The 55,779-nt window shown below is 64.1% G+C and carries 56 protein-coding genes (1 of these 56 only partly in view); 36 read left to right on the forward strand and 20 right to left on the reverse strand.

What is annotated here, in order from left to right; genetic code table 11:
• Positions 1-165 precede the first annotated feature (165 nt).
• Together infC and P0X85_RS05635 are read left to right on the forward strand one after the other, a co-directional pair.
• On the forward strand, positions 166-885 hold the full coding sequence (gene infC, locus P0X85_RS05630; RefSeq protein WP_476748543.1) for a translation initiation factor IF-3: 720 nt from the start codon (positions 166-168) through the stop codon (positions 883-885).
• A gap of 149 nt (positions 886-1,034) precedes the next feature.
• The gene (locus tag P0X85_RS05635; RefSeq protein WP_275809829.1) at positions 1,035-1,631 is read left to right on the forward strand and encodes a L,D-transpeptidase; all 597 of its coding nucleotides are present in this window, start codon (positions 1,035-1,037) and stop codon (positions 1,629-1,631) included.
• A 53-nt stretch (positions 1,632-1,684) separates the two neighbouring features.
• Here the strand turns inward: P0X85_RS05635 and P0X85_RS05640 are convergent, their stop codons facing one another.
• From P0X85_RS05640 to P0X85_RS05650, 3 genes are all read right to left on the reverse strand, one after another.
• Positions 1,685-2,275, reverse strand: coding sequence for a DUF6691 family protein (locus P0X85_RS05640; protein ID WP_275809833.1), 591 nt, complete (start codon positions 2,273-2,275; stop codon positions 1,685-1,687).
• A gap of 3 nt (positions 2,276-2,278) precedes the next feature.
• Entirely contained in the window at positions 2,279-2,815 is a 537-nt protein-coding gene (locus tag P0X85_RS05645) for a YeeE/YedE thiosulfate transporter family protein (RefSeq protein WP_275809836.1), read from the reverse strand.
• Positions 2,816-3,189: 374 nt separating this feature from the next.
• Positions 3,190-5,412, reverse strand: a complete 2,223-nt coding sequence (locus tag P0X85_RS05650) for a hypothetical protein (RefSeq protein WP_275809839.1) — start codon at positions 5,410-5,412, stop codon at positions 3,190-3,192.
• 141 nt (positions 5,413-5,553) lie between these two features.
• Between P0X85_RS05650 and P0X85_RS05655 the strand changes: the two genes are divergently transcribed.
• The 3 genes from P0X85_RS05655 (at position 5,554) to P0X85_RS05665 (ending at position 10,129) form a co-directional block, all read left to right on the forward strand.
• Positions 5,554-7,902 carry a glycosyltransferase family 2 protein gene (locus tag P0X85_RS05655; protein ID WP_275809842.1) on the forward strand — a complete coding sequence of 783 codons (2,349 nt, stop codon included), beginning with the start codon at positions 5,554-5,556 and terminating at the stop codon, positions 7,900-7,902.
• An 83-nt stretch (positions 7,903-7,985) separates the two neighbouring features.
• Positions 7,986-9,032: a glycosyltransferase family 2 protein gene (locus tag P0X85_RS05660; protein ID WP_275809845.1), complete on the forward strand. Its 1,047-nt coding sequence runs from the start codon at positions 7,986-7,988 to the stop codon at positions 9,030-9,032.
• A 140-nt stretch (positions 9,033-9,172) separates the two neighbouring features.
• Entirely contained in the window at positions 9,173-10,129 is a 957-nt protein-coding gene (locus P0X85_RS05665; RefSeq protein ID WP_275809848.1) for a phosphoadenosine phosphosulfate reductase, read from the forward strand.
• Between the two features lie 10 nt (positions 10,130-10,139).
• On the opposite strand, the gene P0X85_RS05670 is transcribed toward P0X85_RS05665, so the two are convergent.
• Both P0X85_RS05670 and P0X85_RS05675 read right to left on the reverse strand, forming a co-directional pair.
• Positions 10,140-10,478 (reverse strand): urease accessory protein UreE, encoded by a 339-nt coding sequence (locus P0X85_RS05670; RefSeq protein WP_275809851.1) that lies wholly within the window; start codon positions 10,476-10,478, stop codon positions 10,140-10,142.
• A gap of 123 nt (positions 10,479-10,601) precedes the next feature.
• Positions 10,602-10,826, reverse strand: coding sequence for a hypothetical protein (locus P0X85_RS05675; protein ID WP_275809855.1), 225 nt, complete (start codon positions 10,824-10,826; stop codon positions 10,602-10,604).
• 193 nt (positions 10,827-11,019) lie between these two features.
• Between P0X85_RS05675 and pyrC the strand changes: the two genes are divergently transcribed.
• The 10 genes from pyrC to purF all read left to right on the forward strand — a co-directional run bounded on the left by pyrC (position 11,020) and on the right by purF (position 21,514).
• Entirely contained in the window at positions 11,020-12,060 is a 1,041-nt protein-coding gene (pyrC, locus tag P0X85_RS05680) for a dihydroorotase (protein WP_275809858.1), read from the forward strand.
• 108 nt (positions 12,061-12,168) lie between these two features.
• Complete coding sequence (locus P0X85_RS05685; RefSeq protein WP_275809861.1) at positions 12,169-12,849, forward strand: orotate phosphoribosyltransferase; 681 nt, start codon at positions 12,169-12,171, stop codon at positions 12,847-12,849.
• 223 nt (positions 12,850-13,072) lie between these two features.
• The gene (locus P0X85_RS05690; protein ID WP_275809864.1) at positions 13,073-14,557 is read left to right on the forward strand and encodes a replicative DNA helicase; all 1,485 of its coding nucleotides are present in this window, start codon (positions 13,073-13,075) and stop codon (positions 14,555-14,557) included.
• A 95-nt stretch (positions 14,558-14,652) separates the two neighbouring features.
• On the forward strand, positions 14,653-15,702 hold the full coding sequence (gene alr / locus P0X85_RS05695) for an alanine racemase (RefSeq protein ID WP_275809867.1): 1,050 nt from the start codon (positions 14,653-14,655) through the stop codon (positions 15,700-15,702).
• Positions 15,703-15,707: 5 nt separating this feature from the next.
• Positions 15,708-16,493 (forward strand): MlaE family ABC transporter permease, encoded by a 786-nt coding sequence (locus tag P0X85_RS05700; protein ID WP_275810640.1) that lies wholly within the window; start codon positions 15,708-15,710, stop codon positions 16,491-16,493.
• Positions 16,490-17,236, forward strand: coding sequence for an ABC transporter ATP-binding protein (locus P0X85_RS05705; RefSeq protein ID WP_275809870.1), 747 nt, complete (start codon positions 16,490-16,492; stop codon positions 17,234-17,236). The genes P0X85_RS05700 and P0X85_RS05705 overlap by 4 nt, the downstream gene beginning before the upstream one ends.
• Positions 17,237-17,419: 183 nt before the next feature.
• A complete protein-coding gene (locus P0X85_RS05710; protein ID WP_275809873.1) occupies positions 17,420-17,854 on the forward strand; it encodes a paraquat-inducible protein A in 435 nt (144 codons plus the stop codon).
• A 103-nt stretch (positions 17,855-17,957) separates the two neighbouring features.
• Entirely contained in the window at positions 17,958-19,325 is a 1,368-nt protein-coding gene (gene radA, locus P0X85_RS05715; RefSeq protein WP_275809876.1) for a DNA repair protein RadA, read from the forward strand.
• A gap of 27 nt (positions 19,326-19,352) precedes the next feature.
• On the forward strand, positions 19,353-19,916 hold the full coding sequence (locus P0X85_RS05720) for a CvpA family protein (protein ID WP_275809879.1): 564 nt from the start codon (positions 19,353-19,355) through the stop codon (positions 19,914-19,916).
• 125 nt (positions 19,917-20,041) lie between these two features.
• The gene (purF, locus tag P0X85_RS05725; protein WP_275809882.1) at positions 20,042-21,514 is read left to right on the forward strand and encodes an amidophosphoribosyltransferase; all 1,473 of its coding nucleotides are present in this window, start codon (positions 20,042-20,044) and stop codon (positions 21,512-21,514) included.
• A gap of 68 nt (positions 21,515-21,582) precedes the next feature.
• On the opposite strand, the gene P0X85_RS05730 is transcribed toward purF, so the two are convergent.
• From P0X85_RS05730 to P0X85_RS05740, 3 genes are read right to left on the reverse strand one after another with little or no spacing between them, the layout of a single operon-like run.
• Entirely contained in the window at positions 21,583-21,930 is a 348-nt protein-coding gene (locus P0X85_RS05730) for an MliC family protein (protein WP_275809885.1), read from the reverse strand.
• Complete coding sequence (locus P0X85_RS05735; RefSeq protein ID WP_275810643.1) at positions 21,930-22,307, reverse strand: cell division protein ZapA; 378 nt, start codon at positions 22,305-22,307, stop codon at positions 21,930-21,932. The genes P0X85_RS05730 and P0X85_RS05735 overlap by 1 nt, the downstream gene beginning before the upstream one ends.
• Complete coding sequence (locus P0X85_RS05740; protein WP_275809888.1) at positions 22,300-22,839, reverse strand: hypothetical protein; 540 nt, start codon at positions 22,837-22,839, stop codon at positions 22,300-22,302. Before P0X85_RS05740 ends, P0X85_RS05735 begins: the two co-directional genes overlap by 8 nt.
• Positions 22,840-23,067: 228 nt before the next feature.
• On the opposite strand from P0X85_RS05740, the gene tkt reads away from it, so the two are divergent.
• From tkt to P0X85_RS05755, 3 genes are read left to right on the forward strand one after another with little or no spacing between them, the layout of a single operon-like run.
• Positions 23,068-25,086: a transketolase gene (gene tkt, locus P0X85_RS05745; RefSeq protein ID WP_275809891.1), complete on the forward strand. Its 2,019-nt coding sequence runs from the start codon at positions 23,068-23,070 to the stop codon at positions 25,084-25,086.
• Positions 25,083-26,030 carry a DMT family transporter gene (locus P0X85_RS05750; protein ID WP_275809894.1) on the forward strand — a complete coding sequence of 316 codons (948 nt, stop codon included), beginning with the start codon at positions 25,083-25,085 and terminating at the stop codon, positions 26,028-26,030. The genes tkt and P0X85_RS05750 overlap by 4 nt, the downstream gene beginning before the upstream one ends.
• Positions 26,027-26,944: a lysophospholipid acyltransferase family protein gene (locus P0X85_RS05755; protein ID WP_275809897.1), complete on the forward strand. Its 918-nt coding sequence runs from the start codon at positions 26,027-26,029 to the stop codon at positions 26,942-26,944. The genes P0X85_RS05750 and P0X85_RS05755 overlap by 4 nt, the downstream gene beginning before the upstream one ends.
• A gap of 9 nt (positions 26,945-26,953) precedes the next feature.
• Here P0X85_RS05755 and P0X85_RS05760 read toward each other — a convergent pair whose 3' ends face one another.
• Entirely contained in the window at positions 26,954-27,871 is a 918-nt protein-coding gene (locus P0X85_RS05760) for a DUF1223 domain-containing protein (RefSeq protein ID WP_275809900.1), read from the reverse strand.
• A 280-nt stretch (positions 27,872-28,151) separates the two neighbouring features.
• On the opposite strand from P0X85_RS05760, the gene acnA reads away from it, so the two are divergent.
• From acnA to P0X85_RS05775, 3 genes are all read left to right on the forward strand, one after another.
• Positions 28,152-30,842, forward strand: coding sequence for an aconitate hydratase AcnA (gene acnA, locus P0X85_RS05765; RefSeq protein ID WP_275809903.1), 2,691 nt, complete (start codon positions 28,152-28,154; stop codon positions 30,840-30,842).
• Positions 30,843-30,965: 123 nt separating this feature from the next.
• Positions 30,966-31,277 (forward strand): TM2 domain-containing protein, encoded by a 312-nt coding sequence (locus P0X85_RS05770; protein ID WP_275809907.1) that lies wholly within the window; start codon positions 30,966-30,968, stop codon positions 31,275-31,277.
• A gap of 117 nt (positions 31,278-31,394) precedes the next feature.
• Positions 31,395-31,838: a hypothetical protein gene (locus P0X85_RS05775; protein WP_275809910.1), complete on the forward strand. Its 444-nt coding sequence runs from the start codon at positions 31,395-31,397 to the stop codon at positions 31,836-31,838.
• Here the strand turns inward: P0X85_RS05775 and P0X85_RS05780 are convergent.
• Together P0X85_RS05780 and P0X85_RS05785 are read right to left on the reverse strand one after the other, a co-directional pair.
• On the reverse strand, positions 31,835-32,281 hold the full coding sequence (locus P0X85_RS05780) for a PaaI family thioesterase (protein WP_275809913.1): 447 nt from the start codon (positions 32,279-32,281) through the stop codon (positions 31,835-31,837). The genes P0X85_RS05775 and P0X85_RS05780 overlap by 4 nt on opposite strands.
• Positions 32,282-32,396: 115 nt before the next feature.
• Entirely contained in the window at positions 32,397-32,804 is a 408-nt protein-coding gene (locus P0X85_RS05785) for a DUF6314 family protein (RefSeq protein ID WP_275809916.1), read from the reverse strand.
• Positions 32,805-32,886: 82 nt separating this feature from the next.
• On the opposite strand from P0X85_RS05785, the gene purB reads away from it, so the two are divergent.
• The 6 genes from purB to gap (P0X85_RS05815) all read left to right on the forward strand — a co-directional run bounded on the left by purB (position 32,887) and on the right by gap (P0X85_RS05815) (position 38,103).
• A complete protein-coding gene (gene purB, locus P0X85_RS05790) occupies positions 32,887-34,191 on the forward strand; it encodes an adenylosuccinate lyase (RefSeq protein WP_275809919.1) in 1,305 nt (434 codons plus the stop codon).
• A 78-nt stretch (positions 34,192-34,269) separates the two neighbouring features.
• Positions 34,270-34,419 carry a hypothetical protein gene (locus P0X85_RS05795; protein ID WP_275809922.1) on the forward strand — a complete coding sequence of 50 codons (150 nt, stop codon included), beginning with the start codon at positions 34,270-34,272 and terminating at the stop codon, positions 34,417-34,419.
• A gap of 108 nt (positions 34,420-34,527) precedes the next feature.
• Complete coding sequence (locus P0X85_RS05800; RefSeq protein ID WP_275810646.1) at positions 34,528-35,571, forward strand: flagellar motor switch protein FliG; 1,044 nt, start codon at positions 34,528-34,530, stop codon at positions 35,569-35,571.
• Between the two features lie 239 nt (positions 35,572-35,810).
• Entirely contained in the window at positions 35,811-36,812 is a 1,002-nt protein-coding gene (gene gap / locus P0X85_RS05805; protein ID WP_275809924.1) for a type I glyceraldehyde-3-phosphate dehydrogenase, read from the forward strand.
• A gap of 38 nt (positions 36,813-36,850) precedes the next feature.
• Entirely contained in the window at positions 36,851-36,994 is a 144-nt protein-coding gene (locus P0X85_RS05810) for a hypothetical protein (RefSeq protein WP_275809927.1), read from the forward strand.
• A 107-nt stretch (positions 36,995-37,101) separates the two neighbouring features.
• Positions 37,102-38,103: a type I glyceraldehyde-3-phosphate dehydrogenase gene (gap, locus tag P0X85_RS05815; protein WP_275809930.1), complete on the forward strand. Its 1,002-nt coding sequence runs from the start codon at positions 37,102-37,104 to the stop codon at positions 38,101-38,103.
• Between the two features lie 62 nt (positions 38,104-38,165).
• Here gap (P0X85_RS05815) and coaD read toward each other — a convergent pair whose 3' ends face one another.
• The 3 genes from coaD to P0X85_RS05830 all read right to left on the reverse strand — a co-directional run bounded on the left by coaD (position 38,166) and on the right by P0X85_RS05830 (position 40,151).
• Positions 38,166-38,660 (reverse strand): pantetheine-phosphate adenylyltransferase, encoded by a 495-nt coding sequence (coaD, locus tag P0X85_RS05820; RefSeq protein WP_275809934.1) that lies wholly within the window; start codon positions 38,658-38,660, stop codon positions 38,166-38,168.
• Positions 38,661-38,757: 97 nt separating this feature from the next.
• On the reverse strand, positions 38,758-39,192 hold the full coding sequence (locus P0X85_RS05825; protein ID WP_275809937.1) for a CBS domain-containing protein: 435 nt from the start codon (positions 39,190-39,192) through the stop codon (positions 38,758-38,760).
• Positions 39,193-39,248: 56 nt separating this feature from the next.
• Positions 39,249-40,151, reverse strand: a complete 903-nt coding sequence (locus tag P0X85_RS05830; protein ID WP_275809940.1) for a LysR family transcriptional regulator — start codon at positions 40,149-40,151, stop codon at positions 39,249-39,251.
• Positions 40,152-40,253: 102 nt separating this feature from the next.
• Between P0X85_RS05830 and P0X85_RS05835 the strand changes: the two genes are divergently transcribed.
• Positions 40,254-41,753: a CoA-acylating methylmalonate-semialdehyde dehydrogenase gene (locus P0X85_RS05835; protein ID WP_275809943.1), complete on the forward strand. Its 1,500-nt coding sequence runs from the start codon at positions 40,254-40,256 to the stop codon at positions 41,751-41,753.
• Positions 41,754-41,824: 71 nt separating this feature from the next.
• Here P0X85_RS05835 and P0X85_RS05840 read toward each other — a convergent pair whose 3' ends face one another.
• Positions 41,825-42,781: an SAM-dependent methyltransferase gene (locus P0X85_RS05840; protein WP_275809946.1), complete on the reverse strand. Its 957-nt coding sequence runs from the start codon at positions 42,779-42,781 to the stop codon at positions 41,825-41,827.
• A 152-nt stretch (positions 42,782-42,933) separates the two neighbouring features.
• On the opposite strand from P0X85_RS05840, the gene P0X85_RS05845 reads away from it, so the two are divergent.
• The 7 genes from P0X85_RS05845 to P0X85_RS05875 all read left to right on the forward strand — a co-directional run bounded on the left by P0X85_RS05845 (position 42,934) and on the right by P0X85_RS05875 (position 48,055).
• Positions 42,934-44,082, forward strand: a complete 1,149-nt coding sequence (locus tag P0X85_RS05845) for an acyl-CoA dehydrogenase family protein (protein ID WP_275809949.1) — start codon at positions 42,934-42,936, stop codon at positions 44,080-44,082.
• Positions 44,079-45,122 carry an enoyl-CoA hydratase/isomerase family protein gene (locus P0X85_RS05850; RefSeq protein ID WP_275809952.1) on the forward strand — a complete coding sequence of 348 codons (1,044 nt, stop codon included), beginning with the start codon at positions 44,079-44,081 and terminating at the stop codon, positions 45,120-45,122. The genes P0X85_RS05845 and P0X85_RS05850 overlap by 4 nt, the downstream gene beginning before the upstream one ends.
• Positions 45,123-45,160: 38 nt before the next feature.
• Positions 45,161-46,033, forward strand: a complete 873-nt coding sequence (gene mmsB, locus P0X85_RS05855; RefSeq protein WP_275809955.1) for a 3-hydroxyisobutyrate dehydrogenase — start codon at positions 45,161-45,163, stop codon at positions 46,031-46,033.
• Between the two features lie 111 nt (positions 46,034-46,144).
• Entirely contained in the window at positions 46,145-46,804 is a 660-nt protein-coding gene (locus tag P0X85_RS05860) for a Crp/Fnr family transcriptional regulator (protein WP_275809958.1), read from the forward strand.
• A gap of 128 nt (positions 46,805-46,932) precedes the next feature.
• Positions 46,933-47,136, forward strand: coding sequence for a YgaP family membrane protein (locus P0X85_RS05865; RefSeq protein ID WP_275809961.1), 204 nt, complete (start codon positions 46,933-46,935; stop codon positions 47,134-47,136).
• 151 nt (positions 47,137-47,287) lie between these two features.
• The gene (locus P0X85_RS05870) at positions 47,288-47,653 is read left to right on the forward strand and encodes a hypothetical protein (protein ID WP_275809964.1); all 366 of its coding nucleotides are present in this window, start codon (positions 47,288-47,290) and stop codon (positions 47,651-47,653) included.
• Between the two features lie 21 nt (positions 47,654-47,674).
• Positions 47,675-48,055: a hypothetical protein gene (locus P0X85_RS05875; protein ID WP_275809967.1), complete on the forward strand. Its 381-nt coding sequence runs from the start codon at positions 47,675-47,677 to the stop codon at positions 48,053-48,055.
• Between the two features lie 5 nt (positions 48,056-48,060).
• Here the strand turns inward: P0X85_RS05875 and uvrA are convergent, their stop codons facing one another.
• Entirely contained in the window at positions 48,061-50,922 is a 2,862-nt protein-coding gene (gene uvrA / locus P0X85_RS05880) for an excinuclease ABC subunit UvrA (protein WP_275809970.1), read from the reverse strand.
• A 288-nt stretch (positions 50,923-51,210) separates the two neighbouring features.
• Between uvrA and P0X85_RS05885 the strand changes: the two genes are divergently transcribed.
• Complete coding sequence (locus P0X85_RS05885; protein ID WP_275809973.1) at positions 51,211-51,582, forward strand: rhodanese-like domain-containing protein; 372 nt, start codon at positions 51,211-51,213, stop codon at positions 51,580-51,582.
• Between the two features lie 93 nt (positions 51,583-51,675).
• Here P0X85_RS05885 and lpdA read toward each other — a convergent pair whose 3' ends face one another.
• From lpdA to queA, 4 genes are all read right to left on the reverse strand, one after another.
• Entirely contained in the window at positions 51,676-53,070 is a 1,395-nt protein-coding gene (lpdA, locus tag P0X85_RS05890; protein WP_275809976.1) for a dihydrolipoyl dehydrogenase, read from the reverse strand.
• 51 nt (positions 53,071-53,121) lie between these two features.
• The gene (locus P0X85_RS05895; RefSeq protein ID WP_275809979.1) at positions 53,122-53,682 is read right to left on the reverse strand and encodes a DUF924 family protein; all 561 of its coding nucleotides are present in this window, start codon (positions 53,680-53,682) and stop codon (positions 53,122-53,124) included.
• Positions 53,683-53,732: 50 nt separating this feature from the next.
• Complete coding sequence (locus P0X85_RS05900; protein WP_275809982.1) at positions 53,733-55,007, reverse strand: MFS transporter; 1,275 nt, start codon at positions 55,005-55,007, stop codon at positions 53,733-53,735.
• Between the two features lie 73 nt (positions 55,008-55,080).
• Positions 55,081-55,779: the 3' portion of a tRNA preQ1(34) S-adenosylmethionine ribosyltransferase-isomerase QueA gene (gene queA / locus P0X85_RS05905; RefSeq protein WP_275809985.1), read on the reverse strand. The gene runs 348 nt beyond the window's last position; 699 of the gene's 1,047 nt are visible here — the last part of the coding sequence; the start codon falls outside the window, past its right edge; the stop codon is at positions 55,081-55,083.

Consider the following 55,779-nt stretch of genomic DNA (forward strand, 5'->3'; position numbering starts at 1 on the left):
TCAGCATAACCACGAAAGCCGCCTGATCATGACCTCAGGCCATCTGGGAAATTACACCACCTTGACGGACGCTACCCCCCAGCGGCCACCGCCGCAACGAGGATCGCCAGACCAGCAAACTTGTTCATTTTTCCCACTCCCTTAGTCATTTGGGAAACACAGTTAATGCGCGCTGTATGGCAGCTTGCGCCCCCAGATGGAACCCAAGAGCGGCACTTGCCGTTCCTTTCCCTGAAAACCGGCGGAAATTCGCGTCCCGGCCCACGCTTTGCGGTTGAAAGCCGCCAGCCCCCGCAGTATTTTGCGCGCCATTCCGCATATGGTCACAGAAGGATTACAGCCATAGCCCGCAGACCCCACAATGCCCCGCCGCAACGCGATACCGGACCTCGTGTAAATGGTCGTATCCGTGCGCCCGAAATTCGCCTGATCGGGGCCGATGGCGAGAATGTCGGGGTTGTCACCCCTGCGCGCGCGATGGATATGGCTGAGGAAGCCGGTCTGGACCTCGTCGAGATTTCTCCGAATGCCAACCCGCCGGTCTGCAAGATCATGGACTTCGGCAAGTTCAAATACGAACAGCAAAAGCGCGAGGCCGAAGCCCGCAAGAAGCAGAAGATCATCGAGATCAAAGAGGTGAAGTTCCGTCCCGGCACCGACACCCATGATTACGAGGTCAAGATGCGCAACGTGGTGCGTTTCCTCGAAAATGGCGACAAGGTGAAGGTCACGCTGCGCTTCCGTGGCCGCGAGATGGCACACCAGCAGCTTGGCCTCGAACTGCTCAACCGCGTCAAGGATGACGTGGGCGATCTGGGCAAGATCGAGTCGATGCCCAAGCTCGAAGGCCGCCAGATGGTGATGATGATCGCCCCTACCCGCTAAGGCGCGCCGATCAGACCAGAGATTGAAACCCTCCCCTTGCGGGAGGGTTTTTTCGTGACCCTCGCCGCTTCGTGAGGCGGCGTGATTTGCCATCGCGCCCGCCCCATGAGACCCAAGTCCCAAAGCCGCAGAGCACAGGACAGGCACCGATGACCCAGACCAGACTGACCCGCCGTTTCGCCCTTGTTGCGGGGGCAAGCGCGCTTCTGACGCCGACGATTCTGCGGGCCGCACCCCAGGACGGCGCACCGATGTCCGCGCGCCCCGCCGAGATCGCCGCCGCGCAGCGCCAGAATGTCTCATCCTTCCGGGTGATCGACTGGCGCGACCATTTCGATGCGCTCGACCGGGTGACGCTCATTGCCGATACCCGCTCGAAGGCGCTGCATTACTGGGCCAAGGACGGGACGGATTATCGGCTTTACCCGACCTCTGTGCCGCGCAGCGAAGAGCTGACCAAGCGCGGCTACACGCGGATCGTGCGCAAGAAGGTGGGGCCGGACTGGACGCCCACGGCTTCTATGATCGAACGCAATCCGGAGCTGCGCTACATGCCGCCCGGGCCCGATAATCCGCTGGGCACGCATGCGATGTATCTCGACTGGCCCGCCTACCTGATCCACGGCACTCACGACACCCGCAAGATCGGGCGGCTGAGTTCGGATGGCTGCATCGGGCTTTATAACGAGATGATCGCGGAGCTGTATGCGCTCTGCCCCGTGGGGACTCAGGTCAAGATCATCTGACAGGAAAAGGGCGGCCCCAGCGGACCGCCCTTTCGTTCAGTTCGGTAGCGGGATTATTCCGCCGGCACAGCGACGCCTTGCCCGCCATCCAGCCGCTCGGGGATCACGAAGGCGATGAGGATGAACACCACGCCGAGGCCGATCCCGATCAGATCGCCCGGCAGGCTCGGGAAGAGCGCGTCGTAGCTCGCCCCCGGGATCTGGCCGATCGTGACCTTGCCGCCGAGGATATCGTCGAGCATGCCGGTCGCTTTCACCTGATCGTAGGTCAGCGTGTAGAAGAGCGCGCCCAGCAGGCCGCCCGCCACATAGAAGAGCGCGTCACGCCGCCCGGAGGCCAGCGCACAGATCCCCGTCCCCGGGCAATAGCCCGAGACCGCCCAGCCAAGCCCGAGCATCATGCCGCCGATGAACACCCCCGTGTAGGAGGCTTTCACCGACATATGGCCGACATCGACGATCCCCGCCATTTGACCCGCGAAGGTCAGGATCAGCGCAATGCCAATCGCCAACAGGATCGCCTTCATCAGGCTAAGCGCCTTGAGGCTCAGCATACGCCCCAGAACGCTCGGGTTCGTGGCGCCGACGAGATCGAGCACCGCACCGAAGGCGGCCCCCAGAATGATTGCAAGAACCAGATCCATCGCTCAGCCCTCCTGCTTGTACATCATCATGGCGACGGGCACCGCGACAAGGAACGCGCCCGCCGCGAAGATGAAGCCCGACACCGCCGTTTGCGACATACCCGACATCATATGGCCCGAGGTGCAGCCCCCTGCGAGGCGCGCGCCGTAGAGCACGATCACGCCACCCAGGAAGGAACCCGCGAAGCGCTTCCAGCTGCTTGCGCCGAAATTCGCGGCCCAAAGCGGAGGCACCGGGCCTTCACCGCCAAAGCCGCCACGGGCGAGCGCGGAAACCGCCGCCCCGACCATCATCGCCAGCACGAAGACGAAGCTGTAATTCATCGGCGCAGCGATGTTCTTGGCGTATTTGTTGAGATAGCTCTGCTCAGAGACCGGGCCATCGGCCCCTTCGGTGATGATCTGCGGATTGATCGCATCCCAGATCACCCCGTCCAGCACGACGAACTGGGTCGAGACCCCGATCGGCTTGACCAGCAGCATGGCGGCGAAGAACACCACCCCCAGCATGAGGCCGCCGAGTTTCCACGACACGGACATATGCCCCTCCTTTTTCAAATTCACATTCGTGAATGTTATCACGAATAGGTGACGCTGCGCACCCCGGGCGGGCTTGGGGTGCGGCTTTGTCGCAGCCAGGAAAAAGGGAGGCCCAAAAATTAAAGCGCTGCGGGAGGGAGGCCCGCAGCGCATTATGGGGATCAGACGAGGGAGAGCGTCTTGATCCTCGGTCAGGTCCCGGCGGCGATGCCGCGTTTCAGGGAGATCAGGAACCTGATGTGTCTTCTCTACGCCGGGGCGCGGGAAGGCTCCTTGACTTAGGTCAAATTTGCCGGGAGCGACCTGCGACATTTTAGCAGGCGCGCGATCGGCAGACATTTCGTGCCTGTCGCCCTAACCCCCTGATTCCACGCTCAGAGTTTTTGCAGACCCAGCCGCACCGCACGGTTGTCATTGCGCGCCAGCACCCAGTTTCCAAGCCGTTTCGCAAGGGTCTTGTGGCCACGGTCAACCGCGCGCTGGAACAGCTCACGCTGATAGCGCGGAAAGCTCTTGCGCGCGCGGAGACGCGCATAGAACTCGGCCTCGCTAAGGCTGCCATCGAGCGCGCCCAGAATCGTCGGGCTCAGGATGCCCATCTGATGAAGCGACGAGCCCAAGCGGTGCCCCATCAGCGGCGCACGCAGCTTGAGGACGTTTTCGGCCTCGAACCGATCCACATGACCCGCATCCAGCGGCTCATAGGGATCGTAAAGCAGGGTCACCCGGCGCGCCGTCCGCGAGGCCTGTGCTGCATCGCCATATTTGCCGCTGAAATCGCGGTCCCACGCGACCTTGTAGCGGGTCTCCCACGGCACGAGGCTCTTATCGAGCGTCGATTGCGGCGAGATCGCCACCACATCCGCGCCGGGATGCGCGGGGCTGAAGGCGCAAGCCGCATAACCGCCCATCGAGGCGCCGTAGAACACCACCCGCTTGAAGCGGGTAAAGAACCCCTCTGTGGCCAGACGGTCGAACTCGTCGCTGACCCAAGGGTCACGATACCATGTCCAGCCCCCCGCCATGACGCCCAGCATCGACCAGCCCTGTTTCTCGATGAACTCGAACCCCCACGGACGCCGGGTGTCGCGCTTGTTCATGGCGATATCGAGATTGTCGAAGGTCACGACCAGCGTGTCCTGCGCACGCGGGATATAGAGGAAGGAATGGCTGCCATTGTCGGTATAGAACCCGTCCTTGCCCGCCAGTTCGCGCGCAATCACTGCCCATTGCGGGTCAGTCGCGGTCTCCTCGGGCGGGTTCGGGGTGAACACGATCCGCGAGATCGTGCCGCCGCCGCCATCCGACATTTCTTCGAGCACCTCATTGGTGCCGAAGCCGCGCAGGAACGGGAACGCGCCCGAGCCCTTGCGCACATCCATCAACATCTTGCTGTCGGAATGGAGAACCGCCTGAAGAACGGGCTCCATGTGTTTGACTTTATTGACATCCCCAAAACCCGAGAGGTTCAGCAACAGATCGACAGGACTCAGGTCTTCGGCGCGTGTCACGACACGAATTCGGTCCGGATCAACGCCCTTCTCGGCCAGATGTGCCTGATAGGCCCCGACCCAGTCGGACTGTGTCGCAGGCCATTTGCCGTTCGGCAAAAGGTCGATCAGCGTGATATCGCAATCCCAGCGATCATGCGCGGCCAAGACCAGCCCCGGCTGCGTGCCACCGAGATCGGCAATCGCGCCCAGCGCCGCAATCCCCGCCTTCTCGAAAATGGCGCTGTCGGCCCCCTTCTCCTCGAAGACCAGCTTTGCGCGCCCCTTGATCGGCGCGAATTCGGGGCGGACCCCGTGTTTCTTCAGCAGCTTGTCGAGGAAGGACCCCGCGCGCGGGATACCGTTGAACCGCAGCCCCAGTTCGCGCTTGTTCGAGGCCCACAGATGCAGCGCCGTGGTGCGTTCGGTCAGCATCTCTTCGACCTTGTCGGCGTCGCGGATCATCATCGTGCGTTCGCGGAACGTGACCGGGTAGAAGGCGTCGAGCGGCTGAACCTTGTCATGCAGGCCAAACGTCTCGACGAAATGCGAGATCATCATCGGGCCCCAAACGCCCCAGGGCTGCTGGGTGATATGCACGGGCGTCCCGGCAGCGGCGGCCTCTCGGTATTCCTGTTGCAGCGAGGGCTTGATGAAGGGCGGGATCGGGTGACGATCTTCCATGAAGGCGAGGATCGCGCGGGTGACCTCGGCATCGGCGGGCAGGCCGAGGATCGCGTTGTTCACACGCTTGGAGTTCGGCAGCTCGTAGCCAAAGACGTAATCGCTTTCATAGTCCATCGGGCGCCAGCAATAGACGTCCGTGTCGACCCAGATCATGCCCGGATTCTGCGCGATCATGTGGATACGGAAGTAATCCGCAAACAGCGCGAAACTGTCTTTCTTTTCGTATTTGATGAAATCATCCGTATCGAGAATCTCGCGCCCGTCACGGCGGATCACACCCTCGGGGACATTGGGAATGTCCTCATAGAAAAACAGCGTGATCTTTTGCCCCTGATCGACAAAGCTCTTGAGACACAGCTGTTCCATCCAGCTGAGCGCCCCCCCGATCCAGAGCGTTCCAACCTCGCGCACTCGTGCCATAAACTCTGCCCTCACTCGTTTCGCCGCACTCTGCCCCAAGGTGCGCCAATTTCCAATGCCAAAGCCGCGTCTTAGCCGATTTGCGCCGGGGGGTGGCTGTGCTAGGAAGGGCCAAAGCGTATCTGTGCGGGGCAGTTTTCGATGGCAGTGGTGATCCGGCGGCATCTTCTGGCGCAGGGCGGTGCGCGGGCAGAAGACCCGGCGCTTCTCGATGCGATCGGCTGGACCGAGGAGACCCCAGAGGGCCCGCGCCACGAATTCCGCGCCTTTTACGCCAACCCGTCCCGTGCAGAGCGTATTGCTCCCGATCCGGTCGAAGGCGGTGCAGTGGTGCGCGAGCGGCGCGATGTCTCGGGCTGCGCGATGGTGGTCGGGCACGCGCCAGCGCCGGGGACATTCCGTATCGGCCTCTATGCGAGCGACCCGTCGCCCGACGCGCCCTTCCCCGAAATTCAGAGCGTAGAGATCACCCCCGCCGCGCCTGATCGTGCGCCCTTCGCGGGGCTGAACTGTCTCTTTGGGCAACGGCTCGAAGAAAGCGTCGAGACGGTGCTCGACTGGCTGAGCTGGCATCACGACGCGCATGGGGCAACGGGGGCGGTGATCCTCGACCGCTGCCCACCGGACAGCACGGCGCCGGCAGGCGAAGCGTTTGACGCGGCACTCCGCGCGGGGCTTGAGGCGCGCGAGCTTGAAATGACCGTGGCGCTGCTCGATGCGGCGATCCCGCTTGGAAAACCCGGCTATGGCCCCGAGAACCACCCCTTCCTCGCCCCAGACGCGCCCGGCAAGGACCGAATGGAGGTGCCCGCCCCCGATCCGTGGCGCGCGCCCCTCGGGCAAGGCGCGCTGTTCGAGATCGTCAAATGGCGGTTTCTCGCGGATGCACGGGCGGTGGTGACGCTCGATGTGACCGATCTGCTGGCGCCGCGTGCGGAGGGTGCCCCCAATGTGTTCGACAAGACGGTCGAGGCGCGCTCGGGTGTTGTGCTGCTGGTCGGGCGGCGGATCTATCCATGGCGCGTGCGCCCGGCGCAGGCCGAGGCCAAATTCGCCGATCATATCTGCCGTCAGTTCGACGCGAGGCGCGGGATTGCGAAATGGGGCTGTGCGCCCGCCGTCGCCGGGCTGGACGCGACGTGGCGGATGGTGCGTGTGGCCTATGCCAAGCCCGACCCGGACAGCGTCTTTCCCTTCTGGCGCGCCATGGCGATCCGGGTGCCGGATCGTGCCGCCTCGGAGCTTGCGCCCAAGACCTCGCTGATCGAGGACGAAAGGCTTCTGGCCGCCGCGACCGAGCTTTGGGACCACAAGCCGATCCGCCCCCCTGTGTCGAAGCCCAAAGCCGCCCCGAAGCGCGCGGTCGAGGCCGGGCGCACCTGCATCGTGACCACGATGAAGAACGAGGGGCCGTTTATCCTTGAATGGATCGCCTATCACCGGGCGATCGGGGTGGATGATTTCCTGATCTACACGAATGACTGCACCGACGGCACCGATACGATGCTGGAGATGCTGCAATCCAAGGGCATCTGCCAGCACCGCGTGAACCCTTGGGTTCCGGGCGGCGAGTTGAAACCCCAGCACGCGGCGCTGCAGGCTGCCGAGAGCGAGCCGGTGATCCAGAACGCGGGCTGGGCGATCTGCATGGATGTAGACGAGTTCATCGACGTGAAGATCGGGGATGGCACGCTCAAGGCGCTTTATACGGCCATGGGGGACGCCAACATGATCTCGCTGACATGGCGGCTCTTTGGGAACGCGCATGTCCATGAATACGAAGACCGCTTCCTCATCGAGCAATTCACCCTCTGCGCCCCCGAGATCGCGCGCAAGCCGCATCAGGCCTGGGGCTTCAAGACGCTGTTTCGCAATATCGACCTCTATAAAAAGCTTGGCGTGCACCGCCCCAAGGGTCTGGTGCCGGACCTCTGGGACCAGATCAAATGGCTCAACGGCTCTGGCCGCCCGATGCCGCGCGAGATGTATCGCAATGGCTGGCGTTCGACGCTGGAGACCTATGGCTATGACTGGGTGCAGCTCAACCATTACGCGGTGCGATCCGCCGAGAGCTTCCTCGTCAAGCGGGACCGGGGCCGGGTGAACCATGTCGACCGAGATCAGGGCCTCAATTACTGGTTCCGCATGAACCACAATGCCGAGACCGAGACTTCGATCCAGCGCATGATCCCGGCGCTGCGGGCCGAGTTCGACCGGCTCATGGCCGATCCCGAGATCCGTGCAGCCCATGAGCATTCCGTCGCCTGCCACCGCGCCAAGATCGCGGAACTGCGCGCGACCGAAAACTACGAGACATTTTACGGCGATCTGACCGGAGAGCGGTTCGAGCGGCTCTCGGAGATGCTGCATGTCTTTGGCTCCGCGGTGTTCAACGCAGGCCCCGATGTGATCCCCGAGGACCTGCACCGGCGCGACCTGCCACCGAATTTCTTCTTCACGGTCGAGCATGTCGGCGAGGCGGAGCATTGAGCGCCCTGCCCCGGTCGTGGCGACGATGGCTGGGATGGATGCCTCCGGCGGGGATATTTGGGGCAGCGTGAAAGGGTAAGACGATGCGGTTTCTGGCAATCACCTCGATGAAGAACGAGGGCGCGTTCGTGCTCGAATGGCTGGCGCATCTGCGCACGGTCGGCTTCACCGATCTGCTGGTTTTCTCGAATGATTGCGCGGACGGCACGGATGCGATGCTCGACCGGTTGCAGGCGATGGGCGCGCTGACCCATATCCGCCAGAGCGGGCCGTTCGAGGAAGGGCCGCAATGGTCCGCGCTCAAACAGGCCGACAGGCACCCGCTGCGCAAGGCCGCCGATTGGGTGATGTTTCTCGACATCGACGAATTCCCGGTGATCCATGTGGGCGATGGCACGCTGAGCGCACTTGTCGAGGCGCTGCCCGAGGCGGATGCGATCCCGCTCACGTGGCGGCTCTTTGGCAATAACGGTGTGGTCGCCTTTGAGGACCGCCCCATCACCACGCAATTCACCCGCGCAGCCCCCGCGGTGATGCGTTGGCCGTGGCGGGCACAGATGTTCAAGACGCTGTTTCGCAGCAGCGCGGACTACCGCAAGCTGGGCGTGCACCGCCCGCGTTCGCTTGCGCCCGATGCGGCACCCCGCTGGTTCGACGGGTCGGGGCGGGAACTTCCCGATCTCTTCCGCGCCAACCGTCTCTTCTCGCTTCTGGGGGAAGAGAATTACCGCCTCGCGCAACTCAACCATTATCCCTTGGGCGCAATGGAAAGCTATGTCGTGAAGTGCGACCGCGGGCGCGCGAATCGGGCCGCCGGGGCCTTTGACATGTCCTATTGGGTCGAGCGCAATTTCAGCACCGCAGAGGATCGCAGCATCGACCGCTACGCGGCGCAGATGGGCAGTTTGCGCCAGCAATTCCTGGCCGATCCAGAGCTTGCCCGGCTCCATGCGGGGGCGGTGGCATGGCGCAAGGCGCGCTTCGAGGCGCTGATGGCCGAGGAAGCCTATCGGGCGCTGTTCGGGCGATTGATGCTGACGCCCGCCTCAGAACCGCTCTCGGAGGCGGCAGAGGCGCGCATGGTGGCGCTTGGACGCCGAGCGCAGGGCGCGGCAGGCGAAACAATCTGACCCTAATCGGCAGCACTGTCCGCTGACGATAAACGAAACGCTACAATTTCAAACGCTTCCCGCATTCCTGCCATCTTGTGATGGTGATAAATTAACTAAATAGAGGCCCTGATACACGGGCAATCAGATAAGAGTGCGCCGTGACTATTGCTGGAGACCCGAACGAGACGATGCACAATCGCACCACAACCGGCTGGGCCGCCCGCATGGAGGCGCTGGCCGATGATGACGGGTATTTTCAGCGCTTGGGGGCCTCTCATTCGGCGATGTTCGTCGAGGATGGGCCGGTGCTTCTCGTCACGTTTGAGCCGCATCCTGCCAGCCATGCCCAGTCAGATCAGGAGACCCCGTTCGGCTACCGGCTTGCACAGGAGAACGGCTGGTCGAGCCTGAGCCTGATCTGCGATCACGAAAGCTGGTTCCGCGCGCCCGAGGTCTATGCCTATATCGACCGCCTCATCGACGAGGCCTTCTTCGAGGATTTCGACCGGGTCGTGTTCTACGGTGCGGGATCGTGCGGCTATGCGGCAGCGGCCTATTCGGTCGCGGCGCCGGGGTCGTGTGTGATTGCGCTTCAGCCGCAGGCCACGCTCGATCCGCGCCTTACGGGCTGGGACTCGCGGTTCCGTCATATGCGCCGCACCGCCTTCGATGACCGCTACGGATTCGCGCCAGATATGCTCGAAGGGGTCGGGCGTGCTTTCGTGCTGTTCGATCCCTACCAAGGCCCCGATGCGATGCATGCCGCGCTCTTTGCGCGGCCCGGCGTCAGCCTATTGCCCTGCCGCAATATCGGTGACTCGGTTGAGCGAATGCTGGACGAGATGCGTATTCTGGAGCCGCTGATCGCCGCCGCCTGCGCGGGCACGCTGGACGAAGACGCGTTCTGGCGGCTCTACCGTGCGCGGCGCAACCTGCCGCGCTATCTGCGCAATGTGGCCAACCGCCTCGATCTGGCGGAACGCCCGCTTCTAGAGGCGCTCTTGTGCCGCAATGTGGCCGAACGACTGAACGGGCCGCGCTTCCGTCAACGCCTGTTCCAGCTTGAGGAAAGGCTGGACGATCTGGGCATCCCCCTGCCTCCACCGCGCGGTTAGATACACGCACTCAGGCGTTAGTCGCGGGCATATCCGGCTCGGGATCATCCTCGTCGTCGCCGTGGTAGCGTGCCACATGGGTGCGCACGCCCCGGCGCGACTGCGTGCGGGCGGCCTGCGCCACCAATTCCGCCTCGGGCACGAAGAGCGGCGCGGGTGTAAGACGACCGCGCACCTGCGTCTGCGACAGACCCAAGGCGGCCAGCGCCTGAGACAATCCCTCATCCGCGCGCACGATCAGCCGGTCGTCCTCGATCTGACAGGGCGCATGAAACTGCCCGACGCAAAGCGCCGCCAGCACCAGATCGCCACGGATCTCGGTCAGGACCTGTTCCTCGGGATCGGTCATTGCGGGCCTCCTTCCCTCTATCCGAAGATGGATATGCGGTCAGTATCGACCCACCCTGACGCAGGCGCAAGGGCGCAGGCTTGGACCCCTCTCGGCAAGCCGCGCCGCCCGGCCCGGCGTGCGTCAGATGTAGAACCGGTCGCGGAACACGTGCTGCGCGATACTGTCGCGGCGCAGACCCATTGCGGCCAGTTCCGCGTCGCTTTTGGCCCGAAGCGCATCGAGTTCGTCAAGGCGCGCACGACGCTCGGCATAACGGAGCAGCTGTGCCCCAACCCCTGCAAGCGCGGCGAAGATCGTCGCAAGCAAGCCGGTTTCGCGCGGTGCGATTGCGGATGTGAAAGCCATTTCTGGAACCCTCCTGAAGGTATGTCAGGTTGTTCCCCCCTTGCCGGACAGATTAGGTCAGCATACCTGCCACAACCAGCGCAAAACGAGAAACCCCGCCATGCAACAGATGCAGACCCCGCACTCTTGCGATCCTGCGCCCGCGACGCGTCTTCCTCTGGATTTGCGCCCAAAGCCGGTGTAGGGCAAAGCCATGACCCAGATCTCCATTCCCCGCCCCGACGACTGGCACCTGCATCTGCGCGACGGCGCGATGCTGCAAGGCGTCCTGCCTGAAACCACGCGCCATTTCGCGCGCGCGATCATCATGCCGAACCTCGTGCCGCCGGTGGTCACCGGCGCACAAGCCGCAAGCTACCGCGAGCGTATCCTTGCCGCGATGCCGGAGGGCGCGCAGTTCGAACCGCTGATGACGCTCTATCTCACCGAGGATACGGACCCGGCCGATGTGGCGGCGGCGCATGCGTCGGGTCTCGTCAAGGCGGTCAAGCTTTATCCGGCCGGGGCGACCACCAACTCGAACTCGGGCGTGCGCGATTTCGACAAGGTCCGCGCGGTCTTCGACAAGATGGCCGAGATCGGCCTGCCGCTCTGCGTGCATGGCGAGGTGACAACGGCGGAGGTCGATATCTTCGACCGCGAGGCCGTGTTCATCGAGACCGTGCTCGACCCGATCCGCCGTGCGCATCCGGGGCTGCGCGTGGTGATGGAACATATCACCACCAAGGACGGGGTCGATTACGCCCGCGCGCAGGACGACACGCTGGGCGCGACGATCACCACGCATCACCTGATCATCAACCGCAACCACATCCTCGTGGGCGGGATCAAGCCGCATTACTACTGCCTGCCCGTCGCCAAGCGCGAGACGCACCGTCTGGCGCTGCGCGAAGCGGCGACCTCGGGCGAGGCGCGGTTCTTCCTGGGCACGGACAGCGCGCCCCATGCCGACGAGGCCAAGGAATCGTCCTGCGGCTGCGCGGGCTGCTTCACCGCGACCAACACGATGGCGCTGCTCGCCCATGTGTTCGAGGAAGAAGGCAAGCTCGACGCGCTCGAAGCCTTTGCCTCGCGCAACGGGCCGCGCTTTTATGGCCTGCCCGCGAACACCAACACGCTCACGCTCGAAAAGACCGATTTGCCCGCGCAATGGCCGGACAAACTGATCACCGGCGCGGGCCCCGTCACGATTTTCAACCCGGGTTTCCCGGTCTACTGGCATGTGAAAGACTGATCCTTTCATCACACCCTGAATACGCCCCGCGGAGCGGCCCTGCCTCACCGCAGATGCCTCCGGCGGGCGTATCCGGAGCTTGATGAAAGCCAAAGCGAGGACAAGACGATGATCCCCAGCAGCTACCCCGCCAAGGAAGAAATCGCGCGACTGACCGCGCGGATGCTTCTGGAAATCGGTGCGGTGAACTTCAACACCGACGAGCCCTATATTCTGGCGTCGGGCCTGCCCTCGCCCTCCTATATCGACTGCCGCAAGCTGATCAGCTTCCCGCGCATCCGCTCGACGCTGATGGATTTCCTGACCGTGACGGTCATGCGCGAAGCCGGCTTCGAGGCTTTCGACAATATCGCGGGCGGCGAGACGGCAGGGATTCCTTTTGCCGCGATGGTGGCGGAGCGCATGGCGCTGCCGATGACCTATGTGCGCAAGAAGCCGAAAGGCTACGGGCGCAACGCCCGCATCGAAGGGGCGATGACCGAGGGCCAGCGCGTTCTTCTGGTCGAGGATCTGACCACCGATGGCGGTTCCAAGCTGAGCTTCGTGGATGCGATCCGCGAGACCGGCGCGACCTGCGGGCATACGGCAGTGATTTTCTACTACGGGATCTTCCCCGAAACCGAAAAGACGCTGGGCGATCACGGCGTCGCGCTGCATGCGCTCTGCACCTGGTGGGACGTTCTGGCCGAGGCCCGCGCGCAAGGCGCGTTCAGCGCCGCGACGCTTGATGAGGTCGAGAAATTCCTCAACGCGCCGCGCGCATGGCAAGAGGCCCACAAGAAGGGCTGAGCCGGGCAGAAATCTGTGGGCCGATCTGTGGATCAGTTTGGGAAAAACCGGGCGGGGAATCGTGGCGGTTTCCCCGAACCCCCCAGATATGGTAGGCTTGCGGTGGATACCCTACCAGACAGAGCCTAAACGCCGCTCGCGCGACAGGGTTATCCCCAGAGTTATACCGTTACCGGTTTGCCCCGATCCGGGCTAAGAGGCAGGGCAGGAATTCGAGGCAGAGATGAACGACGCAACCCTTCCGATTCAGGCGCAGCCCGCGAACGAGGATGCGCTCCCCCATAATATCGAGGCCGAGCAGCAGCTCTTGGGCGCGATCCTGACGAATAACGACATCTATGACCGCGTCGCAGCGATCATGAAGCCCGAGCATTTCTTCGAGCCGGTGCACCAGCGCATCTACGAGGTCGCGATCGCGCGCATCCAGAAGAACGCGCTGGCCTCGCCGGTGACGCTGAAGGCATTTCTTGAAGATGACGAGGGCCTGAAGGAACTGGGCGGCCCGGCCTATCTAGCGCGGTTGGCGGGCGCGGCCATCTCGGCCTATGCGGCCCGCGATTACGCGCAGATGATCTACGAACTCGCCGTCCGGCGTGAGCTGATCCGTCTGGGCGGCGACATTTCTGCGCGGGCGAAATCCATCGACGTGCAGGACGATCCCAAAGAGCAGATCACCGCCGCCGAGCAGAAGCTATATAACCTCGCCGAGCAGGGTCAGGCCGATAAGGGCTTTGTCAGCTTTCTCAAGGCCGTGACCGAGGCCGTGCAATCGGCGAACGCCGCCTATAAGCGCGATGGCGGTCTGGCGGGTGTTTCGACGGGGCTGCGCGATCTCGACAAGAAGCTGGGCGGGCTGCACCCTTCCGACCTTCTGATCCTCGCCGGGCGTCCCTCGATGGGGAAAACCTCGCTGGCGACCAACATCGCCTTCAACATCGCCAAGGCCTATAAGCGCGGCATTCGCCATGACGGGGTCGAAGGCGCGATCGAGGGTGGCGTCGTCGGGTTCTTCTCGCTAGAGATGTCGGCCGAACAATTGGCCGCCCGGATTCTCTCCGAAGCCTCCGAAGTGCCCTCGGAACAAATTCGCCGGGGCGACATGACCGAGGCCGAGTTCCGGCGCTTCGTCGAGGCCGCGAAGGCGCTGGAAACCTGTCCGCTTTATATCGACGACACGCCTGCCCTGCCGATCTCGCAGGTGGCGGCCCGCTGCCGCCGGCTGAAGCGGACGCATGGGCTCGACGTGGTAATCGTCGACTACCTCCAACTGCTGCGCGGCACCGGCAAGGGCGACAACCGGGTGCAGGAAATCGCGGAAATCTCGATGGGCCTCAAGGCCATCGCCAAGGAACTGAACATCCCCGTCATGGCGCTCTCGCAGCTCAGCCGGACGGTGGAAAGCCGCGAAGACAAGCGCCCGCAACTGTCTGACCTTCGGGAATCGGGTTCGATCGAGCAGGATGCCGACGTGGTGATGTTCGTCTACCGCGACGAATATTACCACGAGCGCCTCAAGCCCCCGGAGGACGATCCGAGCTTTGTCGAATGGATGCAGAAGGCCGAGCGTGTGCACGGCAAGGCCGAGGTTATCCTCGGCAAGCAACGTCACGGGCCGATCGGCACGGTCGAGGTTGCCTTCGAGGGCCGCTTCACCCGCTTCTCGGATCTTGCACAGCCCTGGCAGGGCGATGGGGGCGACGGGTTCTAAGCCGCCCCTTCGCTCGGGCGCAACACTGACGCGGCAAGGCGCCCAAGCGCGCCTTTCCGCTTGACCTCGGGCGCGGCGCGCTCAACAAAGTCGCCATGGCAAACGCATCTCTTCGTATCGACCTCGACGCAATCATCGCCAACTGGCGCGCGCTGGACGCGGCCTCTGGCCCCGGCACGGAAACGGGCGCGGTGGTCAAGGCCAACAGCTATGGGCTGGGCGCGGATCGGGTGGCACGGGCGCTGATGCGCGCGGGCGCGCGCAAGTTCTTCGTAGCGGTCGCAGAAGAGGGCGTGGCACTGCGTCAAGCCATCGGAGAAGGGCCTGAAATCTTTGTGTTTTCCGGGCATATGGCGGGCGATACGGACATGATCGGCGATCTTGGCCTGATCCCGATGCTCAACTCGCTCGAACAGGTCACCCGGCATTTCGAGGCCCTGCCCGGCGCGCCCTTTGGCGTGCAGCTCGACACAGGCATGAACCGGCTCGGCATGGAAGCGGGCGAATGGGAAGCCGTCGCGCCGATCGTTCTGGGCGCCGAGCCGCGCCTCGTGATGTCGCATCTGGCCTGCGCCGACGCGCCCGAGCACCCGATGAACGCCGCCCAACTGGCCGAGTTCCGCCGCATGACGGATGGGATCGGCGTGCCGCGTTCACTCTCGGCGACGGGCGGGATCCTGCTGGGGCCGGACTATCATTTCGACGTGACGCGCCCGGGTATTGGGCTGTATGGCGGGCTTCCGTTTGAAGAGGCTCAGCCTGTGGTCCGCCTCTCACTCCCGGTGATCCAATTGCGCGACGTCGCGCAGGGGGAAACGGTCGGCTATTCGAACACCTGGGAGGCCGAGATCGACAGCCAGATCGCGACCGTTGCGGCCGGCTACGCGGATGGCATACACCGCACCCTCTCGGGCTGCGCGACGCTCTGGGCCGACGGTGTGCCCTGCCCTGTCGTGGGCCGGGTCTCCATGGACCTGATCACTGTCGATGTGACCCATCTGAGCGATGTGCCCCGCAGCCTCGACCTGATTTGCGCCGAACAAGGCGTGGATGATCTCGCGGATGTGGCGCAAACCATCGGCTACGAGATCCTGACCGGCCTCGGGCCGCGCTATGCCCGCCACTATCACGGGGGCGGCGCGTGAGCGCGCTGGCGCCGTTCGCGGCGCCGCTGGCCGGGCTAGGCCGGGCCGTTCTGGGCGCGCTGGCCTCGACCGGGCGGCTTGCGATCTTCGCGGGCCAGACACTCAGCCACCTGCTCCGCCCGCCCTTCTATATCCGGGAATTCCTTGCCGCCTGCCTGCAAATCGGCTGGCTGTCGCTGCCGGTGGTCGGACTGACAGCGCTCTTCACGGGGGCGGCGCTCGCGCTACAGATCTATGCGGGCGGCGCGCGTTTCTCGGCCGAGGCCGTCGTGCCTTCGATCACCGCCATTGGCATGGTCCGTGAGCTTGGCCCGGTCATGGCGGGCCTGATGGTGGCGGCGCGGGTGGCCAGCTCCATCGCCGCCGAGATCGGGACGATGAAAGTCACCGAGCAGATCGACGCGCTGGTGACGCTCTCGACGCATCCGATGAAATATCTCACTGTGCCGCGGGTGCTGGCTGCCACGCTCACCGTGCCGGTTCTTGTGGGCGTGGGTGACGTGATCGGGATCATGGGTGGCTGGTTGGTCGGCACCGGACGGCTTGGCTTCAATTCCGCGACATATCTCAAAAATACGTGGGAATATCTCGAGTTCTGGGATGTCGGATCGGGCCTTGTGAAGGGGGCCGCCTTCGGCTTCATCATCGCGGTGATGGGCTGTTATCACGGGATGAATTCGGCGCGTGGCGCGCAAGGCGTGGGCCGGGCCACCAAATCCGCCGTGGTCGGCGCCTCGGTCGCAATCCTAGCCGCCAACTATCTGCTGACGGAGGTCTTCTTCTCGGCATGATCGAACTTCAGGGCGTCACCAAATCCTTCGGCTCGAACCATGTGCTGCGCGGCGTGGATCTGACGATCCCGCGCGGTGAGAGCATGGTGATCATCGGCGGCTCTGGCACCGGAAAATCGGTGCTCTTGAAATGCATCCTCGGGCTGGTGCGCCCCGATGGCGGGACGATCACGCTCGACGGGCAGGACGTTACAACGGGCGACCGCGACGCGTTTCTCGCGCGCTTCGGTATGCTGTTTCAGGGTGGCGCGCTCTTCGACAGTCTCACCGTCTGGCAAAACGTGGCCTTTCGCCTGCTGCGTGGCGCGCTCAAGCGGCCCAAGGCCGAGGCCCGCGAGATCGCCATCGAGAAGCTGCGCCGTGTAGGCCTCGGCCCGCAGGTCGCTGACCTCTACCCGGCCGAATTGTCGGGCGGCATGCAGAAACGCGTGAGCCTCGCCCGCGCCATCGCCGCAGAGCCGGAGATCATCTTTTTCGATGAACCCACCACCGGGCTCGACCCGATCATGGCGGGCGTCATCAACGAGTTGATCCGCGAAATCGTCACCGAAATGGGCGCGACTGCCATGACTATCACCCATGACATGACCTCGGTGCGCGCGATTTCGGACCGCGTGGCGATGCTTCATGGCGGCAAGGTGCGCTGGACTGGTGAAATCGCGGAAATGGACACGACATCAGACCCTTACGTCCAACAGTTCATCCACGGACGCCCCGACGGCCCGATCGAGTCCCTGCGCTAACCGGACCGCCAAGCGCGGCGAGATCACACCCGCGTCCGTGTGCATCTGGTCCCAAGGGACACGGCAAGGATCTGCGTGACCTCCGGGATGCACGCCGCTATGAATAAGCGGACGGCCAGCGCGGTTATCGCATCACCCCAAGACCGTCAGAGACAAGCAGTTCAGGACGCAGGCGCTCACCCAATGCTGAAATATGCCAATCTAGCGCTTCTGGTGCTGTTTCCCATCGCTTGGTTTGCGCCCCTCTTGCGCGCGGGTCTGCTGCCCTTCTTCGATCTCGACGCTATCTCTGTGATGTCCGGGCTTCAGGCGCTTTGGCAAAAGGACATCGCACTGGCACTTCTTGTAACCTTCTTTGCCCTCTTTGCGCCCTACCTGAAAACGCTCGGCCTCGCGCTCGTGCAATTCCGCCTCGCCTCGCCGCGGCTGCTGCCCGCGCTGACGCTGTTCGGCAAGCTGGCCATGGCCGACATCTTTCTGATCGCACTCTATATCGTGCTGGCCAAGGGCGTGGGCGTGGGCCGGGTCGAGACTGGCTGGGGTCTTTATCTCTTCACCGCCTGCGTTCTCGCCTCGCTGGCGATCTCGATCCTCGAGAGCCGCAAGCCCCGGTCCTGAGCTTCATCAAACCCGAAATACTCCGGGATGAACGGGCCGCAAGACCCGGAGGGGCAGCGCCCTTCCCCCTTGATGTTCGCGTGATGTTCTGCAATCTTACGCCATGGCAAAATCGACCCTCTCCTATACCTGCTCCGCCTGCGGCGCCGTCCACAAGAAGTGGAACGGCAAATGCGATGCCTGCGGCGAATGGAACACCATCACCGAAGAGGCGCCGCTCTCGGCGGGTCCCTCGGGCAAGACGCTCGGCGCGGCCAAGGGGCGCGTGATCCCGCTCACCACACTGGCCAGCCAAGAGGCGCCGCCACCGCGCACACAATCAGGGCTGGCCGAACTCGACCGTGTTCTTGGCGGCGGGTTGGTACCGGCTTCGGCGATCCTTGTGGGCGGCGATCCGGGGATCGGCAAGTCCACCCTGCTCTTGCAAGCCACTGCAAGTTTTGCCCGCAACGGTCTGAACTGCATGTATATTTCTGGCGAAGAGGCCTCCGCCCAGGTGCGCATGCGCGCGCAACGTCTGGGGCTTGCGGATGCGCCCGTGCGGCTCGCCACCGAGACCAATCTGCGTGACATCCTCACCACGCTCGAAGCCGAGAAGCCCGACCTCGTGATCATCGACTCGATCCAGACGATGTGGGCCGACATGGTCGAAAGCGCGCCGGGCTCCGTCTCGCAGGTGCGCGCGGCCTGCCATGAGCTGGTGACCTTCGCCAAGCGGCGCGGCACGGCGGTGATCCTTGTCGGGCATGTCACCAAGGAGGGTCAGATCGCCGGCCCCCGCGTGGTCGAGCACATGGTCGATACGGTGCTCTATTTCGAGGGCGAGCGCGGGCATCAGTTCCGCATCCTGCGCGCGGTCAAAAACCGCTTCGGCCCGGCAGGCGAGATCGGCGTTTTCGAGATGACCGGCGGCGGGCTGGCCGAGGTCGCGAACCCCTCCGCGCTGTTCCTGTCCGAACGCGGGCAGACCGCGCCCGGCTCTGCGGTCTTTGCGGGCATCGAGGGCACCCGCCCGGTCCTGACCGAGATTCAGGCGCTCGTCGCCCCCTCCTCGCTCGCCTCGCCGCGCCGCACGGTGGTGGGCCTCGACAGCGGGCGCGTCTCGACGATCCTCGCCGTGCTGGAATCGCGCTGCGGTATCCCATTCGCCGGGCTCGATGTGTTCCTGAACGTGGCTGGCGGCATGAAGGTGCTCGAACCGGCCGCCGATCTGGCGCTCGCTGCCGCGCTCTTGTCCGCGCGCGAGGATGTCGCGCTGCCTGCCGATATGGTGATTTTCGGCGAAATCAGCCTCTCGGGTGCCCTTCGGCCCGTAGGTCAGGCGGAAAACAGGTTGAAAGAGGCTGAAAAACTTGGTTTCTCACAAGCCATCGCCCCTGATCGGACCAAAGCCGACAGTGGCGAGGGAATGCGGATGCGCAGGCTACCTGACCTCGTGACATTCGTTGGGGACATGTTCGGCGCGGGTTGATGCGCCACGAAGGGACCGGGAGACCGCATGGACGGCTTTACCATCATCGACGCCATCGTGGCGGCCATCATCATTCTGTCCGCCATTCTGGCCTATAGCCGCGGTTTCGTGCGCGAAGGGCTGGCGATCCTCGGCTGGATCGCCTCGGCCGTCGTCGCCTATATGTTTGCCGATGCTGCCCGCCCGCTGATCGCGCAGATCCCGGTTCTGGACAAATTCCTTGGCGACAGCTGCGAGCTGGCGACGATTGCGGGCTTTGCCGCTGTCTTCGCCCTTTCGCTCGTGGTGTTCTCGATCCTGACGCCGCTGTTCGCCTCGGCAGTGCAGCGCTCGGCGCTCGGCGGGGTCGATCAGGGGCTGGGCTTCCTGTTCGGCGTCCTGCGTGGCGTGGTGCTCGTGGCTGTGGCCTTTGTTGTCTATAAGAACGTCACCACCGCCGATATCCCGATGGTGCAGGAGTCGCGCTCGGCCAAGGTCTTTTCTCGGATGAGCGGGCAGATGGATGACACCATGCCCGACGACGCACCCGGCTGGATCGTGGCGCGCTACGAAGAGCTGGTGTCGAAATGCACCGCACCGGCGGCGAACTGAGCCAAGCGGTCGAACTGACCGAAATAGTGACGGTTCGATGACGGATTTCATGGCGGGAGGGGTTAACACCCTTCCCGTTTCGCTTTAAATGGGCGCGCAAGCCCACCCGGAATCGGAGCCTCCCCATGACCCAACCGGCCAGCCCGTTCCTGTCGCACCCGTTCGATGACGACAAGCTCAAGGAAGAATGCGGCGTCTTTGGCGTGATCGGCGTGGCGGATGCCGCGAATTTCGTGGCGCTCGGGATGCATGCCCTGCAACACCGTGGCCAGGAAGCCGGGGGCATTATCGTCCACGACACCGAGAAGGGCTTCAACTCGGCCCACCGCTTTGGCTATGTGCGCGACAATTTCACCAAGGCCTCGCTGATGGAGACCCTGCCCGGCTCGCTGTCGATCGGGCATGTGCGCTACTCGACCGCCGGGTCCAAGGCCGCCGTGATCCGCGATGTGCAGCCCTTCTTCGGCGAGTTCTCGATGGGCGGCGCAGCGATTGCGCATAACGGCAACCTGACCAATGCCGACCAGCTTCGCCGCGAGCTGATCGAGCATGGCGCGATCTTCCAGTCCAGCTCGGATTCGGAATGTATCATTCACCTGATGGCGCGCTCGTTCCAGAAATCCCATGCGGACCGCATCGCCGATGCGCTGCGCCGGGTCGAGGGGGCGTTCTCGGTCGTCGCCATGACCCGCACCAAGCTGATCGGCGTGCGCGACCCGCTGGGCGTGCGTCCGCTGGTGCTTGGCCGTCTGGGCGACAACGGCTATGTGCTCTCGTCCGAAACCTGCGGGCTCGACATCATCGGTGCCGAATTCGTCCGCGAGATCGAGCCGGGCGAGATGGTCGTCATTCAGGACGGCAAGATTCAATCCTCGCGCCCCTTCGGTGAAACGGGCAGCCGGTTCTGCATTTTCGAGCATGTGTATTTCTCGCGCCCCGACAGCATCATCGGCGGGCGTTCGGTCTATGAAACCCGTCTGCAAATCGGCGTTGAACTGGCGCGCGAGGCCCCGGTCGAGGCCGATCTGGTCTGCCCGGTGCCCGATAGCGGCACCCCTGCCGCCATCGGCTTCAGTCAGGAAAGCGGTATCCCCTTCGCGCTTGGCATCACGCGCAACCAGTATATGGGCCGCACCTTCATCGAGCCGACCGAGCATATCCGCAACATGGGCGTGCGGCTCAAGCTCAACGTCAACAAGGCGCTGATCAAGGGCAAGCGGGTGATCCTCGTGGACGACTCGGTCGTGCGCGGCACCACCTCGCGCAAGATCAAGGAGATGATCCTCGATGCGGGCGCGGCAGAGGTGCATTTCCGCATCGCCAGCCCGCCGACCGCGTGGCCGTGTTTCTACGGGGTGGACACACCTGACCGCGAGAAGCTGCTGGCCGCGCGGATGACCGAGGACGAGATGCGCGACTGGGTCGGCGTCGACAGCCTCAAGTTCATCTCGCTCGACGGGCTCTATCGCGCCGCCGGTGCTGCGCAGGGCCGCAACAATGCCTGCCCGCAATATTGCGACGCGTGCTTCTCGGGAGAGTATCCGGTCGCGCCCAGCGATCAGCTTGCCAAAGGCTTCGAGATGAAGGCGGCCGAGTAACCGCGCCCCATCTCTTCAAACGAAAAGCGCGCCTCCGGGCGCGCTTTTGGCTTTCCGGGGCGGGCCGTTTACTCTGTAGGCGTGATACGACAATCGCGCAAAAGGTCCGTTTCCTGGCCATCCTCGGCATGCCACGTCAGGAATGCCTCATCGCCCTTGGTCCACCAGATATATCCGATCTCCCGCGCCGGGTCTTCGGCATAGCGCGCGCCGGAACCGCTGGGCACATTCTGGAACACCACCTGCCGCCCCTCGATCTGGAGGATCGCCAGAGCCGGATCGGTGTCGGAGATATAGATCGCGGCCACCTGCGCCCCACGCTCGCAGCCATAGTCGAGCTGACTCACATCGACTGCGACAGCCGCCGATCCCGCGCAAGCCAGAACCAGCGCCGCGCCCGACCGCGCAAGCCGCATCACGCGCTTTCTTCGATCGTATCGGCCAGAGCCTCTGCGCGCGCAGCCAGTTCGGCCATCGTGTCCGAAATCTCGCTCGGGATGACCGGCACTTCGACACGGGCCGGATTTGCCCGCGCCTCGGCCAGTTCGGCCTCGAGCGCCGCGATGCGCTGTTTCACCGTGCGGTTCTCGTCATCGACGCTGGCGGCCTTGTCGGCCAGCATCAGCCCCGCCATCAGAAGCATCTTGGCCTCAGGCAGCCGTCCGATCTGGCCGGTGATGGTCGAGGCCTCGGCATCCAGCATCGCCGCCGCCGATTGCAGGAAATGCTCCTCGCCCTCCTGACAGGCCACATCGAATGTGCGCCCGCCGATCGTGATCTTCACCTCAGGCATGGTCATTGGCCTCCGTCGCTGCGGCCTCGGCCTGCTCCAGCAGGGGCGCGATGCCGCTCAGAATATCGTCAAGCTCCGCCGCCTCGGCCGCCCGCGCGGCGCGCAGGCTTTCCAGCTCTGCCTGCATGGCGCGGTTGATGAGATGCGGGGCCGGTTCTGCCCCAGCCTCGACCAGCGCGGCATTGGCGGCAACCAGATCGGCATTGGCGCGCTTGAGCCGGGTGATCTCTGTTTGAGCGGCCTCATGCGCGCGGGTCATCGCACCCAGCTTTTTCTCCATCGCGGAGAGCGTCGTTTCCTGCTTCTCGCGGATCGCGCGGACACGCTCGGAGAGTTGGGCATTGGCGGTGCGCTCCGCGTCGAGCGCCTCGCGCAGGTCGGACATCTCGCCACTGTCTTGCGCGGCAGGTGCAGCCGCTGCGGCAGGCGTTTCCGCAGATTGCTCCGCCCGGGCCTTGACCGTCGCAAAGCCGCGTTCGATCCGCTCCAGCGCGAACCCGATCCGGCGTTCAAACTCGGCAATGTCACTCATTCCGCACAGCCCCCGTTCTGCTCGTTGTGCAAGGGCCAGAGGCCCCGCAATGCCGCCCCTCACGCACGAATCGCGCAGACGGGACCGCTTCGGGCGAGTTTAACCAAAAGCCCGGCCCCAAGCCCACCCTTTTGCATCAAGGACTTGGGGCAAAGGCTTGATCCTGCCCCATTCCCTGCTATCAGGACGCAAGTTATCGCCAACATCGCCTGCGAAGAGGATCACGCCTTGGATATCGCCACGCTCCGCGCCCAACACCCCGACCACTGGAAGCTTGCCTCGGCGATCCGTGCGCTTGCCATGGATGCCGTTCAGGCCGCGAATTCGGGTCACCCCGGTATGCCGATGGGCATGGCCGATGTGGCAACCGTTCTGTTCCGCAACCACCTGAAGTTCGACGCCTCCGCGCCGAACTGGGCAGACCGCGACCGCTTCGTTCTTTCGGCGGGTCACGGCTCGATGCTGCTTTACGCGCTGCTCTACCTGACCGGCTACAAGCAGACCACGCTCGACGAGATCAAGAACTTCCGTCAGTGGGGCGCACGCACCGCCGGTCACCCGGAATACGGCCATCTCGAGGGCGTCGAAACCACCACCGGCCCGCTGGGTCAGGGCATCTCGACCGCTGTCGGCATGGCCATCGCCGAGCAGTCGATGCAGGCGCGCTTTGGCAAGAAGCTTGTGGATCACCGCACCTGGGTGATCGCGGGCGACGGTTGCCTCATGGAAGGCATCAGCCAGGAGGCGATCGGCCTCGCGGGCATGCAGGAACTCTCGAACCTGATCGTGCTGTGGGACAATAACGACATCACCATCGACGGGCGCGTGTCGATCTCGGACAAGACCGATCAGCACAAGCGCTTCGAGGCGTCGGGCTGGACCGTTCTGGCCTGCGACGGGCACGACCCCGAGGATATCGACCGCGCCCTGACCAAGGCCAAGAAGGCCAAGGGTCCGGTTCTGGTCGACTGCAAGACCTTCATCGGCTTCGGCTCGCCGAACAAGGCCGACAGCTATGCCGCCCACGGCGCGCCGCTCGGTGACGCGGAGATCGCCGCCACCAAGGAAATCTACGGCTGGCCGCATGGCCCGTTCGAGATTCCGGCGGATGTAAAGTCGGCTTGGGAAGCGATCGGCTCCAAAGGGGCGGCTGAGCATGCCGAGTGGACCGCACGTTTCAACGCCCTTTCCGAAGCCAAACGCGCCGAGTTCGAGCGTCAGGTCACCGGCAGTGTGTCGAAGAAGCTGGCCGGCGCGATCCGCAAGTTCAAGAAAGAGCAATCCGAGGCGGCCCCCAAGGTTGCGACCCGCAAGGCCTCTGAAATGGTGCTGGGCGTGATCAACCCCGCCTGCCCCGAGACCATCGGCGGCTCGGCGGACCTGACCGGCTCGAACCTGACCAAGACCAAGGATCTCGAAGTCTTCAACCCCGACAACCGCAAAGGCCGCTATGTCAACTACGGCATCCGCGAGCACGGTATGGCGGCGGCGATGAACGGGTTGTGGCTGCATGGCGGCGTGCGCCCCTATGGCGGCACGTTCTTCTGCTTCACCGATTACGCGCGTGGGGCAATGCGTCTCTCGGCGCTGATGGGCATCCCGGCGGTCTATGTGATGACGCACGACTCCATCGGTCTGGGCGAAGACGGCCCGACGCACCAGCCGGTCGAGCATCTGGCGATCTGCCGCGCGACACCGAACACGCTCACCTTCCGCCCGGCGGATGTGGTCGAGACGGCGGAAGCGTGGGAAATCGCGATGACGCAGGCGCGCACGCCCTCGGTGCTGGCGCTCTCGCGTCAGAACCTGCCGACGCTGCGCACCAAGCACACCAACCAGAACATGGTCGCCAAAGGCGCCTATGTGATCGAAGAGGCCGCTGGCAAGCGCCAGGCGATCCTGATGGCGACCGGTTCCGAGGTGGAGATCGCGCTGAAAGCCCGTGACCTGCTTCAGGCCGAAGCCATCGGCACCCGCGTGGTCTCGGTCCCCTGCATGGAGCTGTTCGCGCAGCAAGACGAGGCTTACCGCCGCAAGGTTCTGCCCGCAGGCGCGGTGCGCGTCGCCGTCGAGGCCGCCGTGCGTCAGCCGTGGGATCGCTGGCTGCTTGGAGAGCGCGGCCGTGAAGGTAAGGCCGATTTCGTCGGAATGTCCGATTTCGGCGCTTCGGCCCCGGCGGATCGTCTCTATGCGGAATTCGGCATCACCCCCGAGGCGATCGCCGCCAAGGTCAAGGCGATGCTGTGATCCGCGGCACCCGCACCAATCTCAAGGGGGGGCCGGTTGCGGCCCCCTCTGTCATTGAAACCCTCGCGCCGCGCACCGGGGCCGCGATCGGGCTTGTGCTGCTTGGCTTTGTCGCGCTGACCCTGATGGATGCGCTGGCGAAGCTCTTGGGCGAGCGGGGCTATGATCCGTTGCTCGTAGTCTGGGCGCGCTTTGCGATCAACGCGGGCTTCGTGACGGTGCTTTATGCGCGCAGCCTGCCCCGGCATTTGCAGAGCTATCACCCTCGCGCGCAAATCATGCGTTCGCTCGCCCAGCTTGCCGCGATTGCGTCCTTCTTCTTCGCGCTGCGCTATGCGACGCTTGCGCAGGCCACCGCGCTTGGCGATCTGAACCCGGTGCTGGTGACACTGGGGGCCGCGCTTTTTCTGGGCGAGCGGCTGGGCATCCACCGCATCTTCGGGATCGTCGCGGCCTTTGGCGGGGCGCTGATCATCCTGCGGCCGGGTTTTGGCGACGTGAGCCCCGGCGCCTCACTCGCCCTTGTCGCCGCCGCGAGTTTCGCCGCCGGGATGCTCCTCACCCGCCACGTGCGGCGCGATTCCAATGCGACCTCGCAGATCTGGGCGGCCTATATCGGCACCGCCGTCAGTTCGCTCGCCCTGCCCTTTGTCTGGCAGCCGATTGCGTTGGCCGATCTGTGGATTTTCGGCCTTCTCGGACTGGCCGGAACGGTCAGTCAGGCGCTCCTGATCCGCGCCTATGCGCTGGCCGAGGCGGGGGTGCTCGCGCCGTTTGGCTATTCGGGCCTGATCTTCGCCAGCCTCTGGGGGGTCATCCTGTTCGGGCAATGGCCCGACCTGTGGACGATCCTCGGGGCGCTTGTGATCGTGGGGGCCGGGCTCTATGTCTGGTCCCGAGAGCGCGCCAGTTCCGCGCGCAGAACCGACCCAGAGGCCAGATGACCACCGCGCAGGACAGCAGCTTCAGCGACCGGCTTGGGACGCGCGTTTTCACCGGCGCGATGGCGCTGCTGCAACGCCTGCCCTATGCGCGTCGGATCGCGGTCGCGGGGCGGCTTGTGTCTCTTGCTGCGGGGCCTTTGGGCTGGCGCAGTCGTATCCGCGAGAACCTTGCCCTGACCTGCCCCGATCTGACCCCCGCCGAGGTCGAGCGGCTGACCCGCGCGGTGCCCGACAATATCGGGCGCTCGCTGGCCGAAATTTATGCGGGTGCCGAATTCACGACGCGCGTGGCCGATCTGTCTATCGAGGGCGAAGGCGCGGCTGTTCTGCAAGCGGCGCATGAAGCGGGCCGCCCCATCGTTCTGGCAGCGGCGCATTTCGGCAATTACGACGCGTGGCGCGCGGCCCTCAAGGCGCGCGGCTACCGGATCGGCGCGATCTATCGCCCGATGAACAACCGCGCCTTCAACGCGCAATATGTGGCGCAGATCTCGACCATCGCCGAACCTCTTTTTCCCCGCAACCGCAAAGGTCTTGGCCAGATGCTGCGGTTCCTGCGGGAGGGCGGGATGGTTGCCTTTGGCTTCGATCAGCACCTCTATCGCGCGCCGCGCCTGCGGTTTTTCGGCCAACCCGCGAACACCCCGACCTCCGCCGCCGAGATGGCACTGAAACTGGACGCGGAGCTGGTGCCGATCAACGCGATCCGCCAGCCGAACGGGCTCGATTTCCGTATCTTCGCCGAAGCGCCGATTCCGCATAGCGATGCGGAGACGATGACGCAGGCCCTCAATGACAGGCTGGAGGCGCTGGTGCGCGCGCATATGGATCAGTGGTTTTGGGTGCATCGGCGCTGGAAGGCGGTGACGCACACCCCCGCAGCCACACCCCCGGACGACGACCCAGAGGCATAAGCGCCCGGCTCAGGGGGTCAGGCGCTCTGCCGCGAGGATCGCCCCCGGCAGCGGCACCTTCTTGCCCGGATAGGCCGCCTGCACGATCACCACGGCGGGTTCGTTGCCTTCGATGGTGGCGGTAATGCGCTGCGGCGTGCGCCCGTCCCATTCCGCCACCGCATGCCACGCGGTCACGACATTGGCGTAGTCGAGCTCCAGCCCGGCATTCTCGCCGCGCAGGATTTTGACCCGTGCCTCGGGCGCATAGCGCACGATCTGAACCACCGCCGGATGATCGAGCGGCGGATTCGCCCAAAGCTCGATCTCGTATTTGCCCTTCATGCCCGACACCGCGATGCCCACATGATCGGGCGCGGCCTTGCTGCGGGTCACCAGCGCCTCGAGCGTCTCCGCCTCGGGGCCGACCAGCGCCTCTGCGCCGTTCACGATCATCTGCGGCGTGTAGATCGTGCGCTCACCCTTCGCGCGGGCATAGGCTTTCTGGCGCGCGGTAAAGGCCGGCTGGGCGAAGGGATCCTCCCAGCCGAGGTAATCCCAATAGTCGACATGCAACGCCAGCGCGATCAGATCGTCACGGGGCGCGATCTCTGCCAGAAGTTCATCGGCGGGCGGGCAAGAGGAGCACCCCTGCGACGTGAACAGTTCGACCACGATCGGACTTTGCTCGACTGCCCGGACGCGGCGGGCCTGCGCGGCGGCCAGCGCCTCGGCAATCTCGGGAAGCGCGGGGGCGGCTGTGGCCGCCGAGCCGTCAGCACTGCGCTCGGCCACCGGCGGCTGGGCCAGCACGCCCGGCGCGGCGTCTCCAGTCGGGGCCTCTTGCGCATTGGCCATCGGCACATGCCAGTCGAGAGACTCCGAGAGGGAGATCGGGGCCAGAACCACCCAGGCACCCAATGCGGCCTTCAGGATCGCGCGTGTCATGCTGCCTCTTTCGCTCGTTCTCTCTCTTCCTATGCCGCGGGGGGGGCGTTTGCCAATCAAGGTTTTGCGATTTTCGTTTCCGCCCTATCGCGGGTGCGGCCACGACAGCGTTCCGCCTCTCGAAGCCTTGGCTCTGGAGGCGACTGCTTCTGGGGATATGGGTTTCGCGGAAAATCTGTGTGCAATGGTATACAAAATGCACCTCCCCCCCTTGATCGACTCTGCGGAAACGGGCAAAAGCCCTTCAGCGATACCCATCATCTCAACGGGAGGCCACCCTATGACCGTCGTGACCGGCAAGGACACTGCCAAGACCCGTCGCCAGCTCAAAGTCGGCGACAAAAGCTACGCCTACTACTCGATCCCGGCCGCGCAAGACGCGGGCCTGGGCGATTTCTCGAAGCTGCCCGCTTCGCTGAAAGTCGTGCTTGAGAACCTGCTGCGTTTCGAAGACGGCGGCTTCTCGGTTTCGGTCGACGACATCAAGGCCTTCGGTGAATGGGCCGAAAAAGGCGGCAAGAACCCGCGCGAGATCGCCTATCGTCCGGCCCGCGTGCTGATGCAGGACTTCACCGGCGTTCCGGCGGTGGTTGACCTTGCCGCCATGCGTGACGGCATCAAGGCGCTTGGCGGCGACGCCAAGAAGATCAACCCGCTGGTGCCCGTCGACCTCGTGATCGACCACTCGGTGATGATCGACGAATTCGGCAACCCGCGCGCCTTCCAGAAGAACGTTGACCTCGAATACGAGCGCAACATGGAGCGCTACCAGTTCCTGAAATGGGGTCAGGGCGCATTCGAGAACTTCCGCGTGGTGCCGCCCGGCACCGGCATCTGCCACCAGGTGAACGTGGAATACCTCGCCCAGACCGTCTGGACCGATAGCGACCAGAACGGCGAAACCGTGGCCTACCCGGACACGCTGGTCGGCACCGACAGCCACACCACCATGGTCAACGGCATGGCCGTTCTCGGCTGGGGCGTTGGCGGGATCGAGGCTGAAGCCGCGATGCTCGGCCAGCCGGTCTCGATGCTGATCCCGGAAGTCGTGGGCTTCAAGCTCACCGGCAAGATGGTCGAAGGCACCACCGCGACCGACCTCGTGCTGAAAGTCGTGGAAATGCTGCGCAAACACGGCGTGGTCGGCAAATTCGTCGAATTCTACGGTGAAGGCCTCGACAACCTGCCGCTGGCAAACCGCGCGACCATCGCCAACATGGCGCCCGAATACGGCGCAACCTGCGGCTTCTTCCCGATCGACGGCGAGACCCTGCGCTACCTGCGTCAGACCGGCCGCGACGAGGACCGTATCGCCCTCGTCGAAGCCTATGCGAAGGAAAACGGCTTCTGGCGCGGCGCGGACTATGCACCGGTCTACTCCTCGACCCTCGAGCTCGACATGTCGACCATCGTTCCGGCGATCTCGGGCCCGAAACGTCCGCAGGACTACCTGCCGCTCACCAACGCGAAAGCCGCTTTCGCCAAGGAAATGAAAGAGACCTTCAAGCGCGAGATGGGCAAGGAAGTCCCGGTCAAGGGCGAGACCTACACCATGTCCTCGGGCAAGGTGGTGATCGCCTCGATCACGTCGTGCACCAACACCTCGAACCCCTATGTGCTCATCGGCGCGGGCCTCGTGGCGCGAAAGGCGCGCGAACTGGGTCTGGATCGCAAGCCGTGGGTGAAAACCTCGCTCGCGCCCGGGTCGCAGGTCGTGTCCGAATATCTCGACGCCTCGGGCCTGCAAGAAGACCTCGACGCGATCGGCTTCAACCTCGTGGGCTATGGCTGCACCACCTGTATCGGTAACTCGGGTCCGCTCCAGCCGGAAATCAGCCAGGCGATCAACGAGGGCGACCTCGTGGCGACCGCCGTGCTCTCGGGCAACCGCAACTTCGAAGGCCGGATCAGCCCCGACGTGCGCGCGAACTACCTCGCCTCGCCGCCGCTGGTCGTCGCCTATGCGCTCGCCGGTGACATGAACATCGACATCACCTCCGAGCCGCTCGGCAAGGGCAAGGACGGTCAGGACGTCTACCTGAAGGACATCTGGCCGACCGACGAGGAAATCGCGGAGCTGGTCGACAAGACCGTCACCCGCGAGGCGTTCCTGTCGAAATATGCCGACGTGTTCAAAGGCGACGCGAAATGGCAGGCGGTCGAGACCTCGGAAGGCGAGACCTACGACTGGCCGGCAAGCTCGACCTACATCCAGAATCCGCCCTACTTCAAAGGCATGGGCCCGGATGCCGGTGAGATCTCGAACATCAACGGCGCACGCGTCCTCGCGCTGCTCGGCGACATGATCACCACCGACCACATCTCGCCCGCAGGCTCGTTCAAGCCGGAAACCCCGGCCGGCAAGTACCTGACCGAGCGTCAGGTCCTGCCGAAAGACTTCAACTCCTATGGCTCGCGCCGCGGGAACCACGAAGTCATGATGCGCGGCACCTTCGCCAATATCCGCATCAAGAACGAGATGCTGGACGGCGTCGAAGGCGGCTTCACCAAAGGCCCGAACGGCGAGCAGACCTCGATCTACGACGCCTCGATGGAATACCAAGAGGCAGGCACGCCCCTCGTCATCTTCGGTGGCATCGAATACGGCGCGGGCTCGTCGCGTGACTGGGCAGCCAAGGGCACCAACCTCTTGGGTGTCAAGGGCGTGATCGCCGAGAGCTTCGAGCGTATCCACCGCTCGAACCTGATCGGCATGGGCGTCATCCCGTTCGAGTTCACCGGCGGCGACACCCGCAAGACGCTGAACCTGACCGGCGACGAAGTGGTCACGATCGAAGGGCTTGAGGGCGACATCAAGCCGCTCAGCCTCGTGCCCTGCACCATCACCTACAAGGATGGCTCGACCAAGCAGATCATGCTCAAGTCGCGCATCGATACCGAGGTGGAAATCGTCTACCTACGCAATGGCGGCGTGCTGCACTACGTGCTGCGCAACCTCGCCAAGTCGTAAGCGACCGACATCACAGGAAAAGGCCCCGCGTTTGCGGGGCCTTTTTCGTTTGTGCTTTCGCCCCACCCCTTGAACCGCGGGCCCGCCTCCCCATATCACCCCCATGATGTTACGGAGGTTAACATGACCGACACTCGCGCCCTTTACATCGAGCAACGCATCTCGAACGAGGCGCCCTCGCCTTTCGTCGCTTACCTGCTGTGGTTCTTCCTCGGCATGTTCGGCGCGCATCGGTTCTATCTGGGTCGCTGGGGCTCTGCGCTTACAATGCTGGTGCTCTTCGGTATCGGCTCGGCATTGAGCGTGATCCTGATCGGCTATCTGCCGCTGGCCTTCGTGGGTCTGTGGTGGCTGATCGACGCGCTGCTGATCCCGGGCATGATCGCACAGGACCGCGAAGTGCTGCGTTGGCAGATCGCGCAGGGCCACCGCTGAAAGCGCCGCCCGGCTGCGGCACTATCCCACCTGTGCAGTCCCCGGCAGAAGCGCTAAACTTTCCGCGATTTCCAAAGGGTTGAGGTGCGAACCTCACCCAAACCTCTGGAGAGTGTCATGCGCAACACCGTAATTGCGGGGTTTGCCGCCCCGCTATTGGCCGCCAGCCTTGCCGCCCCCGTCTTTGCACAGGAGTGCCTGCCCTATAGCGCCGAGCCCGCCTTTCCCGGCCCGGTTCGAGCGCGCTATGTCGCGGCGCTTGACCAGTTCGACAAGGTCAATTCCAAAGGCGCGCCGCTCGGCTCGGTGCTGGCCATGGTTCAGCAGGACCGCGCCAATGTGCACAAGTTTCACAAATGGGGTCCCGAGGACGGCGAGGACGGCTATTTCACCACCACCGACCGCCGCGCCCGGATCAGCGCCGGGCACTGGATCACATGGTGCTACGAAAACCGTGCCGATTTCGAGCGCCGGCTTCTGAACGCCTGGGGGTTCTACCAGTTCACGATGTTCGAAGGCGCGGACGGGCGGCTGGTCACCCATATCAGCGCGCTGGATTAAAGCGTCACCGGGATCATCGTGCCTTGCAGCGCGGCAACATGCTTGCGCACACCGGTCGCGTCCTCGGACCAGACATCCGCCGCCACGATCACCAAACGCCGCCCGGGCTTGAGGACCCGCCCTTCGGCGATCAGCCGCCCCTGCCCCGGCGCAAGCATGTTGATCTTCATTTCGACCGTCATCACCTCGACGCCGGGTGGCATCACGCTCAGCGCGGCATAGCCTGCTGCGTTGTCACCCAAAGTAAAGACCAGACCGGCATGGGCGACGCCCTGTTGCTGGCGGAACTGGTCCTGCACCGGGACCGAAATCACCACCTGCCCCTGCGTCACGTCTTCGAGTGTCGCGCCGATGGTTTCCATCATCGCCTGTTGGGCAAAACTCGCACGGATACGGGCGTCGGTTTCCGGCGTGGCCGGAGCGGTTACGGTGGTGTCTGGCATGATGTTCTCCCTCTGCGCCCATGTTTCGGCCCAGCCCCGGTCGGGTCAATGGCGTCCGCCCCCGAACCGGTCCGGCGGGAGCAATCTGACGCCACGTCAGAGGCTTCGCGCCCCGTCAGGCGCGGCGGTAGTCCGTCACCATGACGTAATCCTTGCGCGGGCCCTTGACCCGCCATTCAGCGCGCCACTCGGGCCAGCGATCGAATTCGTAACGCACGGCATAGTCGTCCGGGTCGCACCAATGGGTCGCCTCGGGAACGGCGGGATCGAAGCTATGAAAGGCACGGCCATCGGCGAAATCGACAATGATCCCCTTGCCGCCCCGGCGCCAGAGATAGGCGCGCTCGGCATGCATCGGCCCGGAGCCCGGCAGGGTCAGTTCACCCTCCTCGAAATAGCGCAAGCAGGCCCCATCGCGGGTGAAGCGCGCCTGCCCCTCGAACCGCCCTTCAGGGGCGTCTTTGGGGCGGATCACGCGGGATACAAGCCAGAGACCTTCAAAATCAGACAGACGCAGAACCATTCAAACCAGCCTTTACCTTGCCCCTAGGGCGCGCGCAGTCTAGAAGCCCGGCAATGCCTCCACAACCGAAAGGCCGCTGCCAATGATCCCGCGTTATGCCCGCCAAGAGATGGTCGATATCTGGGAACCCGCGACGAAATTCAAGATCTGGTATGAGATCGAGGCCCATGCCTGCGATGCGCAAGCCGATCTGGGCGTGATCCCGCGCGAAAATGCCGAGGCTGTGTGGAAGGCCAAGGATGTGGAATTCGACGTGGCGCGCATCGACGAGATCGAGGCCGTGACCAAGCATGACGTGATCGCCTTCCTGACGCATCTGGCCGAGCATGTCGGTTCGGAAGAGGCCCGCTTCGTCCATCAGGGCATGACCTCGTCGGACGTGCTCGACACCTGCCTGAACGTGCAGCTCGTGCGCGCGGCAGACATCCTGCTGGCCAATCTCGACAAGGTTCTGGCGGCGCTGAAAACCCGCGCCTATGAGCACAAAAACACCGTCCGCGTGGGCCGCTCGCACGGCATCCATGCCGAGCCAACGACGATGGGCCTCACCTTCGCGCGCTTCTATGCCGAAATGGACCGCAACAAGGCCCGCCTGCAAGCGGCGCGCGAAGAGGTTGCGACCGGCGCAATCTCGGGCGCGGTCGGCACCTTCGCCAATATCGACCCGCGCGTCGAAGAGCATGTCTGCGAAAAACTGGGCCTGCGCCCCGAGCCGATCTCGACCCAGGTGATCCCGCGTGACCGCCATGCGATGTTCTTTGCAACGCTGGGCGTCATCGCCTCGTCGATCGAGAATATCGCGATCGAAATCCGCCACATGCAGCGCACCGAGGTGCTGGAAGGCGCCGAATTCTTCTCGATGGGCCAAAAGGGCTCGTCGGCGATGCCGCACAAGAAGAACCCGGTGCTGACCGAAAACCTCACCGGCCTTGCACGACTGGTGCGCATGACGGTGGTCCCGGCGATGGAGAACGTGGCTCTCTGGCACGAGCGCGACATCTCGCACAGCTCGGTCGAGCGCGGCATCGGGCCGGACGCGACGATCACCCTCGATTTCGCGCTCAACCGCCTCGCCGGCGTCGTCGAAAAGATGCTGATCTTCCCGCAGAACATGCTCGACAACATGAACAAGTTCCCCGGCCTCGTGATGAGCCAGCGCGTGCTGCTGGCGCTGACGCAGGCGGGCGTGTCGCGTGAAGACGCTTATGCGATGGTGCAGCGCAATGCGCTCAAGGTCTGGGAAGACCGCGTCGATTTCCGCGAGCAGTTGCTGGCGGACAAGGACGTGGTCGCAGCCCTTGGCGTCGATGCGATCAACGCCAAGTTCGATATGGACTACCACACCAAGCATGTGGACACGATTTTCGCCCGCGTTTTCGGCGAATAATCGCGATCTCACGCATCGGTGATGGCGCGGATCGGGTGATTCGTGGTCTCCTGTTCCGACAACAACAGGAGAGCGACCATGAAGAGAACGATCCTCGCCGCCTTCGTCCTCGCCCTGACGCCGATGGCGGCTGCCGCATTCGGATGCAGCGAGCGCACTGCGATGAGCTGCCCCGAAGGGCAAAGCTGGGACGCGGAAACCAAGTCCTGCGTGATCCACAGCAGCTAAGATGATGGCCCTTGCCGCAGTGACGGTAAGGGCCTTTTAACTGGCGTCTGCGACCCTGTCCGAAGCAACACCGGATTCGGAGGGATACTCGTGAATGCCATCGCCCCGATGACCCCTATCGGCCAGCTCGCCGCACCGGGCGGTTCAAGCGCGCCCAAGGGGCTGACGCGTCGGCAAAAGGCGGCCATCGTCGTACGCCTTCTCTCAGCCGAGGGGGTGAAGGTGCCGCTCACCGATCTCAGCGACGATCAGCAAACCAGCCTGACACAGGAAATCGCGCAGCTTCGGCTCGTGGATCGTGACACGCTGCATCAGGTGGTTGAGGAATTCTGCGCAGAGCTGGAGGCGGTCGGTCTCGCCTTTCCGGGGGGCATTGATGGGGCTTTGTCGCTGCTCGACGGGCAGTTATCGGCCTCGGCGGCGACGCGGCTGCGGCGGCTGGCCAGCGGCACGTCGCGGGCCGATCCATGGGAGCGGCTGGCCGGGCTTTCGGTGGACATGCTGGCTCCGGTGCTTGAGGAGGAAAGCACCGAGGTCGGGGCCGTCGTGCTGTCGAAACTCTCGGTCGGCAAGGCGGCGGAACTGCTCAGCAAGCTGCCCGGCGACAAGGCGCGGCGGATCGCTTATGCGGTGTCGCTCACCGGGAATGTCTCGCCCGAGACCGTGCACCGGATCGGTCAGGCGCTTGCCGCGCAGCTCGACGCGCAGCCTGCCCGAGCGTTCGATACCGGGCCGGTGGAACGGGTGGGGGCCATCCTCAATTATTCGGCGGCGGCCACGCGCGATGCGGTGCTCAAGGGTCTGGAAGAGGACGATCAGGTTTTTGCCGATCAGGTCAAGAAGGCAATCTTTACCTTCGCCAATATCCCCGCCCGGCTCGACCCGCGCGATATCCCCAAGATTTTGCGCAGTGTCGATCAGGCCAAACTCGTGGTCGCGCTGGCGGGCGCCACCGGGGCGCTGGAGAAATCGGCGGAATTCATTCTCTCCAACATCTCGCAACGCATGGCCCAATCGCTGCGCGAAGAGATGGAAAATCTCGGCAAGGTGAAAGAGAAAGACGCCGAAGAAGCGATGGGGCTCGTCGTCACGGCGATCCGGGAAATGGAAGCTGCGGGCGAGATTTTCCTTGTCGCGGAAGAGGAAGAATGACGCCTTCCCCCTGCCCCGACTCGCCTTGCGGCGGCCTGTCGTCGCCTTAGCGCCGCGCGTTTTCCCGGTGCTCCGCGTGGCGGCAACCGGCCCATTGCGCGGGCCGGTCGTCGCTAACGTTATCGCAATCACCCCATGTTTGCGCCAACAGCCGGACAGTGTGGCTTCCCAAGGGGCGGCGGGGCATGGTATCGCCTGCGGCGTATCAGGGAAGTCTGCCCCAATTCAGGAGAGCGCACATGACCGTCACCATCGGGATCAACGGCTTCGGCCGCATCGGCCGCTGCACCTTGGCGCATATCGCGGAAGCTGCGCGCAATGACGTTCAGGTCGTCAAGATCAACGCCACCGGCCCGATCGAGACCAACGCACACCTGCTGAAATATGACTCCGTCCACGGCCGGTTCGCCGGGCCCGTCAAGATCGAAGGCAAGACCCTCGATCTCGGCCAGGGCCCGATTGAAGTCATGTCGACCTACAACCCCGATGAGCTGGACTGGGACGGCGTCGATGTGGTGATGGAATGCACCGGCAAGTTCAATGCGCGCGACAAGGCCGCCGTTCACCTTGGTCGCGGCGCCAAGCGCGTGCTGGTTTCGGCCCCCGCCAAGAATGCCGACAAGACGGTCGTTTATGGCGTGAACCACCGCGATCTGCGCGCCGAGCATGAGGTTGTCTCGAACGGCTCGTGCACCACGAACTGCCTTGCACCGCTCGCCAAGGTCCTGAACGAGGCCATCGGTATCGAATCGGGCATCATGACCACGATCCACTCCTATACCGGGGACCAGCCGACGCTGGATCGCCGCCACAAGGATCTCTATCGCGCCCGCGCCGCGGCCATGGCGATGATCCCGACTTCGACCGGCGCCGCAAAAGCCATCGGCGAAGTGCTGCCTGAACTGGCGGGCAAGCTCGACGGGACCGCGATGCGCGTGCCGACCCCGAACGTTTCGGCGGTCGACCTGACGTTCGTGGCCTCGAAATCGGTCACTGTTCAGGACGTGAACGAGATCGTTCGTGAGGCCGCCCAAGGCTATATGGGCATGGTTCTGGCTTATGACCCCGAACCCAAGGTCTCTATCGACTTCAACCACACGCCCTACTCGTCTATCTTCGCCCCCGACCAAACCAAGGTCACCGGCGGCAAGCTGGTGCGCGTTCTGGCTTGGTATGACAACGAATGGGGCTTCTCCTGCCGCATGGCCGACGTGGCCGGCGCGATGGGCCGCCTGCTCTGATCTGCCCGCGCCAACAGCCCGGGCTCTAAGGACCGACCATGTCGAACCCTGTCGCGCTCGGGCTTGGTGCCCTGATCCTGATCTGCCTCCTGCTCGATGGCTTTGCCAACGATTGGGGGGCGGTTCTGTTTATGGGCGCCAAAATCGTCGATCTCATCCATTTCGTCGCCTTCTGGCGCTAAGCCTTTCGCGCGAAGGTTGACCTTTTGTGCAAAATCGCCATGTTAGCGCAAACATGCGCAACGGGCCGAGTCGTCGCTTTGCGCAGCCGCAGCCAGAGGAGGCACGCATGGCAGTCAAAGTCGCAATCAACGGGTTCGGACGGATCGGGCGCAATGTCCTGCGCGGCATCATCGAGTCGGGCCGCACCGATATCGAGGTCGTCGCCATCAACGATCTGGGCCCCGTCGAGACCAACGCCCACCTGCTGCAATTCGACTCCGTGCACGGGCGCTTCCCGATCGAGGTCAAGCACAGCGCCGACAGCATCGACGTGGGCCGCGGCCCGATCGCGGTCACCGCGATCCGCAACCCGGCCGAACTGCCCTGGGCGGATGTGGATATTGTTCTGGAATGCACCGGCGTGTTCCGCGACCGCGAAAAGGCCGCCGTCTATCTGGAAAACGGTGCGAGCCGGGTCCTCGTCTCTGCGCCTTCGAAGGGCGCGGACAACACCATCGTTTATGGCGTCAACCATGACACGCTCCGCGCCGATCAGCTGATCGTATCCAACGCGTCGTGCACCACGAACTGCCTTGCCCCGGTGGCGAAGGTGCTGAACGACAGCATCGGCATCGTAAAAGGCTTCATGACCACCGTGCACAGCTACACCGGCGATCAGCCGACGCTGGACACGATGCACAGCGATCTTTACCGCGCCCGCGCCGCCGCGATGAGCATGATCCCGACCTCGACTGGCGCAGCCAAGGCCGTAGGTCTGGTGCTCCCGGAACTGGCGGGCAAGCTCGACGGCGTCGCAATCCGCGTGCCGACCCCGAATGTCTCGGTGGTGGACCTCACCTTCGAGGCCGCCCGCGCCACCTCCGTCGAAGAGATCAACGAAGCGATCATCGCGGCCGCGCAAGGTCCGCTCAAAGGCGTTCTGAACTTCACCGCGCGCCCGAACGTCTCGATTGACTTCAACCACGACCCGCATAGTTCGACCTTTGCGCTCGATCAGACCAAGGTCATGGACGGCACGATGGTGCGCGTGCTGAGCTGGTACGACAACGAGTGGGGCTTCTCGAACCGGATGGCGGATACCGCCGTGGCGATGGGTAAGCTGCTCTGATCTTGAGATAAAATGACAAAGGGCGCCAAGCGGCGCCCTTTGTCAACTCAGCCTTCGGGGGATCACGCCCCGTATTTGGCGACCAGCGCGTCGCGCACCGCGGGCGTCACGAATTTCGAGACATCGCCGTCAAGACGCGCGATTTCCTTCACCAGCTTCGAGGCAATCGCCTGACGGCGTGCGTCGGCCATCAGGAACACGGTCTCGACGCTGGAATCGAGGGCCCGGTTCATGCCAACCATCTGGAATTCATATTCAAAATCGGCCACTGCTCGCAGCCCGCGCACGATCACACTCGCGCCGACATCATGGGCGCAATTGATCAGCAGGTTCTCGAACGGATGCACGACGATCTCGCCGCCGCAGCGCTCGGTGATCTTGGCGCATTCGGCCTGAAGCATGGCGACGCGCTCATCGAGCGAGAACAACGGCCCCTTGTCGCGGTTGATCGCCACCCCGATCACCAGCCGGTCCACCAGCGCCAGGGCCCGCTCGATAATGTCGATATGGCCAAGCGTGACCGGATCGAAAGTGCCGGGATAGAGACCGATGCGCATGGGGTCCTCCTTTTCGGATCGCGGGGCGCGGACACATTAAGGGCACGCAACAATATTGCGTGCCCGATTGCAAGCGCTCAGATGCCGCAATGCGGCATCAATTGCCCATGATCATGCCGGTCAGGGCCTCTTTTTCCATGTGCAGTTCGGCCAGCCGCGCCTTGACCACATCCCCGATCGAGATCAACCCGACCATTTCGCTGCCCTCCATCACCGGCATATGGCGGAAGCGTCCCTCGGTCATGCGGCGCATCACCTCGTCGGTGTTTTCGGTACGAATGCAGGATTCCAGCTTTTCGGTCATGATGTCATCGACCTTGTCGGTCAGACAGGTGCCGCCCTTGCGGCCCAACTCGCGCACGATGTCGCGTTCGGAGACGATACCGAGCGGGTGCTTGCCATCGCGCGAGACGATCACCGCGCCAATCCGACGGGTGGACAGGATCTCGGCCGCCGCGCCGACAGAGGTTCCCGGCGCGACCGTGACCACACCGTCATCACCCTTGTCTTTCAGAATTTGAAGCACCTGCATCGCAACCTCCCCTTATGCCGAACAGAGTCTCAGGGTTGCGCGCCTGCGACATTCTGTCAAGTCGCGCCGAGCGCAAGGCTTTCGAGCCGGGCCACTTCGGCGCGCAACCCCTGCCCCAAAGCCTCGGCAAACCGTGTCAGCCGCTCGGAGCGCCGGTCATCGGCATGGCGGATCAGCCAGAACGCCCGCGTGAGCGAGATGGTGTCTGGCAGAACCCGCACAACGCCCGGCGTGAAGGGGATCGCGAAATCATGCACGATGCCCAGCCCGGCCCCCGCGCGCACCATCTGCATCTGCACCGAGACGGAATTCGAGGCCAACGCGACGGTCTCGCAGCCGGTCTCGGAGAAATAGTCGAGTTCCTTGTCGAAGATCATATCGGGGATGTAACCGATCATCCGATGCGCGCGCAGATCCGCCCGCGACCGGATCGGCATCGCAGAGTCGAGATAGTCCTGATGCGCCGCCAGATGCAGCTTGTAATCGGTGAGCTTCTGAACGGTGAGCCGTCCGGCAGTGGGCGGGGAGACCGCGATCGCCATATCGGCCTCGCGCTTGGAAAGGTTGAACACGCGCGGCAAGGCGACGATCTGTATCTCAAGCCCCGGATTGGCATCGGAAATCGCCGCGCAGACCTGCGGCAGCAGATAATTCGCGCAGCCATCGGGCGCACCGATGCGCAACTGCCCCGACAGGTGGCCCGCCGTGCCGCTCAGTTCCTCGCTCGCACCGGCCATCGCCTGCTCGACCCGTTCGGCATGGGGCAAGAGTCGCGCGCCCGCCTCGGTCAAGGCGTAACCCTTTGGAGATTTGACGAAAAGCGGCGCATCCACCGCTTCCTCAAGGCGCTGCACGCGCCGCCCGACGGTCGCAGCATCGCATTTGAGCACCCGCCCCGCCCCCGACAGGCTCTCGGCGCGGGCCACGGCGAGAAACACCCGCAGATCATCCCAATCCATCAGCCACCTTTGCATTTTCGCAAAATACCTTTGCCACACTTCCTCTTTTGTCGGCATTTTCGCAAGGGTAATCTGCGCGTAGTCAATCCGAGGGAGGATGCCATGAAAGAGATCGGTCACTGGATCAACGGCAAGATGGTTGCGGGCAAATCCGGCCGCTTCGCCGAAGTCTACAACCCCGCTACGGGCGAGCTTCAGGCCAAGGTTGCACTGGCAACGCCGGAAGAGCTGAACGAAGCCATCGACTCCGCCGCAAAGGCGCAGGTCGCATGGGCCGCCACCAACCCGCAGCGCCGCGCGCGGGTGATGATGAAATTCGGCGACCTGATCAATCAATACATGGACGAGCTGGCCGAGCTGGTCGCAGTCGAGCACGGCAAGACCCTCCCCGATGCGCGCGGCGATGTGCAGCGCGGCCTTGAGGTGATCGAGGTCTGCATGGGCGCACCGGCGATGCTCAAGGGCGAATATACCGGCGAGGCGGGCCCCGGCATCGACCTCTACTCGATGCGCCAGCCGCTCGGCGTCGTCGCTGGCATCACCCCGTTCAACTTCCCCGCCATGATCCCGCTGTGGAAAATGGGTCCGGCGCTCTCGGCCGGCAACGCGATGATCCTCAAACCGTCGGAACGGGTGCCCTCGACCTCGCTGCGTCTGGCAGAAATCGCGCAGGAAGCGGGTCTGCCCGATGGCGTTCTTCAGGTCGTGAACGGCGACAAGGAGACCGTGGACGGCATTCTCGACCATGAGGTCGTGCAGGCCGTCGGCTTCGTCGGCTCGACCCCGATCGCACAGTATATCTATGCGCGCGCTGCCGCGAACGGCAAACGCGCACAATGCTTCGGCGGCGCCAAGAACCACATGCTGATCATGCCCGATGCCGATCTCGACAAGGCGGCGGATGCGCTGGTCGGCGCAGGCTTCGGCGCGGCGGGCGAACGCTGCATGGCGATCTCGGTCGCGGTGCCAGTGGGCGATGAAACCGCAGATGCGCTGATCGAAAAGCTGATCCCGCGGATCGAGAAGCTCAAGGTCGGCCCCTACACGGGCGGCGACGATGTCGATTTCGGGCCGGTTATCACCAAGCAGGCGCAAGAGCGCATCAACGGGCTGGTCGAGTCCGGCGTGGAGCAAGGCGCAAAGCTCGTCGTCGATGGCCGCAATCTCAAGATCCAAGGCTACGAGAACGGCTTCTTCGTCGGCCCGTCGCTGTTCGACAACGTCACCCGCGACATGGATATCTACAAGCAAGAGATCTTTGGCCCGGTGCTCTCGACGGTGCGCGCGAAGACCTATGAGGACGCGCTCAACCTCGTGATCGACAACGAGTATGGCAACGGCACTGCGATCTTCACCGCCGATGGCGACACCGCGCGCGATTTCGCAAGCCGCGTCAATGTCGGCATGGTCGGGATCAACTTCCCGATCCCGGTGCCGCTGAGCTACTACACCTTCGGCGGCTGGAAGAAGTCGGCCTTTGGCGACCTGAACCAATACGGGCCGGACGCGTTCCGCTTCTACACCAAGACCAAGACCGTGACCGCGCGCTGGTTCTCGGGCATCAAGGAAGGTGCCGCGCTGAACTTCAAGGCGCTGGACTGATCGGAGCGGGCGGGGGCAACCCCGCCGCCCCCCGTTACCGGGCGATGGCACGGGCGCAAGGCGCCCCTGTTCTAGCCTTCGAGCGGTTTGCGCGCGAAGATGCCGCGATAGCACAGCGCGCGCCGGCCATCCTCACGACCGGGCACCGGAGCATGGGCATGCACACCAAGCAGACCCGTCAGCAGATTGCGCGCCAGAAGCGGCGGCATCGCCTTGACCGCAACCTTGCGCACGCCGCCGGCAAAGGGCGCCGCGAGGTGGTAGAGCCGGCGCAGGCTCGGCATGATCTGGTCGGTGTAATCGCCATTCGCTTCCAGCCGCAGCCCCGCCGCATCCAGCGCCTTGCGCCAGGCGGGCACGGTGTGAAAGCCGTTATTCACCGCCATACCGACCTCGCTGAGCAGCAAGACCTTGCGCATCGTGTCATCCAGTTGCGCGGGCGGAACGCCCCGGAAACTGTCGAATACGATAAACTGACCGCCCGGGCGCAGACGCGCGGCAACCTTTCTGAAAAGATCCGGCAAATCAGTGGCATAGCACAGCGCCTCGACCGAGTAGATCAGGTCGAATTCGCCCAGATCCTCATCCAGTTCCGCAAAACTGCGCGCAATCACGGTGACATTGCTCAGCCCGCGTTCTTCGGCGCGGCGCCGGGCACGCTCGACATGGCCGGGCATCAGGTCGAGTCCGACGATTTCGGCCTCGGGGAAGCGCGCGGCCATACCGATCAGGTTGAACCCGCCGCCCGATCCCAGTTCAAGAATGCGCGTGACCTTCTCGCCCTCAAGCGCCCGCGCGCAGCGGCGCACCTGCCCCAAAAGGCCCGCGGCGTTGAACTCGTCGCCGCTGTTGAGCGCCATGTGCATCGCCCCCGAGCGGTGATAAACGTTCTCATAGCCGCCGATCGACTGGTCGTAATATTCCGCGACCCGATCGCTGCCGATATCGGCCATGACGTCATCGACGCGGAACATCCGTTCGGCCATCTTCAGCGCCTCTTCGACGGGGCGGATGGTGTCTGCACTCATGGCTGTCCTCACGCTCTGGGTCGCGCAGAGATAGCAACAGGGAGCGCGAGCGGCAAGCACGCAGCGGCGCCCCCTGCCCCCCTTGCAAAACTCCTGCAAGGTTTCACAACTAAACAAATGTTCAATTCATCCGTTCCGGGGAGGAGGAGCTTATGGATTTCGCACTGAGCGAGGAGCAGCAGGCCATTTTCGATATGGCCTATGGGTTTGGTCAGGAAGAGATCGCGCCCCATGCCACCGCCTGGGAAGAGCAGGGCACGATCCCGCGCGCACTTTGGGCGAAGGTCGCAGAACTCGGACTGGGCGGCGTCTATGTGTCTGAAGAATATGGCGGCTCGGGGCTGACGCGGCTTGACGCGACGCTGGTCTTCGAAGCGCTGGCCATGGCCTGCCCCTCCGTTGGGTCCTTCCTCTCGATCCACAACATGTGCGGCGGGATGATCGACAAGTTCGGCTCGGATGAGACCCGCGCGCGCTGGCTTCCGCAGCTTTGCACGATGGAAAAGGTGTTCTCCTACTGCCTGACGGAACCGGGCTCCGGCTCGGACGCGGCGGCGCTGCGCACGCGGGCCGAAAAGACCGGCGCGGGCTACAAGCTGAACGGGACCAAGGCCTTCATCTCGGGCGGCAGCTATTCGGATTGCTACCTGACCATGGTCCGCACCGGCGAGGATGGCCCCAAGGGCATCTCGACCATGGTGATCGAGGCGGGCACGCCGGGGTTGTCCTTCGGGGCGCTCGAAAAGAAGATGGGCTGGCGCGCACAACCCACCGCGCAGGTCCAGTTCGACGATTGCGAAATCCCGGCAGAGAACCGTGTCGGCGAGGAAGGCAAAGGGTTTTCCTATGCAATGGCCGGGCTTGATGGCGGGCGTCTGAACATCGCCGCTTCCGCCCTTGGTGGCGCGCAGCAGGCGCTCAATCAGACCCTGCAATATATGGGCGAACGCAAGGCTTTCGGGCGCACGCTCGACCAGTTTCAGGCCCTGCAATTCCGCCTCGCAGAGCAAGAGGTCAAGCTGCAATCGGCGCGCACCTTCCTGCGGCAGGCCGCGTGGAAACTCGACAACAAGGCGCCCGACGCGACCAAGTTCTGCGCCATGGCCAAGCTCTATGTGACCGATGCGGCCTTTGAGGTGGCGAATGAATGCCTGCAATTGCATGGCGGATACGGCTATCTTGCCGATTACGGGATCGAAAAGATCGTGCGCGATCTGCGTGTGCACCAGATTCTCGAAGGCACCAATGAAATCATGCGGCTGATCGTGGGTCGGTCCCTGCTGACGGAGCGGAACGGATGAGCGAACGTCCTACCATGATCGCGCGCAAAGAAGGGCGCGCGGGTCGTCTGACCTTCAACCGGCCGCAGGCGCTCAATGCGCTCGACCACGATATGGCGATGGCGATCGAGGCCGCGCTCGACCGTTGGCGCGACGATCCAGAGGTCGATCTGGTGCTGATCGACGCCGAGGGCGAGCGCGCCTTTTGCGCGGGCGGCGATATCGCCGCCGTCTATCGCGCCGGGATAGCGGGCGATTATCGTCCGGGCCGCGAATTCTGGGCCGACGAATACCGGATGAACGCGAAGATCGCGGAATATGCCAAGCCGATTGTCGCCTTCATGCAAGGCTTCGTGATGGGCGGTGGCGTCGGCGTCGGCGGCCATGCGAGCCATCGGATTGTCGGTGACAGCACGCAGGTTTCGATGCCCGAAAGCGGGATCGGCCTGATCCCCGATGTGGGCGGGACGCTGCTGCTGGCACGCGCACCGGGCCGGATCGGCGAGTATCTGGGCGTGACCGGCGCGCGGATGAATGCGGCCGATGCGATCCATGCGGGCTTTGCCGATCTCTACCTGCCCGAGGCGGAGTGGGATGCGATGAAAGCGCAACTGATCGCCACCGGCACGCCGGGCATCCTGCCCCGCGACCGCACGCCAGAAGCGCCCGGCACGCTTGCGCCGCTGGCCGCCGATATCGAGCGCGCATTCTTGGGCGAGGACATCCACGCCGTCGTCGCCAAGCTGGAAACCTCGGGCAGCGACTTTGCCGCGCGGACGCTCAAGACGATTTACCGCAACTCTCCACTCTCGATGGAGGCCACGCTGCGTCTTGTTCGGATGACGCGCCAGGACGACTCGATCCGCAAGGCGCTGGAGAACGAGTTCCGCTTCACCTGGCGGGCGGCCGAATTCGGCGACTTTCTTGAGGGCGTGCGCGCCCAGATCATCGACAAAGACCGCAATCCGAAGTGGAAACACGATCTTGCATCGCTGCCGGACACCGAGGTCGCCTTGATGCTGGAACCGCTTGGCCCGGAGGGGCGTATCGACTTCGCGTGATGCTTTAAAAGCATGACGCAAACCATTGGGAGGAAATAATGAAAGTAGGTTTTATCGGTCTTGGCAATATGGGCGGCCCGATGGCGGCAAACCTTGTCGCAGCGGGCCATGAGGTCACGGGCTTCGACCTTGTCGCGGCCTGCCCGGACGGGGTGAGCAAAGCGGAGACCGCTGCCGCCGCCGCTGACGGCGCGGATGTGGTCATCACCATGCTGCCCAATGGCGCGATCCTGCGCAGCGTCGCCGCCGAGGTGATCCCGGCGATGCGCAAGGGCGCGGTGCTCTGCGACTGCTCGACCGTCGATGTCGAGAGCGCGCGCGCCGTCGCCGAAGACGCAAAGACCGCAGGCGTCGGTGCGCTCGACGCGCCCGTCTCGGGCGGCGTGGGCGGGGCCACGAACGGCACGCTCACCTTCATGGTCGGCGGTGAGGCGGGCGATTTCGCAACCGTCGAACCGCTCTTCGCAATCATGGGCCAGAAGGCCGTGCATTGCGGCGCGGCGGGCGCCGGTCAGGCCGCCAAGATCTGCAACAACATGATCCTCGGCGTGACGATGATTGCCACCTGCGAAGCCTTCGCGCTGGCCGACAAGCTCGGCCTCGACCGGCAGAAGATGTTCGACGTGGTCTCGACCAGTTCGGGCTATAGTTGGACGATGAATGCCTATTGCCCGGCGCCGGGTGTCGGCCCGCAATCGCCGGCCGACAATGATTACAAACCGGGCTTCGCCGCCGAGCTGATGCTCAAGGACCTGCGTCTGTCACAGCAAGCCGCCGAGGCCGCCGATGCCGATACACCGATGGGGCAACTCGCGGCGGCGCTTTATACCCAGTTTGTCGAGACCGAAGACGGCAAAGGCATGGATTTCTCCGCCATGCTGCCGCGCTTCGAAAAGCGTGGGCGGGGCTAAGGCTCCACTCTCCTCCAGCGTCGGGGCTTCGGCCCCGGCGCCCCCCCCCTGCAACGGCTGCGACGACCGCGCACGCTTGCCAAGCACGCCTGAGCCGCTACAACCCCTTGCATGAGTGACTGGATCGATACCGCTGCCGGATTGAGCACGTTGCGCGCGAGCACGCGCGACGAACTCGCCCCCCTGCCCGTCCATGACCTGCCGCGTGGTGCGGTGGTCTTTCGTCCGGGCGATCCGGTCGAGGGGTTTGCCATTGTGCTCGACGGGCGGATCGAGGTCTTTCTGACCGGGCAGAACGGGCGCGAAATCCTGCTTTACGCGGTCGAACCCGGGCAAAGCTGCGTGCAGACGACGCTTGGCCTTCTGGGCGAGGCGATCTATTCGACCGAGGCGATCACCGCGACGCCCACGCGCGTCGTGATCATCCCCCGGCCGCTCTTCCTGCGCCTGATCAACGAGGCCCCAGACTTCCGTCAGATGGTCTTCGCCGCCTTCGCCACGCGCATGGGGGGCATGATCGAACTGATGGAGCGGGTCTCGTTCCAGAGCGTCGAATGCCGACTGGCGGGCTGGCTCTGCGCGCGCGCCGAGAACGGGCGCGTCAACGCGACCCATCAGGAAATCGCCACGCATATCGGCTCTGCCCGCGAGGTGGTCTCGCGCCGGCTGGATGCGTTTGCGCGACGCGGCTGGGTGCGGACCGAGCGAGGCGCGGTCATCGTGACCGACCGCGTGGCGCTTGAGCGGCTGGCCGCCACACAGGCCGCCTGACGGATTTTTCCAGCGCGCCGAACGGCTTGGTGACGTTGTCACAGACAGGCGGCGCGAGTCGGGGTAATCTGAAAAAGTCGGGGCAACCCCCGGTCCTGTTTCAACGCGCAACCCAAAGGAACGCACTCATGTTCAAATCCAATGTTGGCGGCATCGACCGCGTGCTGCGCATCGTCGTCGGCCTCGCCCTGCTGGCAGGCTTTTTCCTCAATGCCGATGCGACTTATCGCTGGGCCTATCTGATCGGCGTGGTGCCGCTTCTGACCGGGCTCATGGGCAGCTGCCCGCTCTACAGCATCATCGGCCTCAATACCTGCCCGATGAAAAAGTAAACCCGGCTCCGGCCCGGATAGTTGCCGCCTCGCGCCATCCGCGCGGGGCGGTTTTTCATGCCCACCGGCGAAGCTCCGCCCAACACGGAGCCGTGAGTGGAACCGGACGGTATTCTGCGGGATTGATCCTCGAACACAGGAGGAGAGCACCATGCGCCTGCATCAAATGATGATCGCCACCGCCCTCGGTCTGGCCCTCATGCCCGGATTGGCCGCCGCAGATGACAACCGCGGGGTCAAATTCAGGACGATGGAGCGGATCGACGGCTGCCCGCCCGGTCTTGCCAAAAAGAACAATGGCTGCCGCACGCCGGGGCTGGCGAAGAAAGAGCACACGCATCGCTATCGCGTTGGCGACCATATCCGCGGCGACTATGTCATCATCGAATACCCTCGCCGGTACGGTCTCGATCCGCGCTATACTTATTGGCGCACGGATGGTTATGTGTTCCGTGTGAACCGCGAAACCGGCGAGATTCTCGACCTGATTGGCGCCGTGGCCGCGATACTGGACTGACACGGACCCGCCGGAGCGCCGATGACCTGCCTGACTGCCCCCCTGCCCATGCTTGCCCTGACGTTGATCGTCGTGGCAGCCGGGCCGGGTCCGGCGCAGGCGGACGAAGACGCCGCCCCGCTCGAATGCAAAACGCTCACCACTGGCGACACGTTCTGCAAGGTGCCCCGCGAGGGTGGGAAGGGCTTTCGCTGGGTACTGCAAGGCAAACTGCGCGCCCAATATGAGCCGGGTGACGACTTCCCCGTCTACGAGCACTCGATGCTGATGGACCTGCGCCGCTACGACCTGCCCCCGGTGGACGGACCGTGGCGCTACTACAAGATCGCGGGCGTGATCTACAAGGTCTCAAGCCAGACCCATCAGGTCATCGAGGTGGTGGGCCGGGCCTACGGGCCCTGAGACCCCTACTCGGCGGCCTGCCGGATGCCGAGCATCGGCGCGAGGTATCGCCCTGTATGGCTGCGGCCCTCGCGGGCGACCTCTTCAGGCGTGCCGGTCGCCACGATCTCACCGCCGCCATCCCCGCCTTCGGGACCAATGTCGATGATCCAGTCTGCGGTCTTGATGACATCGAGATTGTGCTCGATCACCACGACCGTATTCCCCTGATCGACAAGGCTGTGGAGCACCTGCAAGAGCTTGCGCACATCCTCGAAATGGAGACCGGTCGTCGGCTCGTCCAGAATATAGAGCGTCCGCCCCGTCGCCCGCCGCGCCAGCTCTTTGGAGAGCTTGACGCGCTGCGCCTCCCCCCCTGACAGCGTCGTCGCCTGCTGACCGACCTTGATATAACCAAGGCCCACCTCCATCAGCGCGTCCATCTTCTCGCGGATCGCGGGCACCGCCTTGAAGAACTCCTGCGCATCCTCGACGGTCATGTCGAGCACGTCTGCGATACTCTTGCCTTTGTAAAGGATTTCAAGCGTTTCGCGGTTGTAGCGCTTGCCCTTGCAGGTCTCGCATTCGACATAGACATCGGGCAGGAAGTGCATCTCGATCTTGATGACACCATCGCCCTGACAGGCCTCGCAGCGCCCGCCCTTGACGTTAAAGCTGAACCGGCCCGGCTTGTAGCCGCGCGCCTTGGCCTCGGGGAGACCGGCGAACCAATCGCGGATCGGGGTGAAGGCGCCGGTATAAGTGGCCGGGTTCGAGCGCGGCGTGCGCCCGATCGGGCGCTGGTCGATGTCGATCACCTTGTCGAGATGTTCAAGCCCCTTGACCGTGTCACAGGGGGCAGGCGTCTGGCGCGCGCCGTTCAGGCGCATCGAGGCGGTCTTGAACAGGGTCTCGATGGTCAGCGTGGATTTACCGCCACCCGACACGCCCGTCACACAGATGAACTGGCCCAGCGGAAAATCGACCGTCACGTCCTTGAGGTTGTTGCCGCAGGCCTTGACCACGGTGACCTTCTTCTTGCCGCCCTTGCGGCGCTCCAGCGGCACCTCAATCTGGCGGGTGCCCGAGAGATACTGCCCGGTAAGGCTCGCCGGATCGGCAGCGATCTCTTCGGGGGTGCCGCGCGCCACGACCTGACCGCCATGCACACCCGCGCCGGGACCGATATCGAAGACATAATCCGCGTGGCGGATCGCGTCCTCGTCATGTTCGACCACCAGCACCGAGTTGCCCTGATCCCGCAGGTTCTTGAGCGTGCCGAGCAGCCGGTCATTGTCGCGCTGATGGAGCCCGATCGACGGCTCGTCGAGCACATACAGCACGCCCGTCAGCCCGGAGCCGATCTGGCTGGCCAAACGGATGCGCTGGCTCTCACCGCCCGAAAGCGTGCCGGCGGCGCGGCTGAGCGTCAGGTAATCGAGACCAACATTCACAAGGAAGCCAAGACGTTCGCGGATTTCCTTGAGGATGGCGCGGGCGATTTCGTTCTTCTGTTGGCTGAGCGCGGCAGGCACGCTGTCGACCCAGGCATAGGCTTCCTTGATCGACATCTCGACCACCTGCCCCACATGCAGCCCGCCGATCTTGACCGCGAGCGCCTCGGGTTTGAGGCGGTAGCCGCTACAGGTGCCGCAGGGGCGGTTGTTCTGGAAGCGCTCCATATCCTCGCGCGACCACGCGCTGTCGGTCTCGCGGTAGCGGCGCTCCATATTGGGGATCACGCCCTCGAAGGTGCGGCTGACCTCATAGACGCGGCCGCCCTCGTCGAAGCGAAATTTGATCTCGTCCTCTCCCGAGCCATAGAGGAACAGGTTTTGCACAGCCTCGGGCAGATCCTTCCACGGCGTCTTGGGATCAAATCCGTAATGGCGGGCAAGCGCCTGAATGGTCTGGGTGATATACGGGCTCTTGGAGCGCGCCCAAGGCGCAAGCGCGCCCGCGTTGAGGGAGAGCGTCACGTCCGGGACCACAAGGCGTTCGTCGAAGAACAGTTCCGCCCCCAACCCGTCGCAAACCGGGCAGGCCCCGAAGGGCGCGTTGAACGAGAACAGCCGCGGCTCGATCTCGGGGATGGTGAAGCCCGAGACGGGACAGGCGAAATTCTCGGAGAAGGTGATGCGCTCCGCCTCACCCTCGCCTTCGCGCGGCACCGTCTCGATGATCGCAATCCCGTCGGCAAGGTCCAGTGCGGTGCGGAAACTGTCGGCGAGCCGCGTCTCCATCCCCTCGCGCACAACGACGCGGTCCACCACCACGTCTATATTGTGGCGGAACTTCTTGTCGAGCGTTGGCGGCTCTTCGAGGTCGTAGAATTCGCCGTTGACCTTGACCCGCTGGAAGCCCTGCTTGCGCAGTTCCAGCATCTCCTTTTTGTATTCGCCCTTGCGGTCGCGCACGATGGGCGCGAGCAGATGCGCGCGGCTGCCTTCGGGCATGGCCATGACGCGGTCGACCATGTCCTGCACCTGCTGCGCCTCGATCGGCTGGCCGGTTGCCGGGCTGTAGGGCGTGCCCGCGCGGGCAAAAAGAAGCCGCATGTAGTCATAGATCTCGGTCACCGTGCCGACGGTCGAGCGCGGGTTCTTGGAGGTCGTCTTCTGCTCGATGGAAATCGCGGGCGAGAGGCCCGAGATATGGTCCACATCGGGCTTGCCCATCATGTCGAGGAACTGGCGCGCATAGGCAGACAGACTCTCGACATAGCGGCGTTGCCCCTCGGCGTAGATCGTGTCGAAGGCGAGCGAGGACTTGCCCGAGCCGGACAGCCCGGTAATGACCACGAACTGATCGCGCGGGATATCCATATCCACGCCCTTGAGATTGTGCTCGCGCGCGCCGCGCACTTCGATGAACTTCTGTTCCGCCATCCCGGCCCCCTGTTCGACCCGCTCTAGATAGGCGATAGCGCGCGAGTCTCCAATGAAAATATGCGAACGAAGTGTGAACTTTTGCGATTTGCGCGGCTTTCCCCCTGCGCCGCACCCATTCGCCGGGCGCTTGTTTTACGGGCCTGCTGTCGCGCCAGCGCCATTCTATTCACTTTTTTGAATATATTTTGCGGCGCACGCCCGGTTCCCCCTTGAAACCAAGGGGCGATTTGCCACATGAAACGGCAACGGGCCCGGACAGGGCCGCTCTGATTTCGGAGATGCGATATGCTGAATTTCCTTCGACCTTCGGCGCCCACCGGGGCTTCGGTCCGGCGCATTCACGCCAAGGATGCGGTGGCGCGTGCCGCCAAGGGAGAACTGGTGGTGATCGACGTGCGCGACGGGATGGAGCTGCGTCAGGGCAAGGCGGCGGGCGCGCTGCATGTGCCGCTGATGGCGCTGAAGATGAAATGCGACCCCTCGAGCCCGGAATGCCTGCCGCAACTGGCACTCGACACTCCGGTCGCGCTGTATTGCGCGTCGGGCGCGCGCAGTCAGGGCGCGGGCCAGATGCTCGTGCAGATGGGCTATAAAGAGGTTTATAACCTCGGGGGCCTGTACGACTGGCACGCGGCGGGCGGCGCGGTCGAGCGCTAAGCCAACACGTATAGGGGGCGCCGCCCCCAATGAAAAAGGGGCCTTCCGGCCCCTTTTGTCATTCCCCCGGGATATTTTCCGCAGACTGACAGATCAGAAATGCAAGGCGCGCCCGTAAGCGTCGAGCACCGATTCATGCATCATTTCCGAGAGTGTCGGATGCGGGAAGACGGTGTTCATCAGGTCTTCCTCGGTGGTCTCGAGCGTGCGCCCGATCACATAGCCCTGAATCATCTCGGTCACCTCGGCGCCAACCATATGCGCGCCGAGCAGCTCTCCGGTCTTCGCGTCGAACACGGTCTTCACCATACCCTCGGGTTCACCGAGCGCGATGGCCTTGCCGTTGCCGATGAAGGGGAAGCGACCGACCTTGACCTCGTAGCCCGCCTCTTTCGCCTTGGCTTCGGTCATGCCGACCGACGCCACCTGCGGGTGGCAATAGGTGCAGCCCGCGATGGAGCCGGGCTTGATCGGATGCGCGTGTTTGCCCGCGATCACCTCGGCGACCATGACGCCCTCGTGGCTGGCCTTGTGCGCAAGCCACGGCGCCCCGGCGATATCGCCGATGGCATAAAGACCCTCGACCCCGGTGCGGCAGAATTCGTCCACTACGACATGGGTGCGGTCAATCTTGACGCCGAGCGCCTCAAGGCCCAAGCCCTCGACATTGCCGACGATGCCGACCGCCGAGATCACAGTGTCGAACTCTTCGGTCGAGGTTTTGCCGCCCGCCTCAAAATGCGCGGTGACCTTGCCCTTGGCGCGGTCGAGCTTGGTGACCGTGGTCTTTTCCCGGATCTTCATGCCTTGCTTTTCGAACTGCTTCTTGGCGAAGGCCGAGATTTCGGCATCTTCGACCGGCAGCACGCGGTCCATCACCTCGACCACGGTCGTATCCGCGCCGAGCGTGTTGAAGAAGCTGGCGAATTCGATGCCGATCGCGCCCGAGCCGATCACCAGAAGCTTTTTGGGCATCCGTTTTGGCACCAGCGCGTGCTTGTAGGTCCAGACGAGATCGCCATCCGCCTCAAGGCCCGGAAGCTCCCGCGCCCGTGCGCCGGTGGCCAGCACGATCGCCTTGGCGGTCAGCTCTTCGGTGCCCTTGTCGGTCTTGACCGAGACCTTACCCTTGGCCGGGATCGTCGCCGCGCCCATCACCACCGTGATCTTGTTCTTCTTCATCAGGTGGCCGATGCCGCCAGAAAGCTGTTTGGCGACGCCGCGCGAGCGTTGCACCACCGCGTCGAGATCGTAGCCGATCTTGTCTGCCGATAGACCGAAATCCTTGGCCCGCTCCATCAGGTGGAACACTTCGGCCGAGCGCAGGAGCGCCTTGGTCGGGATACAGCCCCAGTTGAGGCAGATGCCGCCCAGATGCTCGCGCTCAATGATTGCGACATTGAGGCCAAGCTGAGCGCCGCGGATGGCCGCGACATAGCCTCCCGGGCCTGCGCCGATGACGATCATGTCGAAGCTTTTCGCTGCCATGCTTTCCTCCTTCAGAAATTAGTTTGGCATTAAACTAATTTTTCCCGCGCTTCAATGGCCCTGTTCTTCAAGGGCCTTTGCATAGCCACCATCGGCCAGAAACTGCCGCTCTTCGGGGCTGGACACCCGCCCCAATGCCGCATTGCGCCACGGAAAACGGCCAAAGCGCGCGATCACGGCGCGGTGGGCGCGCGCGTGGCGCAGGTTGTCCCCCGGCATCCGCTCGGCAAAGAGATCGACACCCTGATCCTGCGCTGTAAGGGATTCGGCGTGCATGAAGGGCAGATAGAAGAACTGCCGCAGCGGCGGCGCGATCTGGCAATCATGGCCACGAGCAATGGCCTCCTGTGCACGGGCAAGGGCTGCGGCATCGGTCGCAAAGCTCTCTGGCGCGTCGCGGAACATGTTGCGCGGAAACTGATCGAGCACGAGGATCAGCGCCAACGCGCCCTCTGCACTCCCCATCCAGTCCGCGCAGGCCCCGTCCCGCGCGGCGCGCCACAGCCCTTCGAACCGCGCGCGCACCTTCTGGTCGAGCGCGGCATCGCCCCGATACCAGCCGTCGGGGCCAACCTCGCGCCAGAAGGCGATTACCTCTTCGACCTGTGTCATCCACCCCTCCCCTGTCTGCCGGTTCAGGCTGACGCAGAGGGGGCGCCGGATCAACCCTGTTGCGGGCCTTGCGGATCGGCCTGATGGTCCTCGGCTTCCTCATGGGCGGCCTCCATCGCAGCCTCGACAGCGACCGGGGTGGCCGTGGGCGAGAGCACGGTGAAGGCGCCGGTTTCCTCGACCGAGAGCGCCGGGCGGCGCGTCATCCGCCATAGCGCATAAAGCGCGAGCGCAACGTTGAGCACCGCCAAGTAGAGGAAGAACCCGCGCGCGCCGGTGCTCTCCATCAGCCAGCCGGTGACGACAGGGCCGGTCACCGCGCCCACCCCGTTGATGAACATCAGCCCCGCCGACGCCGAAGCCATGTCGGAATTGTCGAGGAAGTCGTTGGTATAGGCCAAGAGCAACGAATAGAGCGGGTTCGCAACGCCGCCGATCACCGCCGCGCCGACCAGCAGCACCACGAAGGGCGGCTGGAGTGCAAAAACGATCAGCATCGCCAACCCGCCCACCGCGCTCAGCGCGAGAATCAGCACGCGGCGGTCCATCCGGTCCGACACCCAGCCGATCGGGTATTGTGCGAACAGCCCGCCCACATAAATCGCCGCGACGAAGGTGGAAATTTCACCGACCGACAGCCCCGCCATAGTGCCCCAGACCGCCGCCATCCCGAACAGTGCCGAAAACACGCCCCCCATCAGGAAGATGCCCACGCAGCCCAGCGGCGAGGCCTCCCACAGGCGCGCAAAGCTCATCCGCTGGATCGTGGCGAAGGGCGGCGCGGGCGACGCCGAAAGCAAGATCGGCGTGAAGGCGAGCGACACCAGAACCGAGGGGATCACGAACAGCAGATATCCCGCCGGATCGCCCGTATTGATGAGCAATTGCGCTGCGATGATGCCCAGCATCTGCACGATCATATAGGCCGAGAGCGCCTGCCCGCGGGTCTCATTGGTCGAGGAGGCGTTCAACCAGCTTTCAGCGGTGATGTAGACGCCAGAGAAGCTGAAGCCGATCAGCACCCGCATCGCGATCCAAAGCGCCCAATGCGGGGCAGCGGCATAGAGGATCAGCACCGCCGAGATCAGCGAACCGAGCGCCGCAAAGACGCGCACATGGCCGACGCGCTGGATCAACCCGGGAACAGTGCGCGAACCGAACAGGAAGCCAGCGAAATAGGCGGACATGACCAGCGACATCTCGAAGGTGGCAAAGCCCTCGATCTCGCCCCGGATACCCAGAAGCGTGCCTTGCATCCCGTTGCCCACCATCAGGAACAAGATACCCAGCAGCAGGGCCCAGGATTGTTTGAGAACCGTCAGCATGGCCCTACCCTCGCAGATCGAAAGACGCCCCGTCTAGCCCCGTGGCACGGGCCATTCCGTCCCAAAGACGACATCAAGGGATCAAAAGCGACGCATCCCCATACGAGAAGAACCGATACCGTTGCGTCACGGCGTGGTCGTAGATGCGCCGGATACGATCCGCGCCCATCAGCGCCGAAACCAGCATCAGGAGCGTCGATTTGGGCAGGTGGAAATTGGTCATGAGCGCGTCGGTTACGCGGAATGTGTAACCGGGATAGATGAAAATATCGGTCGTGCCGCGAAACGGCGCGACCTGCCCGCTCGCAGCCGCGCTCTCGATCAGGCGCAGCGCTGTGGTGCCGACCGGAATCACCCGCCCGCCCGCCGCCTTGGTCGCCGCGATCTCGGCGGCGGCGGTCTCGGTGACCTCTCCCCATTCAGCATGCATCTTGTGGGTGGTCACGTCCTCGACCTTGACCGGCAGGAAAGTGCCCGCACCGACATGCAGTGTCACCTCGGTGAACTGCACCCCCTTGGCCGCGAGACGTTCCAGCATGTCCCGCGTCAGGTGCAGGCTTGCGGTCGGCGCCGCAACCGCGCCCGCGTGGCGCGCGAATACGGTTTGATAATCGGTCGTGTCGGCCTCGTCAGGCGCGCGAAGCGCCGCGATATAGGGTGGCAGCGGCATCGCACCCGCCTCCGCCAATGCCGCGTCGAAATCCGCGCCCGCACAGTTGAAGTCGATCCGCATCTGCCCTTCGGAGATTGCCACGACCTGCGCCGAGAGCTT

Source organism: Pseudothioclava nitratireducens (assembly GCF_029210495.1).
In the GTDB taxonomy this organism is placed as follows: domain Bacteria; phylum Pseudomonadota; class Alphaproteobacteria; order Rhodobacterales; family Rhodobacteraceae; genus Pseudothioclava; species Pseudothioclava nitratireducens.

What these genes read in the sequence shown, in the direction of transcription:
- acnA (WP_275809903.1), top strand. Translation starts at nt 28,152, where the DNA reads ATGACCGTCGTGACCGGCAAGGACACTGCCAAGACCCGTCGCCAGCTC.
- P0X85_RS05885 (WP_275809973.1), top strand. Translation starts at nt 51,211, where the DNA reads ATGCTGAATTTCCTTCGACCTTCGGCGCCCACCGGGGCTTCGGTCCGG.
- P0X85_RS05655 (WP_275809842.1), top strand. Translation starts at nt 5,554, where the DNA reads ATGGCAGTGGTGATCCGGCGGCATCTTCTGGCGCAGGGCGGTGCGCGG.
- P0X85_RS05645 (WP_275809836.1), bottom strand. Translation starts at nt 2,815, where the DNA reads ATGTCCGTGTCGTGGAAACTCGGCGGCCTCATGCTGGGGGTGGTGTTC.
- P0X85_RS05835 (WP_275809943.1), top strand. Translation starts at nt 40,254, where the DNA reads ATGAAAGAGATCGGTCACTGGATCAACGGCAAGATGGTTGCGGGCAAA.
- P0X85_RS05650 (WP_275809839.1), bottom strand. Translation starts at nt 5,412, where the DNA reads ATGGCACGAGTGCGCGAGGTTGGAACGCTCTGGATCGGGGGGGCGCTC.
- P0X85_RS05675 (WP_275809855.1), bottom strand. Translation starts at nt 10,826, where the DNA reads ATGGCTTTCACATCCGCAATCGCACCGCGCGAAACCGGCTTGCTTGCG.
- purF (WP_275809882.1), top strand. Translation starts at nt 20,042, where the DNA reads ATGACCCAACCGGCCAGCCCGTTCCTGTCGCACCCGTTCGATGACGAC.
- pyrC (WP_275809858.1), top strand. Translation starts at nt 11,020, where the DNA reads ATGACCCAGATCTCCATTCCCCGCCCCGACGACTGGCACCTGCATCTG.
- P0X85_RS05710 (WP_275809873.1), top strand. Translation starts at nt 17,420, where the DNA reads ATGCTGAAATATGCCAATCTAGCGCTTCTGGTGCTGTTTCCCATCGCT.
- P0X85_RS05755 (WP_275809897.1), top strand. Translation starts at nt 26,027, where the DNA reads ATGACCACCGCGCAGGACAGCAGCTTCAGCGACCGGCTTGGGACGCGC.
- P0X85_RS05795 (WP_275809922.1), top strand. Translation starts at nt 34,270, where the DNA reads ATGAAGAGAACGATCCTCGCCGCCTTCGTCCTCGCCCTGACGCCGATG.
- infC (WP_476748543.1), top strand. Translation starts at nt 166, where the DNA reads ATGCGCGCTGTATGGCAGCTTGCGCCCCCAGATGGAACCCAAGAGCGG.
- mmsB (WP_275809955.1), top strand. Translation starts at nt 45,161, where the DNA reads ATGAAAGTAGGTTTTATCGGTCTTGGCAATATGGGCGGCCCGATGGCG.
- P0X85_RS05760 (WP_275809900.1), bottom strand. Translation starts at nt 27,871, where the DNA reads ATGACACGCGCGATCCTGAAGGCCGCATTGGGTGCCTGGGTGGTTCTG.
- purB (WP_275809919.1), top strand. Translation starts at nt 32,887, where the DNA reads ATGATCCCGCGTTATGCCCGCCAAGAGATGGTCGATATCTGGGAACCC.
- P0X85_RS05825 (WP_275809937.1), bottom strand. Translation starts at nt 39,192, where the DNA reads ATGCAGGTGCTTCAAATTCTGAAAGACAAGGGTGATGACGGTGTGGTC.
- P0X85_RS05660 (WP_275809845.1), top strand. Translation starts at nt 7,986, where the DNA reads ATGCGGTTTCTGGCAATCACCTCGATGAAGAACGAGGGCGCGTTCGTG.
- P0X85_RS05705 (WP_275809870.1), top strand. Translation starts at nt 16,490, where the DNA reads ATGATCGAACTTCAGGGCGTCACCAAATCCTTCGGCTCGAACCATGTG.
- P0X85_RS05720 (WP_275809879.1), top strand. Translation starts at nt 19,353, where the DNA reads ATGGACGGCTTTACCATCATCGACGCCATCGTGGCGGCCATCATCATT.
- P0X85_RS05875 (WP_275809967.1), top strand. Translation starts at nt 47,675, where the DNA reads ATGACCTGCCTGACTGCCCCCCTGCCCATGCTTGCCCTGACGTTGATC.
- P0X85_RS05845 (WP_275809949.1), top strand. Translation starts at nt 42,934, where the DNA reads ATGGATTTCGCACTGAGCGAGGAGCAGCAGGCCATTTTCGATATGGCC.
- P0X85_RS05735 (WP_275810643.1), bottom strand. Translation starts at nt 22,307, where the DNA reads ATGCCTGAGGTGAAGATCACGATCGGCGGGCGCACATTCGATGTGGCC.
- P0X85_RS05810 (WP_275809927.1), top strand. Translation starts at nt 36,851, where the DNA reads ATGTCGAACCCTGTCGCGCTCGGGCTTGGTGCCCTGATCCTGATCTGC.
- P0X85_RS05640 (WP_275809833.1), bottom strand. Translation starts at nt 2,275, where the DNA reads ATGGATCTGGTTCTTGCAATCATTCTGGGGGCCGCCTTCGGTGCGGTG.
- P0X85_RS05780 (WP_275809913.1), bottom strand. Translation starts at nt 32,281, where the DNA reads ATGCCAGACACCACCGTAACCGCTCCGGCCACGCCGGAAACCGACGCC.
- P0X85_RS05850 (WP_275809952.1), top strand. Translation starts at nt 44,079, where the DNA reads ATGAGCGAACGTCCTACCATGATCGCGCGCAAAGAAGGGCGCGCGGGT.
- P0X85_RS05785 (WP_275809916.1), bottom strand. Translation starts at nt 32,804, where the DNA reads ATGGTTCTGCGTCTGTCTGATTTTGAAGGTCTCTGGCTTGTATCCCGC.
- P0X85_RS05870 (WP_275809964.1), top strand. Translation starts at nt 47,288, where the DNA reads ATGCGCCTGCATCAAATGATGATCGCCACCGCCCTCGGTCTGGCCCTC.
- P0X85_RS05685 (WP_275809861.1), top strand. Translation starts at nt 12,169, where the DNA reads ATGATCCCCAGCAGCTACCCCGCCAAGGAAGAAATCGCGCGACTGACC.
- P0X85_RS05670 (WP_275809851.1), bottom strand. Translation starts at nt 10,478, where the DNA reads ATGACCGATCCCGAGGAACAGGTCCTGACCGAGATCCGTGGCGATCTG.
- P0X85_RS05860 (WP_275809958.1), top strand. Translation starts at nt 46,145, where the DNA reads ATGAGTGACTGGATCGATACCGCTGCCGGATTGAGCACGTTGCGCGCG.
- P0X85_RS05895 (WP_275809979.1), bottom strand. Translation starts at nt 53,682, where the DNA reads ATGACACAGGTCGAAGAGGTAATCGCCTTCTGGCGCGAGGTTGGCCCC.
- radA (WP_275809876.1), top strand. Translation starts at nt 17,958, where the DNA reads ATGGCAAAATCGACCCTCTCCTATACCTGCTCCGCCTGCGGCGCCGTC.
- P0X85_RS05830 (WP_275809940.1), bottom strand. Translation starts at nt 40,151, where the DNA reads ATGGATTGGGATGATCTGCGGGTGTTTCTCGCCGTGGCCCGCGCCGAG.
- P0X85_RS05840 (WP_275809946.1), bottom strand. Translation starts at nt 42,781, where the DNA reads ATGAGTGCAGACACCATCCGCCCCGTCGAAGAGGCGCTGAAGATGGCC.
- gap (WP_275809924.1), top strand. Translation starts at nt 35,811, where the DNA reads ATGACCGTCACCATCGGGATCAACGGCTTCGGCCGCATCGGCCGCTGC.
- uvrA (WP_275809970.1), bottom strand. Translation starts at nt 50,922, where the DNA reads ATGGCGGAACAGAAGTTCATCGAAGTGCGCGGCGCGCGCGAGCACAAT.
- P0X85_RS05800 (WP_275810646.1), top strand. Translation starts at nt 34,528, where the DNA reads ATGACCCCTATCGGCCAGCTCGCCGCACCGGGCGGTTCAAGCGCGCCC.
- P0X85_RS05690 (WP_275809864.1), top strand. Translation starts at nt 13,073, where the DNA reads ATGAACGACGCAACCCTTCCGATTCAGGCGCAGCCCGCGAACGAGGAT.
- P0X85_RS05900 (WP_275809982.1), bottom strand. Translation starts at nt 55,007, where the DNA reads ATGCTGACGGTTCTCAAACAATCCTGGGCCCTGCTGCTGGGTATCTTG.
- lpdA (WP_275809976.1), bottom strand. Translation starts at nt 53,070, where the DNA reads ATGGCAGCGAAAAGCTTCGACATGATCGTCATCGGCGCAGGCCCGGGA.
- alr (WP_275809867.1), top strand. Translation starts at nt 14,653, where the DNA reads ATGGCAAACGCATCTCTTCGTATCGACCTCGACGCAATCATCGCCAAC.
- P0X85_RS05635 (WP_275809829.1), top strand. Translation starts at nt 1,035, where the DNA reads ATGACCCAGACCAGACTGACCCGCCGTTTCGCCCTTGTTGCGGGGGCA.
- P0X85_RS05775 (WP_275809910.1), top strand. Translation starts at nt 31,395, where the DNA reads ATGCGCAACACCGTAATTGCGGGGTTTGCCGCCCCGCTATTGGCCGCC.
- gap (WP_275809930.1), top strand. Translation starts at nt 37,102, where the DNA reads ATGGCAGTCAAAGTCGCAATCAACGGGTTCGGACGGATCGGGCGCAAT.
- coaD (WP_275809934.1), bottom strand. Translation starts at nt 38,660, where the DNA reads ATGCGCATCGGTCTCTATCCCGGCACTTTCGATCCGGTCACGCTTGGC.
- P0X85_RS05730 (WP_275809885.1), bottom strand. Translation starts at nt 21,930, where the DNA reads ATGCGGCTTGCGCGGTCGGGCGCGGCGCTGGTTCTGGCTTGCGCGGGA.
- P0X85_RS05770 (WP_275809907.1), top strand. Translation starts at nt 30,966, where the DNA reads ATGACCGACACTCGCGCCCTTTACATCGAGCAACGCATCTCGAACGAG.
- P0X85_RS05740 (WP_275809888.1), bottom strand. Translation starts at nt 22,839, where the DNA reads ATGAGTGACATTGCCGAGTTTGAACGCCGGATCGGGTTCGCGCTGGAG.
- P0X85_RS05865 (WP_275809961.1), top strand. Translation starts at nt 46,933, where the DNA reads ATGTTCAAATCCAATGTTGGCGGCATCGACCGCGTGCTGCGCATCGTC.